Source organism: Veillonellales bacterium, assembly GCA_039680175.1.
In the GTDB taxonomy this organism is placed as follows: Bacteria; Bacillota; Negativicutes; order JAAYSF01; family JAAYSF01; genus JBDKTO01.
This window is the reverse complement of the sequence record JBDKTO010000071.1, coordinates 1-53,651: the sequence shown is the minus strand read 5'-3', so window position 1 is coordinate 53,651 and position 53,651 is coordinate 1. Positions and strand designations below refer to the sequence as shown.

Annotated in this window: 50 protein-coding genes, 1 pseudogene and 2 riboswitches; of the genes and pseudogenes, 12 read left to right on the top strand and 39 right to left on the bottom strand. The window is 42.1% G+C overall.

Features of this window, described 5'->3' with window-relative positions; genetic code table 11:
• Window positions 1-85: 85 nt before the first annotated feature.
• From ABFC84_11875 to ABFC84_11860, 4 genes and pseudogenes are all read right to left on the bottom strand, one after another.
• Complete coding sequence (locus tag ABFC84_11875; GenBank protein ID MEN6413434.1) at window positions 86-481, bottom strand: hypothetical protein; 396 nt, start codon at window positions 479-481, stop codon at window positions 86-88.
• A gap of 52 nt (window positions 482-533) precedes the next feature.
• Window positions 534-860, bottom strand: coding sequence for a hypothetical protein (locus ABFC84_11870; protein ID MEN6413433.1), 327 nt, complete (start codon window positions 858-860; stop codon window positions 534-536).
• Window positions 861-1,027: 167 nt separating this feature from the next.
• Window positions 1,028-1,255 carry a helix-turn-helix transcriptional regulator gene (locus tag ABFC84_11865; GenBank protein ID MEN6413432.1) on the bottom strand — a complete coding sequence of 76 codons (228 nt, stop codon included), beginning with the start codon at window positions 1,253-1,255 and terminating at the stop codon, window positions 1,028-1,030.
• A gap of 192 nt (window positions 1,256-1,447) precedes the next feature.
• A pseudogene (locus tag ABFC84_11860) lies at window positions 1,448-1,615 on the bottom strand (JAB domain-containing protein).
• Window positions 1,616-2,038: 423 nt separating this feature from the next.
• On the opposite strand from ABFC84_11860, the gene ABFC84_11855 reads away from it, so the two are divergent.
• The gene (locus ABFC84_11855; protein MEN6413431.1) at window positions 2,039-3,226 is read left to right on the top strand and encodes an arabinose transporter; all 1,188 of its coding nucleotides are present in this window, start codon (window positions 2,039-2,041) and stop codon (window positions 3,224-3,226) included.
• A 387-nt stretch (window positions 3,227-3,613) separates the two neighbouring features.
• On the opposite strand, the gene ABFC84_11850 is transcribed toward ABFC84_11855, so the two are convergent.
• Genes ABFC84_11850 through ABFC84_11835 form a run of 4 tightly spaced genes read right to left on the bottom strand, consistent with a single transcriptional unit; the run spans window position 3,614 to window position 6,777 of the window.
• Complete coding sequence (locus ABFC84_11850) at window positions 3,614-4,786, bottom strand: hypothetical protein (GenBank protein ID MEN6413430.1); 1,173 nt, start codon at window positions 4,784-4,786, stop codon at window positions 3,614-3,616.
• A gap of 45 nt (window positions 4,787-4,831) precedes the next feature.
• Window positions 4,832-5,131 (bottom strand): helix-turn-helix transcriptional regulator, encoded by a 300-nt coding sequence (locus tag ABFC84_11845; GenBank protein ID MEN6413429.1) that lies wholly within the window; start codon window positions 5,129-5,131, stop codon window positions 4,832-4,834.
• 2 nt (window positions 5,132-5,133) lie between these two features.
• Window positions 5,134-6,216, bottom strand: coding sequence for a site-specific integrase (locus ABFC84_11840; GenBank protein ID MEN6413428.1), 1,083 nt, complete (start codon window positions 6,214-6,216; stop codon window positions 5,134-5,136).
• Between the two features lie 36 nt (window positions 6,217-6,252).
• The gene (locus ABFC84_11835) at window positions 6,253-6,777 is read right to left on the bottom strand and encodes a JAB domain-containing protein (protein MEN6413427.1); all 525 of its coding nucleotides are present in this window, start codon (window positions 6,775-6,777) and stop codon (window positions 6,253-6,255) included.
• Window positions 6,778-7,030: 253 nt separating this feature from the next.
• Here ABFC84_11835 and ABFC84_11830 point away from each other — a divergent pair, with 253 nt between their 5' ends.
• Together ABFC84_11830 and ABFC84_11825 are read left to right on the top strand one after the other, a co-directional pair.
• Complete coding sequence (locus ABFC84_11830) at window positions 7,031-7,210, top strand: helix-turn-helix domain-containing protein (GenBank protein ID MEN6413426.1); 180 nt, start codon at window positions 7,031-7,033, stop codon at window positions 7,208-7,210.
• Window positions 7,211-7,329: 119 nt separating this feature from the next.
• Complete coding sequence (locus tag ABFC84_11825; protein MEN6413425.1) at window positions 7,330-7,515, top strand: helix-turn-helix domain-containing protein; 186 nt, start codon at window positions 7,330-7,332, stop codon at window positions 7,513-7,515.
• A 54-nt stretch (window positions 7,516-7,569) separates the two neighbouring features.
• On the opposite strand, the gene ABFC84_11820 is transcribed toward ABFC84_11825, so the two are convergent.
• The 7 genes from ABFC84_11820 to ABFC84_11790 form a co-directional block, all read right to left on the bottom strand.
• On the bottom strand, window positions 7,570-8,484 hold the full coding sequence (locus tag ABFC84_11820; protein ID MEN6413424.1) for a DUF5655 domain-containing protein: 915 nt from the start codon (window positions 8,482-8,484) through the stop codon (window positions 7,570-7,572).
• A gap of 109 nt (window positions 8,485-8,593) precedes the next feature.
• The gene (locus ABFC84_11815; GenBank protein MEN6413423.1) at window positions 8,594-9,808 is read right to left on the bottom strand and encodes a type III restriction endonuclease subunit R; all 1,215 of its coding nucleotides are present in this window, start codon (window positions 9,806-9,808) and stop codon (window positions 8,594-8,596) included.
• The gene (locus tag ABFC84_11810; GenBank protein ID MEN6413422.1) at window positions 9,777-10,592 is read right to left on the bottom strand and encodes a DEAD/DEAH box helicase family protein; all 816 of its coding nucleotides are present in this window, start codon (window positions 10,590-10,592) and stop codon (window positions 9,777-9,779) included. Before ABFC84_11810 ends, ABFC84_11815 begins: the two co-directional genes overlap by 32 nt.
• Window positions 10,589-11,599 (bottom strand): virulence RhuM family protein, encoded by a 1,011-nt coding sequence (locus tag ABFC84_11805; GenBank protein MEN6413421.1) that lies wholly within the window; start codon window positions 11,597-11,599, stop codon window positions 10,589-10,591. Before ABFC84_11805 ends, ABFC84_11810 begins: the two co-directional genes overlap by 4 nt.
• 1 nt (window position 11,600) lies before the next feature.
• Complete coding sequence (locus tag ABFC84_11800; GenBank protein MEN6413420.1) at window positions 11,601-13,517, bottom strand: site-specific DNA-methyltransferase; 1,917 nt, start codon at window positions 13,515-13,517, stop codon at window positions 11,601-11,603.
• Window positions 13,505-14,149 carry a DUF4391 domain-containing protein gene (locus ABFC84_11795; protein ID MEN6413419.1) on the bottom strand — a complete coding sequence of 215 codons (645 nt, stop codon included), beginning with the start codon at window positions 14,147-14,149 and terminating at the stop codon, window positions 13,505-13,507. The genes ABFC84_11800 and ABFC84_11795 overlap by 13 nt, the downstream gene beginning before the upstream one ends.
• Window positions 14,146-17,337 (bottom strand): helicase-related protein, encoded by a 3,192-nt coding sequence (locus ABFC84_11790; GenBank protein ID MEN6413418.1) that lies wholly within the window; start codon window positions 17,335-17,337, stop codon window positions 14,146-14,148. The genes ABFC84_11795 and ABFC84_11790 overlap by 4 nt, the downstream gene beginning before the upstream one ends.
• Before the next feature lie 699 nt (window positions 17,338-18,036).
• On the opposite strand from ABFC84_11790, the gene ABFC84_11785 reads away from it, so the two are divergent.
• The 7 genes from ABFC84_11785 (at window position 18,037) to ABFC84_11755 (ending at window position 22,825) form a co-directional block, all read left to right on the top strand.
• Window positions 18,037-18,978 (top strand): hypothetical protein, encoded by a 942-nt coding sequence (locus ABFC84_11785; GenBank protein MEN6413417.1) that lies wholly within the window; start codon window positions 18,037-18,039, stop codon window positions 18,976-18,978.
• A 39-nt stretch (window positions 18,979-19,017) separates the two neighbouring features.
• A complete protein-coding gene (locus tag ABFC84_11780; protein ID MEN6413416.1) occupies window positions 19,018-19,704 on the top strand; it encodes a hypothetical protein in 687 nt (228 codons plus the stop codon).
• Window positions 19,628-20,689, top strand: coding sequence for a nucleoid-associated protein (locus ABFC84_11775; GenBank protein MEN6413415.1), 1,062 nt, complete (start codon window positions 19,628-19,630; stop codon window positions 20,687-20,689). Before ABFC84_11780 ends, ABFC84_11775 begins: the two co-directional genes overlap by 77 nt.
• An 863-nt stretch (window positions 20,690-21,552) precedes the next feature.
• Window positions 21,553-22,071, top strand: coding sequence for a DUF3990 domain-containing protein (locus tag ABFC84_11770; GenBank protein ID MEN6413414.1), 519 nt, complete (start codon window positions 21,553-21,555; stop codon window positions 22,069-22,071).
• Between the two features lies 1 nt (window position 22,072).
• On the top strand, window positions 22,073-22,312 hold the full coding sequence (locus ABFC84_11765; GenBank protein ID MEN6413413.1) for a hypothetical protein: 240 nt from the start codon (window positions 22,073-22,075) through the stop codon (window positions 22,310-22,312).
• A 2-nt stretch (window positions 22,313-22,314) separates the two neighbouring features.
• Window positions 22,315-22,530 (top strand): DUF3791 domain-containing protein, encoded by a 216-nt coding sequence (locus ABFC84_11760; GenBank protein MEN6413412.1) that lies wholly within the window; start codon window positions 22,315-22,317, stop codon window positions 22,528-22,530.
• A gap of 79 nt (window positions 22,531-22,609) precedes the next feature.
• Window positions 22,610-22,825, top strand: a complete 216-nt coding sequence (locus tag ABFC84_11755; protein MEN6413411.1) for a hypothetical protein — start codon at window positions 22,610-22,612, stop codon at window positions 22,823-22,825.
• 438 nt (window positions 22,826-23,263) lie between these two features.
• Here the strand turns inward: ABFC84_11755 and ABFC84_11750 are convergent, their stop codons facing one another.
• From ABFC84_11750 to gcvT, 21 genes are all read right to left on the bottom strand, one after another.
• The gene (locus tag ABFC84_11750) at window positions 23,264-24,439 is read right to left on the bottom strand and encodes a mandelate racemase/muconate lactonizing enzyme family protein (protein MEN6413410.1); all 1,176 of its coding nucleotides are present in this window, start codon (window positions 24,437-24,439) and stop codon (window positions 23,264-23,266) included.
• A gap of 97 nt (window positions 24,440-24,536) precedes the next feature.
• Window positions 24,537-25,523 carry a dipeptide ABC transporter ATP-binding protein gene (locus tag ABFC84_11745; protein ID MEN6413409.1) on the bottom strand — a complete coding sequence of 329 codons (987 nt, stop codon included), beginning with the start codon at window positions 25,521-25,523 and terminating at the stop codon, window positions 24,537-24,539.
• Window positions 25,505-26,521: an ABC transporter ATP-binding protein gene (locus tag ABFC84_11740; protein MEN6413408.1), complete on the bottom strand. Its 1,017-nt coding sequence runs from the start codon at window positions 26,519-26,521 to the stop codon at window positions 25,505-25,507. Before ABFC84_11740 ends, ABFC84_11745 begins: the two co-directional genes overlap by 19 nt.
• Before the next feature lie 28 nt (window positions 26,522-26,549).
• The gene (locus tag ABFC84_11735; GenBank protein MEN6413407.1) at window positions 26,550-27,404 is read right to left on the bottom strand and encodes an ABC transporter permease; all 855 of its coding nucleotides are present in this window, start codon (window positions 27,402-27,404) and stop codon (window positions 26,550-26,552) included.
• A 21-nt stretch (window positions 27,405-27,425) separates the two neighbouring features.
• Window positions 27,426-28,379: an ABC transporter permease gene (locus tag ABFC84_11730; GenBank protein ID MEN6413406.1), complete on the bottom strand. Its 954-nt coding sequence runs from the start codon at window positions 28,377-28,379 to the stop codon at window positions 27,426-27,428.
• A 29-nt stretch (window positions 28,380-28,408) separates the two neighbouring features.
• On the bottom strand, window positions 28,409-29,968 hold the full coding sequence (locus tag ABFC84_11725) for an ABC transporter substrate-binding protein (protein MEN6413405.1): 1,560 nt from the start codon (window positions 29,966-29,968) through the stop codon (window positions 28,409-28,411).
• 43 nt (window positions 29,969-30,011) lie between these two features.
• On the bottom strand, window positions 30,012-30,728 hold the full coding sequence (locus ABFC84_11720; GenBank protein ID MEN6413404.1) for a DUF1847 domain-containing protein: 717 nt from the start codon (window positions 30,726-30,728) through the stop codon (window positions 30,012-30,014).
• 113 nt (window positions 30,729-30,841) lie between these two features.
• A complete protein-coding gene (locus ABFC84_11715) occupies window positions 30,842-32,047 on the bottom strand; it encodes a UxaA family hydrolase (GenBank protein MEN6413403.1) in 1,206 nt (401 codons plus the stop codon).
• 51 nt (window positions 32,048-32,098) lie between these two features.
• Window positions 32,099-32,416: a UxaA family hydrolase gene (locus ABFC84_11710; GenBank protein MEN6413402.1), complete on the bottom strand. Its 318-nt coding sequence runs from the start codon at window positions 32,414-32,416 to the stop codon at window positions 32,099-32,101.
• Between the two features lie 79 nt (window positions 32,417-32,495).
• Window positions 32,496-33,749 carry a Zn-dependent hydrolase gene (locus ABFC84_11705; GenBank protein MEN6413401.1) on the bottom strand — a complete coding sequence of 418 codons (1,254 nt, stop codon included), beginning with the start codon at window positions 33,747-33,749 and terminating at the stop codon, window positions 32,496-32,498.
• Between the two features lie 474 nt (window positions 33,750-34,223).
• Entirely contained in the window at window positions 34,224-35,627 is a 1,404-nt protein-coding gene (locus tag ABFC84_11700) for a sigma 54-interacting transcriptional regulator (GenBank protein ID MEN6413400.1), read from the bottom strand.
• Between the two features lie 426 nt (window positions 35,628-36,053).
• Entirely contained in the window at window positions 36,054-36,911 is an 858-nt protein-coding gene (gene sdaAA, locus ABFC84_11695) for an L-serine ammonia-lyase, iron-sulfur-dependent, subunit alpha (GenBank protein MEN6413399.1), read from the bottom strand.
• A gap of 15 nt (window positions 36,912-36,926) precedes the next feature.
• On the bottom strand, window positions 36,927-37,586 hold the full coding sequence (gene sdaAB, locus ABFC84_11690; GenBank protein ID MEN6413398.1) for an L-serine ammonia-lyase, iron-sulfur-dependent subunit beta: 660 nt from the start codon (window positions 37,584-37,586) through the stop codon (window positions 36,927-36,929).
• A 51-nt stretch (window positions 37,587-37,637) separates the two neighbouring features.
• Entirely contained in the window at window positions 37,638-39,020 is a 1,383-nt protein-coding gene (lpdA, locus tag ABFC84_11685) for a dihydrolipoyl dehydrogenase (protein ID MEN6413397.1), read from the bottom strand.
• A 15-nt stretch (window positions 39,021-39,035) separates the two neighbouring features.
• A complete protein-coding gene (locus ABFC84_11680) occupies window positions 39,036-39,860 on the bottom strand; it encodes a biotin/lipoate A/B protein ligase family protein (protein MEN6413396.1) in 825 nt (274 codons plus the stop codon).
• A 14-nt stretch (window positions 39,861-39,874) separates the two neighbouring features.
• On the bottom strand, window positions 39,875-40,840 hold the full coding sequence (locus tag ABFC84_11675) for a radical SAM protein (GenBank protein MEN6413395.1): 966 nt from the start codon (window positions 40,838-40,840) through the stop codon (window positions 39,875-39,877).
• A complete protein-coding gene (locus tag ABFC84_11670) occupies window positions 40,825-41,685 on the bottom strand; it encodes a hypothetical protein (protein ID MEN6413394.1) in 861 nt (286 codons plus the stop codon). Before ABFC84_11670 ends, ABFC84_11675 begins: the two co-directional genes overlap by 16 nt.
• Window positions 41,673-43,124 (bottom strand): aminomethyl-transferring glycine dehydrogenase subunit GcvPB, encoded by a 1,452-nt coding sequence (gene gcvPB / locus ABFC84_11665; protein MEN6413393.1) that lies wholly within the window; start codon window positions 43,122-43,124, stop codon window positions 41,673-41,675. The genes ABFC84_11670 and gcvPB overlap by 13 nt, the downstream gene beginning before the upstream one ends.
• On the bottom strand, window positions 43,121-44,467 hold the full coding sequence (gene gcvPA, locus ABFC84_11660; GenBank protein MEN6413392.1) for an aminomethyl-transferring glycine dehydrogenase subunit GcvPA: 1,347 nt from the start codon (window positions 44,465-44,467) through the stop codon (window positions 43,121-43,123). The genes gcvPB and gcvPA overlap by 4 nt, the downstream gene beginning before the upstream one ends.
• 2 nt (window positions 44,468-44,469) lie before the next feature.
• Window positions 44,470-44,859, bottom strand: a complete 390-nt coding sequence (gene gcvH, locus ABFC84_11655; protein MEN6413391.1) for a glycine cleavage system protein GcvH — start codon at window positions 44,857-44,859, stop codon at window positions 44,470-44,472.
• Window positions 44,860-44,861: 2 nt separating this feature from the next.
• On the bottom strand, window positions 44,862-45,965 hold the full coding sequence (gene gcvT, locus ABFC84_11650) for a glycine cleavage system aminomethyltransferase GcvT (protein MEN6413390.1): 1,104 nt from the start codon (window positions 45,963-45,965) through the stop codon (window positions 44,862-44,864).
• Window positions 45,966-46,124: 159 nt separating this feature from the next.
• A riboswitch (glycine riboswitch) is annotated at window positions 46,125-46,207 on the bottom strand.
• A riboswitch (glycine riboswitch) is annotated at window positions 46,208-46,292 on the bottom strand. It lies immediately after the preceding riboswitch.
• Between the two features lie 464 nt (window positions 46,293-46,756).
• Here gcvT and ABFC84_11645 point away from each other — a divergent pair.
• Entirely contained in the window at window positions 46,757-49,618 is a 2,862-nt protein-coding gene (locus ABFC84_11645; protein MEN6413389.1) for an FAD-binding and (Fe-S)-binding domain-containing protein, read from the top strand.
• 55 nt (window positions 49,619-49,673) lie between these two features.
• On the top strand, window positions 49,674-49,970 hold the full coding sequence (locus ABFC84_11640; GenBank protein ID MEN6413388.1) for an NAD(P)H-dependent oxidoreductase: 297 nt from the start codon (window positions 49,674-49,676) through the stop codon (window positions 49,968-49,970).
• A 97-nt stretch (window positions 49,971-50,067) separates the two neighbouring features.
• Here ABFC84_11640 and cybH read toward each other — a convergent pair whose 3' ends face one another.
• The 3 genes from cybH to ABFC84_11625 form a co-directional block, all read right to left on the bottom strand.
• Complete coding sequence (gene cybH, locus ABFC84_11635; GenBank protein ID MEN6413387.1) at window positions 50,068-50,766, bottom strand: Ni/Fe-hydrogenase, b-type cytochrome subunit; 699 nt, start codon at window positions 50,764-50,766, stop codon at window positions 50,068-50,070.
• A 36-nt stretch (window positions 50,767-50,802) separates the two neighbouring features.
• Window positions 50,803-52,698, bottom strand: coding sequence for a nickel-dependent hydrogenase large subunit (locus ABFC84_11630; GenBank protein ID MEN6413386.1), 1,896 nt, complete (start codon window positions 52,696-52,698; stop codon window positions 50,803-50,805).
• A gap of 17 nt (window positions 52,699-52,715) precedes the next feature.
• Window positions 52,716-53,651, bottom strand: a 936-nt coding sequence (locus ABFC84_11625) for a hydrogenase small subunit (protein ID MEN6413385.1), incomplete at its 5' end; no start/stop codon positions are given.

Sequence of the window (53,651 nt, the reverse complement as noted above, 5' to 3'; positions counted from 1 at the left end):
GCTAGGCTATCTATAGTTTCTCCAAAAACCATACTGTTTTTTATTGATTATCTTGATCCATCAGCTTTAATCCTTACTCTTTATATTACCTGTCTTTAGATAAACAATCATAAAGGGTAAGCCAACTTTTAGATGTATTCATATACGCATAAATTCTAGCGTAATATTTCCCTTGATCAGGATAATAGGTTACATTCGCATATGCCCTTGTACCTTTATAATCAAAATAAATTATGCTATTACCGTCAGGATCTGTATACCCTTTCCCATTGACAATATTACATTCGGAGCCGTCATTGCTCTTCCATACAAGATATCTTGGTTGCGGGTTTGTATGGGAAGGAGATTCATCCGTCCATGCTCCTTGCAGAATTTGATAGGCTTCATCGTAGTCAAAATGCTGAGCATTTGCTTGCTGGACATTTCCGAAAGTAAATGCCAAAAATACTGCGGCCAGCATAGTTAATATATACTTTTTCATATTGTTCTCCCAGCAGTTAAAGGCCGTTCTGCCGCTTGACCTAATATAAAATTTACCTTTTACCTTCCGCTTTCTCTGCGGTCGGGTTCGACCGTTGATTTCCAACCAGCAGCAATACAACTAAAATCACGGCGGCACCGGCAAACCATTTCCAGTGTTCCATGAAGAATTGTACGCCCCAAGCCAGGGCATATATCGCAAGAGTTACGAGTATCGCCCCAACAATACCGAAGGTGATAAAAACACCCAAACAGCCTTTTGCTTCTCCTTCCGGTCCCGTTGAAATGATTGTATGGCTGTTCATATACCAAACCGTTCCGGCAATGGCAATGATGGGGACAAAAATGATATAGGCATAGTTGATGATTAGATCTAACACAAATTTTCCTCCTATCGTAAATGTAAAGTTTTAAATCAGCACCGCATGGGTGTATAGGGTTCGGTTACCTTACTGGCAATTATGTTATAAATAGCTACTGTAGCCTACGACAAGCGGTATCCTTTACTCATTTTTATCGCCCTGCTTCCTTGGAATTTGGCACTGCTCTAAACTTGAAAAGGTCTGCCAGCTCGATATGTAAAACATCGGCGATGGTGATGAGTACCGGCAATGAAACCGCATTTTTTTACCAAACCACGCTCGATTTGGCTTACATAGCATGGCGATATATGAACTTTTTCAGCCAGCTGCATTTGGGTCAGTTTTCTATATCGCCTGTAATAATTGATATTCAATCCGACCTGACGTAATTTATCACGGTATTCCAGTTCCATGTACTCACCCCGCTCTCTACATAAATTATCGCATATCCCGGTTTTTTCGGTTTTAGAGAATAGTTATAAAACTTTAACTGTCCGTTACAATCCGCGACTTTAGGCTTTTTATTTTCGTACAATAATGGTCGGTCTGCCGATGATTTTCAAAACGCAGGAAAAAGACAGATAAGCTTTATCGCCTAACCTGCCTCAACAGGAATCCAGGCAGCCGCCTTCTTTAAAACTGAAATACCCGTTTTTACCGATAATGATATGGTCAATGACGGGAATGTTTAAAATCTTCCCCGCCCGTGCTAACCGCTTTGTTACTTCTTTGTCTTCTTGGCTGGGAGACGGATCACCGCTGGGATGGAAATGTGCATGTTCGTTTCAAGCAAGTTTATCCTTAACAGCCCAGTACCAGCATCGGTGTCATGTACTGAAAAGCAGTAGTGCTGTACCTTATCGACAGTTCGCTGCTGAGCATACAAATTATTGGCAGCTTCCACTACTTTGCCCGATTCGCTATTCTATAGATATTATCGGCAGATCAGCATAGTTGAGAGTTTTTTTCAGTAAAAAGGCCCGAAAAATCGGGCTTTGAAAGGTGTTTTTTGAATATTCGATTGCAAAACAACGGTATGTAAAAAATGATTGCTTTTTTGCAAGAAAAGAACTATACTTTGTACCATAATAAATAACGTAAGCGTTCACGTAAGCCAACGCACTGTTTGCCATGTGGCAGAGGGTGCGTTTTTTTTGTACCCTTTTACTAGGTGGTGTATAGTATAAGGGGGTTATATGTCTCAAGTATCATTAAAGCAAAGTCTCGCAAAACTTGGTTTTGCAATTTTTCTCACCTATTTATCCGTCGCGATGGCACTTCCTGTTGTTTCTGTATTCGTAATAGAAGAGCTCAAACTTCCTAACTGGCTAGGGGGGGCCGCTGTCGGTGTCGCCTTCGTTTCAACGATTCTTTCCAGAAAGTATGCGGGGAATTTTGCTGATGCAAAAAGCAGCAAAAAATGCTTTATGCTCGGCTTTTTCTTCTACATGGCTGCTGCACTTGTTTGCATGGCTGCCGATATAAGTGGAATGAGTGCCTCAGTAGCATTTGCAATTCTTATCGCAGGACGACTCCTGCTCGGCATAGGAGAAAGTATGGCAACCGTCGGGTTTCTAAGCTGGCATTTTTCAAGCCTCGGCTCTGTCCATTCGGGGAAAATACTCTCGATTTTTGGGATGGCGATGTATGGTACATTTGCAGTAGGCGGCCCTGTGGGACTTACACTCTATAAGTATTTTGGCTTTAGTTCGGTCATGCTAGCGTCATCCATTTTGCCGATTATCGGTGTTATAATGTTTCTCACCGCTCCTGAAGTTGCTCCTCATAAAGCTACCGAAGCGAAAAAATCGTTTCTCAAGCTTTTGGGAATAATCTGGAAGCAAGGACTTGCCGTTACGCTTCAAGGAGTCGGTTTTGCGGTTCTCGGAGCATTTATCTCGCTTTATTTTAAAGATCAAGGATGGCCATATGCCGGTGTCGGTCTTTCATTATTCGGAATCGGATTTGTGATAAGCCGGATTCTTTTCGGTGCCCTACCCGATAAAATTGGAGGAGTAAAAGTCGCGCTCGTTTCGCTTGTGGTTGAAACGGTTGGGCAAAGTTTACTCTGGCTTGCACCTCATTATAGTCTTGCACTGATTGGTGCGTTACTTACCGGTCTCGGCTGTTCAATGATATACCCGGCGATGGGTGTAGAAGTTATAAAGAGGGTTAACCCGGAACAGCGCGGCACCGCCATCGGAGGATTCGGAATGTTTCAGGATATTGCCTATGCCTTTTCCGCACCGATTGCGGGCGTTTTTGCCGATAAATTTGGGTATTCTTCAACCTTTCTTTTCGGGTTTATTGCTGGTGTCGTTGGTATTATCATAGCTGGTTCAATGCGCATCAAGAATCTGCCAACAAACAGTACTGCGAATTAGCATTCTCGATATTGTTGCTTTGACTCTTGCGTTGATTTTCGTCCGAGAATACGGCAATTGAACATTCATGTATATATCTGAAGGAAGGGTCACCCAATGTTAAACGGTTTTGGCATGTGGCTGAAATCTGAAGGTAAGAGTTATGAGCATTAAAGTATACCTTAATGCTTATAACTTTGCACCGGATAAAGTTACTGCCTTGGATATTTATGAATTTCAATCCTATATGGGGTCTCCCCAACATTATGCGGATTTCGTACGCTAAGAAAACAGATCATACACCATGTAGCCTACAAAGCTATTATGTATGATTTTCAAAACGCGCAATTCCCAATTCTACCCTTTTGGTGAGATGGGCACAAATAGCCATATTGTTAATCCGCCAAATTATTTTTCATTTAACACATCATTTAAAGTTTCTTCTAATAAGTAATCTTCATACTTCCCAAAACGGCTTGCATGTGTTTGTGATACACCATAAGCTTCACGCAAAAACTGCGGGCCATATAGATTTGACATTACCATTAAACAGGTAATCCTTAATGTTCGCGGATTAAATCCTGAAAAATAAGATACCCTCCTACTTACAAAATGTGCTCCAATTGACTCGTCATAATACACGGTTTGCTTTCTTTGAATAAATAGATACTTTCTGCCTTTATTATGAGAAAAATTATTCCTTAACAGCAAATACTCCTTCAGCAACAACATCTCTATTGTGGTTAAATACAAATTGGGTATATTCTTCATATAAATTACGTTTTTTTCAAGATCAAGGTCAGACAATAAAATGGAACAAATATATCGCACTGGTAACGCATGATAAAACGCCAACGACGTCATCAACGCCTCATATGGAAAACTCAATCCTTCCAACTGTATTTTTTGTGCCAACCTGCTTTGTTCCTTAAAGGTAAGCACATAATTAACTCTTGTAGTCTCACGAGTTTTATAGTCAGTCATCGGGATAACGAAAATGTTTCTTTTTCTTACTGCAAATTTAAAGAACTGATACAGATCTTTTCTCATACATTCCCGATTTGCAGGTGTTAATGAAAGTAAAAACTGATTAACCATTTCTTCCGATACATCAAGCCATGACTGGGAATTAGGGTAATTCGCAGTCATCCACTTTATCATTCGGCTTAGGAAACACACATCATTATCAATCGTTCTGACCTTTATTGGATTTCTTGCATTATTAGATATCTGCTTTTCGCGTAGACTGAACTTTTCATCGTAATACCAAACAACACACTTTCTAAAACCCATAGGACAATCTTTTAAATAATTATCAAATATCTTTCTATATCGATATTCTTCATCTGGCTCCTTAATCAGCCCTTTTCCCAGAAGAAATCCTTTCATACTTCTCTTTGCTACGGTAGTCCCGTGTTTTTGAAAGCTGGATTCCAGCCAATAAAATGTGAGTTCATGTGGCAAAACATCTTCCATATCCATAAAAATAGCAGATGAATTCATCAGATGCTTCCTGACTGACTTTTGTGCTTTATGATGAGCAATTAAAAAATCTTTGTACTCCTTAAGCAGATTTGCCACCCATGTTTTATCTATCGGTATTTCCAGTGAAAAATAACAAAACATTTATAATGGTGGCAGCTTGCCATTTGCAACCTTGGCAATCGGCACAATCTTTTCCTGCTTTTTCCTTTTGTATGATGTCATTGTAAATTCCCACAAATCATTTGGAGTACATTCCAGAGCGATGCATAGTGCATCCATAGTTTCTGCTTTAACCTGTTTAGGCTGCTCATTCATCAGTACACTGATAGATGGTGCTGATAACTTATATCCTGCAAGATCCTGTAATAACCGACCAAGTTCAGCTCCAGACCAGATATTTCTCTCCGCCATTATTTTTCTTAACTTCCATTCTAGTGCCATGACTACACGTCCTTTCCTTCCTGATACTCCAGTAGCTGTTTTTGCCACTTTTCTTGTGCCATCCGGATACGTTTTTCCAGAAAATTATCATTAGGAGAAACATACTCAAATGTTGTCTGTATCTTGCTGTGCCCAAGCAATGTTTTTATCGTTAGTAAATCAACACCCTTTTCTGTAAGATTGGTCGCAAAGGCATGTCTCAACTGATGAGGGCTGAAGATTTCATTTTCCTTAAACCCTAAGTCCTGCTGTCTTCTTCTCAGCGCATTTCTTGCCACATCGCGCCCCAATCTTATTCCAGACTCACTATAAAACAACGCCCCTTCTTTCTCAGTTGAAAAGAGAGGTCGTACTTGTTTCAGATACCATTTCAACAATTCATCCAAACCAAAAAGCATTGGTATTAGGCGTTCCTTGTAGCCGGTTCCCCTTGATCCTTTTCCATATCTCACATGGATTTTCCCATTATCTCCTAAATCAAACCGTAAATCCCTAACATCGAGCATAATACATTCAAACGATCTTAATCCTGATTTTTCCATCATTCGAAATACCATGTAATCTCTTACCATCGTAGCATATTTCCTTGCAGACATCATTTCTTTCTTTAGACCATTCCAAAACCGTTCCAATATTTCCGGCTCTGGTGGCAATACATAGGACTCCACATCATCTTTATGGTGCATATGTCGATTGAACTTATCAATAATATTGGGCACATTTACTCCATACTGTTCGTAAATATCTCTACTATGCCTGGCATTAAGGAAATTTAAAAATGCGGATATATTGGACTGGTACTTCCTTCTGGTGGAATAAGCAAGCCCTTTTCCCACTAATCTTTCATAAAATCTATCCATATCCGCATTCGTTAGTTCCCATATAAATTTATTACTTAAATCAAGTATCTCATTTACATTCCGAATATTCAAGGCAATAGTGGCCTTGGTATATCCCAATATATTTTGCTGTTGTTCCCATAAACCAATCAATTTTGCCTGAAACCTAACAGAATCCTCTAAAGTAGGTTCCTTACTCTGGGCATTTATTCCATTGATAATACTAAAGTTATTGCTGATCACCATTTAGCACCCACTTTTATTAGGCATTACCTTAATTACTTAGGCAATGCCTAATATATCATAGGAGAATAAAACTGTAAACCTATTCTTTCTCCGATGATTGTGCAGAACAATAATAGTAGTTGCCATATTCTGTACTGCCACATAAAATACTTCCCTTGCAGATACCAGCGAAGAGTTGACGGTACCGATAAAAACACATTTTTGCGCCAATATCTTATTTTTTGTATCCAACAGTAAAACCCGGAATTCTTCCTGCCGCAAGTCCTGCATATCGAAGCAGTAGTCTGCCGCATCTTGGGGCTTGGTAATCCTTTGGATCTGCTTTTTCCGTTCCTGCTCCATCCGCTGGATCACCGCTTTGATGCAAGCAAGTTTTCGAAGCTTGGCCTTGCCGATACCGGTAATACCAGCCAGCTGCTGTTCCGATGTATGCTGCAAGATATTGTAGATACTGGCATATTCCGCAATGAGCTGTTTGGCAGCTTCCGGTGCGACAAATTCACTTAACAAGGTTTCCTCCGACAGACATTCCAAGGGTGTTTTTTCTTTGCCAATGGGCATAGCAGTATTCCTCCTCTTAAAACAAGAAAAGCACTGACCGCGAAAGTCAGTGCTTTTCTATGTTCCTTTAGTATGTTCCTTTGCAAGGGTTTATGGGACCTCCATAAAACCTGCCAGTGTCAAGTTTATAATATATAACTGTATTTTTTTAACCTGTCATGCAACTAAATTTTGACGAAACTCAACGCTACTAACACATTTTGCGCTTTGTTAAGCTAACATAATGATAAAAAGGATGAGGAGGTGAAGCCCAATGCTAATTGAAAAACTGGCTCTGCATGTATCCGATGCCGCAAGTCTGCTTGGCGTCAGTTCACAAAAGGTCTACCAAATGATTCATAATAACGAACTGGATGCTTATAAGGCGGGAAAAGCGTGGAAAATACCGGTTGAAGCTCTTAAAGCTTATATGAAGTCAAGGTTAGCCAAATAAACGCGTCCTGGCTTATCTTCCATTTTTAATATTTTAGTATTCCTATTTTAATTAATACATTTTCTCTTTATTACTGCGAGAACATATTATTAAAAAATAGTTAAAGGGGAAATGTAATAATGTTTGAGCAATATAACGACGTGGTAACCGTAGAAGAGCTATGCGAAATGCTATCCATCGGCAAAAATGCTGCTTATAGTTTATTATCATCGGGTAAGGTGAAGGCGTTCCGGTACCGCCGGGTTTGGAAAATTCCAAAGCAGGGGGTTGTTGAGTATGTATTGAGAGAAAGTAAACTGGCATAAATATGGGGCTTGGCAATTGCCAAGCCCCACCTCCCTGTTAGCATCACTGCATTATTACGATTCTTCATAGCTCCTCACCAATAACGACTCAGCCTTGCGAAGGTCTTCCTGACTATGGATAGTAATTTCCAAATCCCCTGTGGCCCAATGACCAATCGCACGTACGTCGCGCGAAAAACCAACTTCCAAATTCACTGTTTCTGGATTGATCTTAAGATAAACAATTAAAGACTTCTTCTGAATAACTATAGAAGCAAAATTTTTAATTCGACGATAGGCCATGTAGAGCTTGAGTTGCCTTTCAGATACATCATCACCCAATGCTAACAAAAATGCCCTAAGCGATTCAAATAAATTTTTCATGACTGGATCTAATTCCTTTAACCACTCTGCAACAGTCTTGTCAGTACCCCTGTTGGCATTACTATTACTACTGATCGATTCTACAAGGCTCATCGCCCCTACACTATGCGAATAAATCAGTTCAAGATCAAGCAAATCTTCTCCAAACTGACAATATTTTATCAAGTCAATGTTTCGATTTATTTGTTTAACAGCATGTTCATCAAACTTGGTAAATGATGCTGCAATACAGATAAGCCTAGGATCTGCCCAGTCAATCTGATCAGCTTGATCCTTACTCATTTTTTCTAACACAAGCAACTGAAATTCACCCTTATGATCAAGCAGCCAGTCCAAATAATATAAGCCCTGATTAATAACATTCTCGTTAACAGCCCGTTTGTATTCGACAATAACCGGGCAACCATTCTCATCTAAACCGAGTGTGTCAATCCGACCACCATGGGTCTTTCCGGTAGAATATTCGGATTGGAGGAAATGAACACCAAGAAGTGTATCCAAATTTCTTTCCATAACCGTTTGTAGTGATTTCTCTAACTGCATAGTTTTACGAGTAAGCTCGTGAGCAACCGTTCCTACCAACTTGAATAGTTTCGTTTCACTCATACATCAATTCATCTCCCATACCAGACGAATGCCCTTGCCCGCCTATAAATCAAGTGTAATAGTTGGTTGTGTTGTTTGACTCATAAGCCCTTATTACACCTTGTCACTTTTACTTTAATTGCCCCATGATATTCAATAGGCTTTGATAGCTGTCGACATCATGATACCGTACTTTGCTGGTGGATATTTCGTTAAATAGCTTTTTGGCACAATCAATCTTAGCTTTTTCTATCGGCCGCAGTTGCAAGCTTTCCATGGTGCCTTTAGTTTCAGCAATAAAATAGATATGTTTTACGGTCCCTTCATAGAAAGCAATTGCCCAGTCCGGGGAATAATGGCCAACGGGAGTCGGAATCGCAAATCCCTTAGGCAGTTTAGCATATACGCAAACTTCTTCGGCACTGTCCAAGTCTTCGGCAAAACGGCGCTCGATGCTTTTTTCCGCCGTCCCGTCAGTAAATACATAGTCTTGAATATGTTTTTTCCCTTTAAATGCTTGGGATATATTCTGGCTGTGCTTTTCCGCCGTAAAAATCGTACTGTCATATCCCATATCCGTCGAATTATAGGTAATGTGTTCGACAATCATGGTGGCCTTCTCCTCATCGATCAGCAGAATTGCTTTGCTGATGAATTCTTCCGGATTGTCCCGGAACATCGCAAATTTTTCCGCTGTTATGCCATAGAGAATTTCGGCAGCAGTACGCCGCGTCAGAGTAGTCCCAGCGGCGACTTTTCCAATCAGATCATATTTTACCTGGCCGATTCCGGCTGCTTTCAAATCCTTAGTTTTCGTTTTCTTGTCTTCAAAGCTCTGTCCCTGGGCTATGGTTTCCTGATCCAGTTCCTTACGCTGGCTGGCGGAAACAACCGTATATTGCAGCGATGCCACCTGCATTTTCTCATTGATATGGGCTACGGCTTTGCGAACTAATTCCGAACTTTTAAAATCAACCGTATAAGCATATTTATGATTAATATAGTGCCAGAGCGTCTGGAATTCCTTCTTGTAGAAGTTATCATTCAGTTCGTTTTCTATAACTTTGGTTGTATTTCCGTTAGAAACCATATTCTTCAGCACATTTTCATCAAATACACTTTGTATCAAGCACTGCACACCAGCGGCAATATTCTTCAAACTCTCCGGCAGAGGCGCCAGCCTGTTATTTTCCAATGCATCGTGATATTCACCAGTGATCGCTTCGTTTTCATCAATATAATTATTTTTTACCAGATATTGATAAATAACCCGTGCCTGTTTTGCATCCAGCACTACCTTTTGCTCCTTGCCGTCAATGACAGTCTTGCCTGCAAAATATTCCATCTGCTTTTTGCGTTGCCGCACCGCCCATTTTCTGCGGTTCATCTAAAATCAAAATTGGCCGATTGGCCTTGATCACATCGATCGGCCTGCGGCTGCCGAAGGTATCCTGTTCTGAATAAATACGCAGTGCTTCCGCATTTTTTGCCCCCTCTTTCATCGTCCGGTTGAAGGCCTGGATATTGATGATCATAACGTTTATGCTGGCACTGCTGCTGAAGCTGTCCAAATCCGTAAAATTCTTGCTGTTATAGACAAAAAATCTCATTTTTTTCTTGTAATGCTCCATGAAATGTTCTTCCGTTATCGCAAAAGACTTCTTTACCCCTTCGCGAATGGCAATAGACGGAACGACTACGATAAACTTGCTCCAGCCGTATTTTTTGTTCAATTCAAAAATCGTCTTACTGTAGACGTAGGTCTTGCCGGTTCCCGTTTCCATTTCGACATCAAGGCTGCACCGTCCGATATCTTTGACCAGTTCCACAGACTGCTTGATGTTATTGCCAAGCTGCATGCTGCGGATATTCGCCAGCAATTGCTCGTCCCGCAAAACCAAAGCAGCATTGGCAAAACCTGTCGCATCGTCCAAGTCTTCGTCCGCCCCTGCCGCATGCTCCGAAAAATCCAAAGGCATGGCTTCAACTGGCATCGCTTTCGGCTTTTCCTTAATACCCAAATCCCGCGTATACTGCAAGCCGGATTGGTAAGGCTGGCCGGCAAAAACATCCACAACGCTGTTTACGGCGTCGGTCTGATATTGCTGAATTTTGAACTGGAACTTCATGATTTTTTCTCCCGTCCAACGGATTTTACCTGATCTTCAAGCTGCCTGACATCCATCTCGGCAAGTTCTTTGCGGTGAGAATCAAACTTTTCATATTCATGTTCCGCTAGCTTTTTTGCAATTTCCGCAGTAATTGTTCCATAGTTATTCAATACTTCCCGACCGTTAAACCGCAAAAATAAATCCAGTTTTTCTTCCCAATCTGCCATATGCATAGGGATGCGGTGTCTCGCCTGATCCACCGCATAATCAAGATACATGGTTACAATATGATTAAGTTCCGAAATTTCGTTCTTGTTAAGATAGTTTTTCGCAATGGCAACGTCACGCTTACGGACTACAGCTCCCTTAAATGAAGTCAGTCCCATATTCAGTTTACTCGCATCCGCCCGTCCGGCAATTAATTCAGCCGCCGTATGACCGTGAACGCTGTAGTGCATCTTGTTTTGAACGTTTGCAAAAAAATTGGCAGCCGCTTCACTTCTGGAGTCATAATCCACAGAGGTCGCATAAACTTCTTTAATCTTTTCATAGAAACGCTTTTCCGAAGTGCGGATATCTCTGATCCGTTCAAGCAGCTCATCAAAATAGTCGGCGCCGAAAGGCTGCGGATTCTTCAACCGTTCGTCGTTCATCGCAAAACCTTTTTGGCTGTATTCCGTCAGAATAGCCGACGCCCAGTTGCGGAAATGGATGCCCACATTCGAGCGGACACGATAGCCGATCGCAAGCACCATCTGGAAATTATAATGTTTTACATGCCTTTCAATCTGTCTACCGCCTTCATTTTGAACTATTAGGAATTCCCTAATAGTTGACTCATCAAGCTCACCATCAGATAAAATATTTTTTATATGTTCATTTATCGTGGGAATACGGACTTGATATAATTCTGCAAGACTTTTCTGAGTCATCCAAATGGTGTCAGCCTCAAAATAGACGTCAATTTTGGTATCGCCCTTTTCGTTCCGGTAAATAAGGATTCTTCCAAGAGCCTGTTCATCCATCTTACAGCACCTTCCTTACGGCTGACGGGCTGTAGGTGGCAAAAATCTGTTCAAAATTTGCGGCCACATTGTCATTGGCAAGGCTACTGTCACGGAAAACTGCATAATAGGGCCGACATTTGGCGATTTCCTGAACGGTTTCGTCGGTAACGTCACTATCAAAGCAGGCCAGCAGATACCCATCGTCCACATTGAATACCTTCTTGCCACCGATAATCTTTTCTTCGATTTTGGCGGAAAGCAAAATTCCCAAATCCAGTATCACCTGAAACAGCAAATCTTCCGGCGTACGGTCTTTCTTTATATTGTCCACCATTGAACGAAGATTCAGCTGCGTCACCTCACTCGGATGATAGTAGACATCTTCCATATTGCTGGAATCGACTTTCAGTACGCGAAAACCGATATCTAAATTCTGGGTAGTCAGCGGATGATCCGCTTTAATTTTCTGTCCGGCACGGCGGATGCGTTCTTTGCCGATTTCAGTAATCAATAATGGTTTGCTTTCTTTTTCCAAAAAATCAATTGCTACTTGAATAGATGCTTTAGCGTTACTATCAGAATGGCTTAAAGTTTCTAATAAGTCCTCTGGTAACTGAACCATAATAAACCTTGGTGCTACATTTATATTTTCGGCACTATATTGAATAACAGCGTCTGCAGAAGTTCCAGACCCTGAAAAAAAGTCTAAAATAATATCATTTTTATGTAGCACAATTGAACATATATTTTTTAATAATTTTGTTGGTTTAGGATGAGAAAATAGCTTAGGAATTCCGAATAATGTCGCCAATTCAGTAGTTGCATCTTCATTCATACCTTGATTGTCCCACCAAGACTCTGCTTTTCTTTTTTTTGTTACTTTATCCTTTAAAAAAACTTTTTGAACGGGTCTTGCATTTCCTGATTTTCCAAAAATTATTGTCCCATCTTTAATGCGTTTTAACGTTTCTTTTTCATTAAAAACCCAATAACGACCTTTAGGCGGAAAAAAAGCTTCACCTGTTTTAGGATTTGTAATGGAGAAATATGGTCCTTTATGATTTGCAGATAAATCCATTGTATCCCAATCACCGCGTGGATCATTATCGGGATTGCTAAAGGTCGATTGTTTTTCTTCTTGACTTACTTCATACCCAATATCACATATCGTCATTATAGATTTTGAATATACAAGTAGATAATCATGGACCGGTGGTATTACGCCTACATTGTTTCCATTCGTTTTTTTCTTCCATACAATACAACCAGCAAAATTATTCCCACCAAATATTTCATTACAAATTTTTTTCAAATTTTCCACTTCATTATCATCAATGCTGATAAAAATAACTCCATCGTCGGTTAATAAATCTTTCGCCAGTTTTAACCGTGGATACATCATATTCAGCCAGTCCGTATGAAACCGGCCATTGCTCTCTAAATTAGCAACCAGCTGGTCGCCATCGTCGGTGAACTGTCCGCTGTTGGCCAAATATTCGTCCGCATTCTGGGCAAAATCATCCTCGTAGACAAAATCTTTGCCTGTATTATAAGGCGGGTCAATGTAGATCAGCTTTACTTTGCCCAGATAGGTTTCCTGCAGCAGCTTCAGCACTTCAAGATTGTCGCCTTCGATGTAGAGGTTTTCCGTCGTGTCGAAGTCGACGCTTTCCTCCCGGCAGGGGCGCAGTGTTTTGGCAATAGGGGCATTCGCCAGCAAAATCGCTTTCTTTTTATCCGGCCAGGTAAATTGATATCGTTCCTTGGGTCCTTCAATAATGCTATCGGCAAGCTCTTGTTTCAATACATCAAAATCAATCCTGCGGACTGCTTTGCCGTCCTTAATTGTTTCAGTAAGCGCATTGGGAAACAATGCGCCGATTTTTTCGATATTGTCTGCAACCTGATCAATGGAATGCATTTTCAGTTTTTCCATGTGTATTCCCCTTTTTCTTCCGCCAGCCGGCGTTTCAATGTTTGCATCTCCGTATATAAAGCATACTTTTTCTTCGGCTGCTTTTCCGTCCTGGTCTGTTTCTCCATCTTATCAATATCTCGCTGCAATTTTAAAATATGTTCCTGCTTTTCCAGTAATTCTGCAACTTCGACTCCCTGACGATTCGGCAGTATCTCCTGCCGCAAGGCAATCTGCCGAACAAAGCAAGACCATATATCGTCCAGTGTGAAACTGCCGGAAAAGTCAAATTCCAGTTCACCGTTGGCCTGCCATTCGGTTTTGTAAAGCTTGCTGCAGTAGAGGGCGAACTGTTCCCAGCCTTCATAGCGCAGTTGAAATACAAGATGATGCTGGTTCTGTCGGGTGATCCGTTCTATAATCCGATATTCAAAGTCCTGAGCTTTCAAATCCACGACGAGCAAAAGGATTTCCTTGACGTCGCAGCCCGGCTGGATATTCAGAGTATCCGCTGTCAAAGAGTTGGCCAGACTGATATGGCTGATGTCGGCTACGAAGCGGGCTTTGAGTTCGCTGCTCAAGGACAGCCTCTGGTAAAAAGCTTCTTTTGGCAAAATCCGATTCACCGCAGTGGCTGCTGGAAGCGCCTTCATGCAATCACCGCCATAAAACAGATTAATTCAAAATCATCCAACCCGGAGATTCCATCGGAAAGGAATGTCGTTTGACAATTGGCAAAAAAGCTGTCAATATCTCTTGCTGCTTTTACATCAATAATAGCGGAAACAGCTTGTTCCAGAAGTTCTGAAACTTTTTCCATATTTCTGCCGTCCTGGGTTCTGCTATTAAAAAATCGGCAGGCCTCCATATCAGGTTCGCTCTTCCCCCGGGAAAAATGCCGCATGATGTCTAAAGATGATTTCGGTTCCAGATGGTTGCAGATTACTCTGCCGTCATCACCGATGTAGACGATATAAAAAGGATGCAGCCGATTTTGATTTTTGATGTTAATCGCCGTATTCACGTTTTTCAGAACAAAGATGACACCCGGCTGTTCGCCGTGAACCACGGCATGGATTCCCAGCGGCACACGATCAAGATTAGGCTGCTCTTTCAAATAATTCAACAAATCCATTCGAAATTCATTCAATCCTAAATCCATAATAGAAATACCGGTTGTCATTTCTTCCAAATCGACGACTTCATCCTGCAGCCGTTCCAGCTGACGTCGCCGATACTGCAAATCGCCGTTCTCTTCCTGATTGATATAGTCATCGTCGCCGGTAGAAGTCATAATGGAAATCTTCATGCGTATTTCCACGCGGCTTTTTAAATTGATATAGTCGTCCAGCGTTAAATCCGGCCAAAAGTTGACAAGCTGAATGACTTCATTCTGGCTGCCGATACGGTCAATGCGCCCGAATCGCTGAATAATGCGAACGGGATTCCAGTGAATATCATAGTTAATCAGATAATCGCAGTCCTGCAGGTTTTGGCCTTCCGAAATGCAGTCCGTTGCAATCAGTACGTCAATCTCATTGGAGTCGTTTCGATTCGACAATACTTTTTCCTTAGAAATCGGTGAAAAAGCTGTCAAAATCTCATTCATATCGGCAGGAAAGCGGGGAATCGTTGTTTTACCGGCAATTGTACCGGTAATCAGCGCTGTATTCAAGCCGTACTTTTTTTGTACGAAAGCGCTGACATGCTCATACAAATATTCCGCTGTATCCGCAAACGCAGTAAATACAATAATTTTTTTCTTACCGGAATTGATCGGATTTTCTATTTTGCTGCCGACAACCTGCAGCAGCGTATTGAGCTTGGAATCGTATTGTGGTGTTATGTCTTCAATCATTGCGATCAATAAGTCCAGAATTTCTAAATCGGCCTTAAGATCACGCTGCCAGGAAAGGACATCAATATCCCGCAAATCAATTCTAAAATTCTTGCCGACACAAAACACATCCAGGTTCTGATCATCCAAATCAAAATCTTCCATGTCGGAAAGCTCCTGGGTATTGATTCTTTTCCCCGGCCCCATGGTCATAATCTGTTCCAGCATCGACGCGTACATTTGCCGAATTCGCTGTACGGTCAGGCAAAATGAATGGACGGAGCTTTCCATTCGCTTCAGCAGATTGATGCTCATTAAACGGCGGATGCCTTCCTCGCGGCCGCTCTGGGACAAATTTTTGCCATGCTTCGATTCTGTATCAATGTATTTTTTTAGTTTGCTGGCATGAATATAGTAGGACGGCGTATAAAGCGAAAGATTCAAGTTCATTAGCTGCTCGTAAACTTCTTTATAATTGATCGCGCCTTCTCTGTGGGTCAGCCTTGGTCTAAGAGAAATTGGTTTATTCCGCTTCGGAAAACTACCGATTTCACTTGTATCGTAATACCGCTGGATATGCTTGCGCGACCGGGCAATCGTTACGCTGTCGAGCACTTCAAAAAAGTCGAAGTCAAGTTTTTTCAATAACGCTTCGGTTGTTCGCTGTTTTTCCGGCATTGAACTCCAAACATTAAACGCCGCCTGTGCCTGCCGAAATATGGTATCAATGTCCGATTTCGTATTCAATTTTTCATTGATGATTTCCGCTCGTCCTTCATAGGCTAAAGCCAATTGGTTTTTTAAATCATTAAAGCGGTTATTAACCGGCGTCGCCGAAAGCATAAGCACTTTTGTCTGCACGCCGGGACGAATGACACGATTCAATAAACGAAGATAGCGATTTTCTTTTTCGCTGTCTTTGCCATTAAAGGCACCGCCGTTACGAAAATTATGGGATTCGTCTATCACGACTAAATCATAATTACCCCAGTTAATCCGGTCAAGCGGCAACCCGATGGCCGTGTCGCCGCGTTCGCGGGAAACGTCTGTATGGTAAAGCACATCATAGCGCAGCCGATCTTGCACCAACGGATTATTGACTAAATTGCCCCGATACGTCAGCCAATTGTCTTTCAGCTTTTTCGGGCAAAGAACCAATACGCTTTTATTCCGCCCTTCATAATATTTGATAACCGCTAAGGCCGTAAATGTCTTGCCGAGTCCGACACTATCCGCCAAAATACAGCCGTTATATTGTTCCAGCTTATTGATAATCGCCAGTGCCGCATCCTTCTGAAAATTATATAATTTATTCCAGACCACACTGCTTTTAAATCCGGTCGCTTCATTCGGTAAAATATCTTCGGAAATATCATCCAGAAACTCGTTGAAAATATTGTACAAAGCCATAAAATAAATCAATTCCGCCGGATTCTCCTGATACACAGCGGAAATGCTCTCCATAACTTCATCTGTAACATCTTGCAATTTTGTATAATCCGACCAAATACCGTCAAAAAGGCGTACATATTCGCTGCTGAATGGAGCCTCAAACTTATTGACCATGTTATAAACATTATTGCCCCGCTTGCAGCCAATATCGACGGTAGTAAATCCATTCAACGGCATATACGTCAGGTTTTCTGACGAAGACTGCACATTTAAAAAACCACTCATATTCTCTTGCGTGGTATTCGTTTTAAAATGTACTTTTTTCTTGATCCATTCCGCACATTCTTGGGCAATCGCCTTCTGCTTCAGCTCATTGCGCAACTTGACTTCAAATTCCGTACCGTAAAGGCTTTTTTCTCGGGTCAAGCGGGGAATATAGAATTCTCGCTTTTCCTTCGGCGTTTTTTCCGCAACAAAAGTCGGCGAAGTAAAAACAAAGCGCAACTCGTCGATTTTCTCCAACTGAGCTTTCAGTTCCTGATAAGCAAATCGAAAAACAAGCAGCAGCAATAGAAAGTTTGCTGCCGGGAATAATGGTCTTAGCCAAATCATCTTTTACAACGTTGACGGTATTGTTAAATACCTCCATAACTAGAACCGCTCCCTCACTTCACCGAAACAACATCTCCTAAAATCTTCTATATACCATCTGTCATATCCTGCAAAATGAGTAAGGTTAATTAAACATTGATTCATTTTTTGTCGAATTATTTTATGTCTTTTCCCTAAAATCATGATATTTTTTATACAGCTCTTTATATTACAGCAAAACAATCTTTTCGGAGGTAAAAAAATTATGCTTAATAATTATGGGGAGATCCCGTGCGTAGAACAACTGTGTGAAGTTCTTTCAGCCGGTAAACCGCTTATAATTATTATCTTTCGGTCCGGTATAACCGGTTTGGAAGATTTAAAAGCAGGGTGTTATTGAATATATTATGAAAAAAGCAAGCTCGCATAAATATGAGGATTGGAGACTACCAACCCCTTTGCATACCACTTTTATGATAATTATACAAATAAATAAACGTCTTCTCCAGAATATAAGTATCATTTACAATTCCGCATGTGGTTGTGTTTATGTGCTATCAACATCAACTAAATTTAATATAAAATGCTAAATATCGGAACCGTTTGAAAAGAGCAACCAAACTATAAAGGTGTGGTATTGACGTTCAAAATATGTGTCGAATAATACCGAAATAAGTTATTTGCAGCGGAGCTGACATGATTTTTAGGGGGCCATTTAACATGGAAGAAAAGATTATGCACTTGGCTAATTTCAATATTACGTTTGGGGATAAAGAAGAACCAATGTTATCTCATTTTGAGGATGTTATTTTTCCCGCCTTTAACGCTGGTTATATACGAGGAAAAAAAGATGAAATTCCTTCATTTTTATTAAACCATGTTAAAATAAAAAAATTTGACGCAGAAGAATATGTACTTGTAGGGAACTATATTAAAGAAACAGAATATAGAATTCATACAACTGTAAAAAATGGAGAATTAACAGTTTCTCCTGCCCAACATCCAACCGCTCCATACTCACGATTTATTATATTTCTAAAAAATCACCGTATGGTTCTTGTTCGAAATGAAAATGCTAGTCCCGATATTAGAAGTTTCCAGAAAACGGTAAGATTTTTTTTGAGTAAATATGTCCGTGAATTTAATAAGGAAGAAAAGAAGAAAAATAAAGATTATGTTAAGTTGCCAAAAGCAAACGTAAATATAGTAGATATACCGCTGAGAGAAGATATTGAGTCTATTTTAAAAAATGTGAAAAAGATAGATTGGGTTACGCTTCGTTTTTTCCCTCTCAACAACGACTTTGATCAGCTACCTATGGCAAGTGCAGTGCGGGCTGAAATGAAAAAGATTGGATCGTCATCTGCTAACGCAAAGTTTAACTCGCCAGATTCCAAAGAAGGAATTAAGGAAATGTTAGTACATATAGGCGGGCAAGCTGCTCCAACAATACGTGTTACGAATGAAAATGGCGAAAAAGATACAATTAAAGAAGACTCGTTTTCATCTAATAAAAAAATTCCATTTGCAAGAGATATCTTGTCTGAAGATGATGTATATCTCATAGGCATTGCGCAAAAAGAATCAATTATAAATGTAACCAGTTCAGAAAATATAGCATGGTATAAAAGAATTTTACCTATTATTCGTTCTTTGTTGTAAAGCGCAAGAAGGATGCGCGCATAGATAGGGGTGTAGTAAATGAGTGAAGAAAAATATTTTTCTACTATTGAAGAATTTATAAAAGAAACACCTGCAAAAAAAATGATTGCGCATGCCTTCAAAGAAATTTGTCCAAATAAAAATAATCGTTTTTCTACCTGTATTATCTTTGCTTTAGCTCTCTCTTTTGCGGTTTATATAGGAGTAGATGAGAATACAATAAAGATATTAACTGCAATTGAAGGCATAATTCTATCTGCGCAATTAAATATATTTGCGTATCTGTTTACAATTTATACCATTTTATTGGCCTTTTTGAGCGATAAATATATTAAAGCACTTTCTAAAGTTTGCGAAGTAGATGGCGTAAGTTCTTTAAAAAAACGTACGTCTTACTATGAATCTATTCTCTTCTTATATTTTATAGGTTTGGCGATAACGGGTGTTTTATCTCTCTTTTTAAATTGTTTACAAAATGATTGGAGTTTAACTCCAGATCAAGGTATTAATAGTAGCATAACAATCCTATTTCTTCTTGTATACTTTTTCTATACTTTTCGAATATTTTATGAACTTAAAAGCACTATTTACAATACAATAGTTATGTTTAGAGAAAGTATCACATACAAAATCCTCATAATAGCAAAAAATGAAAAAGAAGAAGTCATGGGAAAAACAGGAAATAAAGGGAAAGAAGGCGAATTTATTGATAATAATTCTAAATAAAGCTGTTTTACATATTCTGGATTTTGATTCTGGAATAACTGTTTTATCGGAAAAAGAATTAGATATTCATGATAATAGCGTAATAACTTATATAACAAAACATGTTGAAAAGTTTTTAAACAATTCGAATGCAGAAACAGGAGTTTTTTGTAAAAATAGTATCTTTTGTAAAAACCTACTAGATTATACCGATGGCAATTTAGATTTTATGGAATTTTCTTATTATATAGCAAATATAATACATTCTGAAACGTCAAAGTCAGATATTTTAGATCCTACAGATTTAATTATTGCTGATCTTAGTGTAGACAATAAACCATATCTAGTCATTTTTAAATGCAATAATAAAATAGGATTTACTCATTATGTGAATAAAGACGATGGACGAATAAAAAATGAACTCATTAATTATTATACCATTCTTCCTAATATTTCCCAAAAGATTGATGAATATGCTATTGTAGAAACAAATTCTTTGTACATTAAGTTTAACGATAAAAAAAGGTTTATAGATGGTAAAGATACATTTATAATACCGGAAAAGCTTTTAGAATGTACTTCCTCAATTTCACCTAAACATGCAATTGACTTAGTTCAATCGATTACACGAACTGTATCAGAAAATCATGGACAAAGTAGCGTTGCTGCAATATCTAAAGTAAAAAGCTATTTGGTTGAAAATGCAGAGATTTCGGATTTCCTAGATCCAGTAGAATTAGGAAAAGAGGTATTTAGTTCTTCTTCTGCAATGCAGGAAGAATATATTAACGAAGTAAAAAATGCAGGTATCCCAAATACTGTTAAAGTAGATAGATCTTTCGCCATAAAAAATAGTAAAAATCATAGAATTAAAACTGATACAGGAATTGAATTAGCATTTCCGGTGGATTACTTTCAAAATAAGGATTATATTGAATTTACAAATAATCCAGACGGAACCATACTAATACAATTAAAAAACATTGGGAAAATAATAAATAAATAAATATGTATACATGTGGAAGACATTTTTTGAGGACCAATGTATATACCCGCTCGCAGAAACAGCACTAACCGCGACAATCAATGCTAATTTATATTTTGTTGACAGCATTTCCACATCAGCAAAAATTTCTAGTTGTCCCGGTTTATCATTGTCAGCTATTTTACACGAATTCAATTTTTTTATATCTTTACGTGGACATATAAACTTTACGAGCTTGGACAGTCAAATCACATCCTTGGGGATAGTTGGATTTTGATTTCTTATCGGAAACTTTAACATAACCTATCTGCTCCAGTATAGGCATGTAACTTATATCTAAAAGATAGGATTATGTTTCTTTAAAATTACGTTTAGTCCTTTAAGGTTATTCGTTATAATTTTTTCGAATTTTTCGATAATGTCATTTTAATTACAACAAACCAAGCGCTCCTTTACGAAAAAAGTGATGCACTTTTTTGCGATGCAAAAAATCCAGCTGTCCGCTACGTCCGCCTCGTCCCCTAAATTTTTATATACCTAACCGTTGATATAGCTGGATTTTTAAAAAAATCTTGCGGACGACGGACAAGAATATGCCTGCCCCTATTAATATTTCATAAAGGTATCTTTGCTAAATAGCATTGTTTCTGCATCAAGATTCATCTTGCTTTTATCCAGAAATGGATACGAGAATGTCAGTCATGAGGATATCATCACCCTAGCCTATTAGACCTAAACAAAATTCACCAGCAGCAGCAAAGTCCTATGGCATCTATTCTTTTTCCCTACATAGATATGCTATAATAAATTAAATTGATATGCACTAGATATGTACTAGATAGTACTGAAGCATAACATATTGACGATTAACTATTGGCATACTGATGGATAAGAAGAGCGGAGGTAGTCTTGCTATGTTGCTTTATCATGGCACTAACCAAATGGTGTCAAAACCGAAGCTGATTATCCAGAATAGATTTTTAGATTTTGGATTCGGCTTTTATACAACAACAAATAAAGCACAGGCAACCAATTTTTCAAAAAAAGTAATGATACGCCGAAAAATTGGAAAAGCAATCGTAAATGTTTATCATTTAGATGAAGAGCGTGCCCTGCAGGCATTAGACGTTTTACGCTTTGATTATGCTAATGAAAAATGGCTGGATTTTGTTTCACTTAACAGAGCAGGCGAATATACCGGGAGGCAATATGATTGTATTATTGGTCCGGTTGCAGATGATGACGTTTATCGGACTTTTACCCTTTATACAAGCGGTCTCTTAACAAAAGAGCAAACATTAGCTGCTCTAAAGGTGAAAAATTTATATGATCAAGTTGTTTTTGCAACTGAAAAGTCCTTAACGTACTTGAAGTTTTCAGGTAGCCTTGAGGAGGAATACTAAAATGGAAGAAAAACAACTGCATGGAATACTTACTTTGATTGTGCCACAATTAATTGCCTTAATTGCCGAAAAGCAAAAAGTGGATGAACTGCAGGCTACAGAGGCATTATATCAATCTGAGCTATATGCATTACTGGAAGATGAAGATACAAAACTTTGGCATTTAAGTCCGTTAACACTATATGAAATGTTCGCCGAGGAGAAGCAAACCGGCCAAATTACTTTTCCTGAGGAGGCTTAAGCATGAGCAAGAATTTGCCCTTTTTGGTGTATTGCATTGAGGAATATAAGACGCAAAAACGTATGACCGGCAGGGCAACCATGGAACTGTTTAAGAAATATGGTGTACAAAATTATCTTTATGACTGTTACGATGCCTTGCATACAACAGGATCAAACTATATCATAAATGACATTGATAATTTTATCCGTGAAAGAGATCGTAAAATCATTTCTTAAGATTATTCTCGCGAGGCAATTCAAATATGCAGCAAGTACAGTTTATTTGACTAAAAACGGCGAAGGTGATCTCGTGGTTATGGATATCGCAACCTATACGAAAAGGGAAAGTATGCTGCGTCTGCGGGAAAACTTGCTTGTCTCAGAAGAGAGTCGGCTTCAAGGAACGCCCGAACATTCCATAGACGAGGTATCCGCCATGATGAAAGTTGCCGTCCATGAGGTGTTGGATGTTGATACCTCAATCCGCGGGCCAATTGACATTAACACTAATGGAATTTTCGGGGATAAATAGAAAGTGGCTGCCGGAAATCGATTTTTCCTATGGGGTGATTTGTGGGGTGATTTCAAATTATACTGCATGGAAAACATATAAAAAATAAAAAATATGCCCTGGTTTTGTGTAAAAAACAGCCTAAAATGCACATAAAACAGGCAAAAAAAGGCTGGGGACTAATTGCTAAATCGTTAGAGGGAGCAATCCCTGCCAGGGTTCAAATCCCTGCCACTCCGCCATTTACAAGAGAAAGGACTTTGGAATTTATTCCAAAGTCCTTGTTTTTTTGCCTGTGGGGTGATTATAAATAGAATGCATAGAATTTTTGAAAAACATGCATTCTATGCACACTTGAAAATAAAAATCACTCCCCTCTTTGCTCATTTTTTTCATCGTCCATTAGCTGCTGAATTACAGCGACCGCATCATCCTATACTTATCCTATTACAATATGCTTTACTTAATCAAGATTCTATCTGAATCCTTATACACTATTTCGGTAATATCCTGCCCTATACCAGGAAGTTCTGGAACGGTATAGCGTCCTCTTACTGGCTGGTAATTATAAACGCATAGTTCAGCATACTCCGGCAACAAACTTTTTTGATGATGTTCATGAATGCAGAAATTAGGAATTGCTGTTTCAGCATGCAAGGCTGCCGCTTCTGCTACACCCGTTCCTGCCACATGTGCTTGTACTGTAACCTCATATGCATGCGCAATGTCTGCAATCTTTTTAAACTCAGAAAAACCACCACATGAGCCAATATCTGGCTGAATTATATCAATAGAACGATCCGCAAAGAAAGGTAAATATCCCCAGCGGGTGTATATTCTTTCACCCGAAGCAATAGGAATATTAATCTTTTCTTTGGCCTTTTGCAGTAATTTAGAATTCAACGGTGTATTAATCTCTTCATAAAAGAAAATATTGTATTCTTCAATTGCTTTTGCAAACTGAACTGCACTAACCATATCCGTATTCGCATGATTCTCAATAATGATATCTACGTCTGGGCCAACAGCTTCGCGGATTGCTTTTACGCGTTCTACACCTAGTTGAATTACAGAATTGGCTAAAGGTCCTTCCAGATATACATTATCCGTAGTGCCGTTGCGATTAAGCGCCAATACATCTACTTTTATGGCATCATAGCCATCCTCAACAGCCTTCAGGGCTTCCTCTGCGTATTCTTCTTTTAGCCCTTTCGGCTTCCTCTCTGAGCCCCATCCAAACTGAATTTGCGAAGCATATACTCTAAGATCATTCCTGCACTTTCCACCTAAAAGTTTATATAACGGCAATCCCATCACCTTTCCTTTAATGTCCCAAAGCGCCATATCAAGTGCACTCATTCCGGAAAAAATGACAGTTCCTCCGCCCTGCCCCCAAAAGGTTTTTTTAAAGAACTTCTCCCATATAAATTCCGTATTAAATGGATCCAATCCTAAAAGCATCTGGGAAAGGTCTTTGATCATTCCAACAGCGGCGCTTCCACCTATACCATAAGCCATACCTGCTTCCCCAACACCAAAAATTCCTTGATCTGTACCAATTCTCACTAAAATAGGGCGTTGCCCTGAGTTTTTACGTAGATGTACATGAAATACTTCCACTTGAGTAATTTTCATTAATAAAACCACCTTATATTTTTATAGAACATACATATAGCAAAAAAGCTGTTAACACCCCTTGGGGTAATCTTTACTGTGCTAAACAATGTCGATACTAAACATGCAAGTGACAGGCAACCTTGTGCTTTGTACCAATCTCCCGCAAAGCAGGCGGAATTTCCTTGCATTTTTCATTTGCAATCGGACATCTTGTGTGAAAAACACATCCGGACGGCATATTTAAAGGCGAAGGCACATCCCCGTTTAGCACAATCCGGCTTCGTTTCCGTGTCGGATTGGAATGAGGAATAGCCGACAACAATGCCTGGGTATATGGATGCTGTGGCTCACTGAACAGCGAATCCGTATCAGCCTCTTCCAATATGTGCCCTAGGTACATGACACCGATTCGATCTGAAATATGGCGGATAACACTTAGGTTATGTGAAATAAATAAATACGTCAATTGTAATCCGTCCTGGATTTTTCTCAACAAATTAATAATTTGCGACTGCGTGGAAACATCCAATGCTGATACCGGCTCATCTAAAACGACAAACTTTGGCTGAACGGAAAGCGCCCGGGCTAGAACGATTCGCTGTCGCTGCCCGCCAGAGAATTCATGCGGATATCGGTCATAATGATCTATTTGCAAACCAACTTTACTCAAAATTTCGCATACATGGCCTTTACGGTCTTGTGGACTGCCGATATTGTAAATATTCAACGGCTCCCGGATAGCGTCACCAATCCTAATCCGAGGATTCAATGCGGAAAAAGGATCCTGAAACACGATCTGTACTTGTTTACGAATTTTTTGCAATTCAGGCTCATCTAATTTCAGAATATCTCTACCTTGGTAAAATACTTCACCGGATGTTGGTTCAATCAACCGCAATATCATCCGACCAGTTGTGCTTTTGCCACAACCGGATTCCCCGACAAGTCCATACGTTTCTCCTTCCCGCAGCGAAAAAGAAATCTCGTTAACCGCCCTTACCATGGCAGAAGGTTGAAAATATGTCCCCCTAGCGGGAAAATATTTGACCAATTTATTGACTTTAACCAACGGCTCTACTATTTTTAAGTCACTAAACGGCAAAATGTTTCATCTCCATTCTGTTTTTCCCGATGCCAGCACCTGACCTTGTGTCCCGCACAAATAACTTCCATTTCAGGAGGCTGTTCCCAACATTGCTTATCGGCATGAGGACAACGCGGCGCAAAACGGCATCCATCGGGGATATGGTATAGGGAAGGAACCACTCCGTTGATCACATGCAGTGGTTTTCCTCGATTGCCATCAAGCGTCGGATTGGATTGAATCAATCCAACCGTATAGGGATGACAAGGTGTCGCAAACAACTTCTCCACCGAACATTCTTCGACAATCTGACCTAAGTACATGACCATCACCCGGGTACATACTTCAGCAACAACCCCCAAATCATGCGTGATTAAAATAATACCCATATTCAGCTGCTGCTGCAGTTCCATCATCAAATCGAGAATTTGTGCCTGTATCGTCACATCAAGAGCGGTTGTGGGCTCATCGGCAATCAGTAATTTGGGATGACATGCTAATGCCATTGCAATCATAACGCGTTGACGCATTCCGCCAGAAAGCTGATGTGAATATTCCTTAATTCGTTTTTGCGGAGAAGGGATTCCTACCAATTCCAACATATTGACCGCTATCTCCATAGCTGCTTTTTTATTGACATTTTGATGTAAGGTAATGGATTCAACAATTTGATTGCCAATTGTATACAGGGGATTCAATGATGTCATCGGATCCTGGAAAATCATCGAAATCTGGTTTCCACGAATTTTTTGAATTTGAGCAAGCGACATCGTCAGCAAATTTTTTTGTCTAAAGTAAATTTCTCCCTCCAGTTGTGTCCCGCTATGCGCCTTAAACAGACGCAAAATTGACAGCGCTGTAACACTCTTACCACAACCTGATTCCCCTACCAAACCTACTGTCTCTCCCTCATTTACGTCAAATGTAACTCCGTCAATAGCCGTCAATGGTCCTTCTTCAGTAAAAAACTTGGTTCTTAAATTGTTTACACGCAGCAATGGAATCGCATTTCCCACAGATTTTCACCTCCTTTGATAACATTTACTATCCTTTGGCTTTATTGGTATGCGGATCCAAAAGATCCCGCAATCCATCGCCGATCAGATTTAACCCGAATACTGTCATCGCAATTGCGAGTCCAGGGAATATCATGATCCACCATGCCTGCCTTATCAAGGTTCTCCCATCGTTTAAAATATTTCCCCAACTCGGCTGGGGGGGAGGCGTGCCAGCTCCCAGAAAACTCAAGGATGCTTCAATAATCACTGCATATGCAAAAATAAAAGTTGCCTGAATAATCAAAGGCGACAAACAGTTTGGTGCTATATGCCGCCAGATAATTCTTGTCGGTTTTCCTCCGATAGCCCGTATCGCTTCAATATATGTCTGTTCCCGTACTACAAGGGCGGTCGCCCTTACTGACCGAGCAACCGTAGGAATATGTACCACACTGATAGAGATAATAATGTTTTTGATCGTCGGCCCTAAAGCAGCCATAATGGCGATAGCCAATAAAATAGCCGGAAATGCCATTAACCCGTCATTAATGCGCATAATAAAATTATCTAACCGTCGGTAGTAAGCGGAATAAAGACCGATAATCAAACCGACCGTCGATGTAATTACAACTACAGAAAACCCAACTTCCATGGATATTTGACTACCATACACAACTCGGCTAAAAATATCCCGTCCGAATTCATCGGTCCCAAACCAATGAGCTACGCTAGGCGGTTTTAACCGATCCAAAACCTGCATTTCAAGAGGACTATAAGTGGCAATTAACGGCGCAAAAAGAGCCATTAAAATCACAATCGATATCAGCACACTTCCTGTTACTGCTAGCCGATTCGATAATATACGCCGTAATAGCAACTTCTTTTGTAATACAGTACCCATTTAAATCTATCCTTTCCATCCTCATGCTTTGCCGTCATATCGAACCCGTGGATCAATATAAGCGTACAAAATATCTACAAATAAATTAATCAATACATAGGCAACCGCAATCATCAAAACCGTTCCTTGTATAACTACATAATCCCGTCTCAAAACCGAATTGACGATTAGTTTTCCAATACCGGGAATGTTAAAGACGGTCTCAGTAACTACCGCACCACCGATCAGTGTGGCAAATGTCAGTCCAATTACCGTTAATATTGGGATAAATGCATTCTTTAAAGCATGTTTGTAAATAACAACTCTTTGACTTAATCCTTTGGCTTCAGCCGTCAAAATATAATTTTCATTCAGCACCTCAAGCATAGACGAACGAGTCATTCGAGCGATCAGTGCGCCCTGCATGATTCCCAGAGAAATAGCTGGTAAAATCAAATATTTTAGATGATTCACCAGTCCATTTGACAATGGTTGATACCCAGCAGCCGGGAGCCAATTTAGTTTAACGGCAAACAGCAAGATAAAATTCAGTCCCAGCCAAAAACTAGGGATTGAAATACCGAGCAGTGCAATCATCATAAATGACTGATCGCTCCATGTCCCCCGATGTGTCGCTGCCATTACACCCAACGGAATGGCAAATAATACGGCAATGATCTCTGCCAATAAAGTTAATGAAATGGTAGGCCCCAAGTGCTGCCATATTGCCTGCGTAACAGGCATATTTATAAAAATTGACCGTCCTAAATCCCCCTGCAATACTCCTAAAATCCATTTGCCGAACTGAATATAGATAGGGAGATTCAGGCCAAGCTGCTCACGCAAATTGGCCAAATCCGTCTCCGTAGCCTCTGAACCAAGCATTACGGCTGCAGGATCTCCGGGGGTAAGGTGAATAATAATAAAGTCTACCACTGCAACGACAATTAGTATGGGAATCAATGAAATAACTCGCCGAAAAATATATTGTGCCATTGATATCCTTCACTCCCTATTTCTTGCGCCTATTTAACAGAAACATTAGTCAAAGAAAGTATTTTGAAAAAATGAAATCCCTTTACGTACTTACGTTGAGCAATTAATCCATGCATATTTCCAAGCTTAGCAATAGGTGCATCATCCAAACTAAGACTCTGAACTTGCTCGAAGATTTTCTTTGCTTTATCAAAATCATTGGTTGCACGGATTTCATCAAGAAGCTTGTCCATTTCCGGATTATGATACCAGCCTCCCCAATTAAACCTTGAATCCAAATATAAGGTTTGAGTCGGTTCGACAAAAATTGTAAGAAAAGTCATACTCATATCCCATGCTTTCTCATCTTTGCGTTTGCTTAGCAATGTTGGCCAATCATATACTTCTAGATCGACTTTCATCCCAATCTTCTCCAGTTGATCTTTAACTACGACAGCACTTTTATATAAATATTCATAGTCACGCGTCACCTGAAGTTTCACTGGCTGCCCATTATAGCCAGCTTCGTCGAGAAGTTTTTTTGCCAGAGCCAAATTCTTTTGGTTGTATTTATCCTTACCAATATCCACATACCAAGCCTGTTCCTTGAACATAAGCCCAGGATCAATTTCGTAAAAATCCGGATTACCAGTCGCGGCTTTCATAATCGCATCTAGATCAAGTGCGGCATTTACTGCCTGACGTACCTTTACATTAGAAAAAACCTCACTTTTTGTATTAAATATAATAATATTTTCACAAAAAGGCTTGGCAACTGTTAAGACAAGATTCGAATCATTTTTTAAGATATCGTAGTTATCATACGGAATATCATCGGCAACGTCATATTCACCCGACTGAATGCCAGCAACTCTGGTTGCCGCATCCGCCACGGGAATAAAATACAAATCATCAACCAATGCCTCATGTTTCCCCGCCATACCGTTAGGTTCGCCCGGTAATGGTTTATAATTAGCAAATTTTTTCAAATGAATATATTGATCCTGTTTCCATTCGCCAAACTGAAACGGTCCTGTTCCCACATATTGTGTGACATTATTGTCACCAGCTTCCTCAATAACTTCCTTCGGCATAATAACACATCCCTGTGATGTATTAGCTAAAGCCGGCAAAACCGCACTTGATGGCTGAGGAAGCGTAATTACAGCAGTATGTTCGTCTTTAGCGCTTACCATTGCTTGGCTCAAAGTTGAGCGACCTGCGGACGAAAATTTTCTCCACCGATTAATCGACGCAACAACATCCTCTGCATTCAAAACTTTTCCATTATGAAAGGTAACATCCTTGCGCAAAGGAAAGGTAATCGTTTTTTCGTCCGGGCTTATCTCAATCTTTTCGGCTAGCATAGGCACTACTTTATAGTCCTTATCCAATGTTACCAGCGATTCGAACATATGAAATGCAATCTGCTGACTAACTGACGCTGTTGTCCTATGCAGATCAAGTGTAGGGGGATTAGCCGATAGAGCAACCCTTAATTCATTTTTTTCTTTACCATCTGACGTTCCCGACGATGACGTTGAGCAACCAGCCAAGAATACCAGCATAACGATGGCAATCAGTACGATGCACCAATTTCGCTTACTCATTTGACAACCTCCCTAATAATATACTGAAAGTCATAACGATACATTATTTGCTTCTACCAGGAGTGCTTTTAACATCAAGTTCCTTAATTCGATCCGTTTGAAACCGTTCATAATAAGAATCGTAATTGTAAATAGCAGCCAGTGGATTATGGCCTAACACCCGATCCTTTACGGCCAATATAGTTACCAAAGATTGGGAGTACTTAATAAACAAGGAATCATGGCCAACACACAATCCTAATAAAATGTTGAATTCCGTCTGTGCAGTATTTAGTATTTTTGCTTGTGCAATAGGATTGCACATTGGTTCAAAACAGCCCTCATGTATTTTTTGATTTTCTTTCAATCCAAGAAAAGTCTTATCTTTACCGCCAACTTTACATACAACCGACACCACATCAAAACCATGATCTTCAAGTATTTTGCAAAAAACAGCCGCTTCTTTGTGCAGCCCCATACAAAACGCTACTCCTAATTTACGATATTCCATTCTTCGCGCAAACTCGATAATTTCCTGAACACGCGGTTTCACTGGATATAAATAGCCCGGACTAGCTTTGCGGTCGATATAACATGTTGCCTCCTGTTCGGCTGCCTCACAGGCAAATTTATTAATTTCGGCAATATTGTATTCGTCCTCGGCTTCTTGAATAACATCAGCATATAGACAAGTGGAACAAAAAGCTGGACTATTACCATCCATTCGTTGGCAAATCCGATTTTTAAGCTTACATTGGGCACACTTACCATGACTAATCATTTGTTATACCTCCTTGTTAATTTAGAGCATATAATTTATATAAAAGTTTTTATACAACACCCTCGTTTTAGACGTTCATACAGGTTCAGCGGGGCATTCTAAAAACAACCTAATTAAAAACAAGGTCCTTGTAATAGGATTTCAGTTGGATCATTATAATTCCAGCTTTCCATTTTTGTCCATGAGCCGGAAGCAATTTCCAGAATACGGTCAAGCATCCTCTCAGCCATTTCATTAATAGACTGTTTTCCTTCCATAACTGCAGAAGAATCAAAATCCATACTATCGCTATTTTGCCTATACGTTTGCCTGTTTCCGGTAACATACATCAGCGGACTAATAATACCACTGTTAATTGCCGGCATAGGAGAATAAGCAGGCATTCCGCCGCCGCCCATCTGATAGATAAATAAATGAACTCCCGCCGCAGCATAACCAAGTGGCAACGATAAAGAAGACATCCAAGAATCCATATAATACAATCCTGGTTTCACAGGCCTTTCTGCATAATTAAGTACTCCCTCAATTGCCATAGAACCTGATTTGGCTATAGCCCCAATTGATTTTTCTTCCAATGTAGTAATTCCGGCAGCGATATTAGCCGGAATCGGATTAATACTTCGAATATCTTCACCCGTTGCCTTGGCTTTCTCCTCCGTTACATGAACCACCCGAAGAATCGCCTTTTCAACTTCCGAATTCACACCTCGCTTAGCAACTATTTCCTCGGCACCAATCAATTCCGTTGTTTCGGAAAAAAAGCCCATCCCCCCAGCCGCAACTATTATATCTAAAACCTTGCCAACAACCGGATTCCCCACAATGCCAGATGTAGGATCAGACATGCCACATTTAATACCAATTTTTAAGTTGCTTAATGCACATGGCACCCTTCGTATATTCGTAGCTTCATTCACAAGCTCCCGCGCAACACGTATGCCTTCACCCAAAGCACTATAAAAACCGCCTGAATCACTTACAATAAGGGTACGAACGGGTTTACCAGTTTCCGTTTTTATCTGCTCAGTTAAAATATCTTCATGTAATTCCGGGTAGCCATAGCCTTTTTGTAAGCCGATAACCAGTACTCCTGCAATATTGGAGTTTATTCCCAGGCCAATAAACGTACGGGCAATTGTTTTCCTGTCATTCTTAGGTCGCCCCCCCTCGCCAGTTGTTAAAATAACCTTAGTGCCATTTACCATTTGTGAAATTTTTTTTGCTAAAATATTTACCTCTCGTTGAGCTGGTATGATTAATACCCAGTTGCGAATACCAAACGAGCCGTTTGGGCGGGGATATCCCAGAAACGTCTTCATATTCAATTCCTCCCTATGTAACAATAAGGTATACTTTCAAAAACCTAACTGCTAAAATTTATCCGAACCGACTGTTTGATAGGACAAATCGCCGCGTCCGCGGGCCCCCTCGCAATTATGAACGTGAACAACCATACCAGGCTGAATGTCCTTAGAAGCCACGCCTATTTTCGCACCATACTTAATAATTGGTTTGCTGGCTTTAATTACACATAAGGAAATTTTAAATCCAAAAGGTACATTCTCCCGCAATTTTATAGTTTTCATCTCCCCATCAATGTGCATCCTAGCAAAATCACCCTTTTGCAAATCGACTATCGCTGTCCCCACATTGTCATTTTTGTTCAGCACCAAAGCATTCATTTCCATAATAGTTAGTTATCCTTTCTAATTATTTCATTCAGCCCTCCCGGGTAATACGCTCGCAGCATCAAGCATAATTAATGTCTTATATTAAGCTCATTGCTTCACCGGCTAGCATCAAAACGGTTTCCAGCAATAAATCGCTTCCCAGTTTTATATCTTCATAGCGGGTGTCTTCTTCCGGAACATGACTTCTACCATCAATACTGGGCACAAAGATTATCCCCACATCGGTAACGTCAGTCATCATGCAAGAATCGTGAACGGCACCGCTGTTCATCCTTATATAAGGTAGTTTTTTCCGCAAAGCCGTTTTTTCTAGAAGATTTATAATTTTCTCAGACAGCACGAATGCATTTGACTCAGCGATTACCCCAACATTAGCACTCACTTCATGTAAATCACAAATTTGTTTAATAATTCTATTAATCTCTTGAACCGCCAGCTCAATTCCTTGAGCCGTAACATCCCGCACGTCAACAGTAAAAGAAACTTTTCCCGGAATGCAATTTGGAACATTAGGATAGCAAAATATCTTGCCAACCGTCCCTACTGTAGTATTCAAAGCCTCTTCACGGACAATTTTCTCAACCGCAGAAATTATTTTTGCCGCAGCCACCATCGGATCCTTACGTAGATTCATCGGTGTAGCTCCAGCATGATTCGAGAGTCCCTGGATTTCTACCCGCAGCAGCTTACTGCCTGCAACAGCTTCCACTATTCCAATGGGAATCTTCTTATTATCTAGAATTGAGCCTTGTTCAATATGCATTTCCAACATAGCTTTCACGGAACCCGGTTTTATTTGCTGGTTTTCTATATTATCAATATAAAGCCCAAAATCATTAGCCGTTTCATACATTGAAATACCATCATTGTTTTTTAAATTTTTCAGGTCATTTAGAGTATATTTACCCGTCATTGCTTTACTGCCAGCCATTGTTGAGCCGAAATTAGACCCTTCTTCTTCGGTAAAAATAATAATTTCAATTGGATGCAACAGCTTCAGCTTATTATCGACTATAACTCTTACTACTTCTAAAGCAGCTGCAACTCCAAGTAAACCGTCAAACTTCCCACCATGCAAAACTGTATCAATATGTGAGCCGATCATTACAGACGAAAGGCTTGGATCATCTCCCTCCAAACGTGCTCTAATATTGCCTACACCATCCACACGTACCTTGAGACCCAATTTTAAAAATTCGCAGCTAAAATATTCTCTTGCCTGTCTGTCTTGTTCGCTATAAGAAAATCTGCTATATCCTTCTCCTGGTGTACTATTAAATCGGGTGACTTCCTTGATCACTTGTCGTATCCTGTTAATTTGTGTTTCCACATTCTACACCTCGAATTCAAATCATATTCATTCTAGCAATTCGTCTCTTTATCATCCTGTTATAAAATAGTCGGTATAGAATTGATTTTTAAATTTATCTTTAATGTTGATCCCCTCCCAATATAAAACGCCGTTAAATTATCTGTATATACTCAGACATTCAACGGCGTCATTGCCTAAAAATTTTTGTAGAATTTTCCTTTTAACAAAAGATCTGTCTTTAAATTACTACTTAAAATATATGCAATTATCGTGCCAATAGGTTTCTCTTAAATTTATTTATTTTACGGGATTATTAGTATTAAAATCGTATTTTATCAATCCTTTTAATCCTACATATATATCGCTTGAAGGAATTATTTCATCAAACGATGACCGTCGTCATCGCTTTTTAGCCGTTTACGCCACTGATGATGACTATCGGCATCAAACCGCGTTTGTATTTGGCCTTACTCTATCTTCACCAATCAAATATTATAAAACTACAGTTTTATGATATTTTTTAAGTTTTTTTACAACTGTTGACTGATCAATTTCTAATATTTTTGCCGCATTACGGGTTGTCTTACATTGTCCCATAGCTTTCGTCAGCAATTTTTCTTCTAACTGTTCTAATGCTTGTTTTAAAGGAATTACCGTATCTAAAGAAAAGATTGTGTCCGCTGTTTGTTCGGCTTTTATGGGCAAAAATAAATTTGTTTTATCAATAAGTTCGCCGTTGGAAGTAATTACTAATCTTTCTAAAGTATTTTCTAATTCACGAATATTTCCCGGCCAGGAGTAATTAATCAACATATGATACACCTCCGCTGTAATCTGTTTATGAACATCATATTTCTTATTAAATTTTTCAAGAAAATAATATACAAAATTTGGAATATCCTCAATTCGTTCTTTTAATGAAGGAATGTGAATAGGAATAACATTCAGCCTAAAGTACAAATCTTCTCTAAAGCGCCCTTCTCGAACTAGTTCCATTAGGTTTTTATTGGTTGCCGATATTATTCTCGCCTGAACCTCAAAAGCTTTAGTTCCGCCAATTTTATAAAATCTTTTTTCTTGAAGAACATTAAGTAATTTTGCCTGTAAATGCAATGGAATTTCCGCTATTTCATCTAAAAAAATTGTTCCATTTTGGGCTATTTCAAACAATCCTTTTTTCCCTTTTCTACTGGCTCCAGTAAAGGACCCCTCTTCATAACCAAATAATTCCGATTCCATTAATGTTTCAGGAATTGCACTACAATTTATTTGCACAAACGGTTTATCTCTATGATTGCTTAATTGATGAATAGACCTAGCAAAAAAACTTTTACCAACGCCCGTTTCTCCCGTCAATATTACCGTAGCATCTGTATCAGCAACACGATTAATCAGATTGATTGTCGTTTCCATTTTTCTACTTTCACCAATAAAGAAATTTTCTTTAAGAATCTGCCTCTTTTGAAATTCTTTTTTGTACCACTTTAAAATACCTTCTATTTCACCAATTCTTTGGCGTAGCGATTCATATTCTGTAATATCCCTTGATACATTAATGACCCCCATCAAATTACCACTCGAATTAAAGCAAGGCATACCTGTCACCAGCAACCTTTTTCCTGCCGCAGTTTCTTGCACCAAAGATATCTTCTTTTTTTCTTTTAACACCCTGAGAGTCACTGATTTAGAAAAGACCCCGTCTTTTTCCAGATCATAAGCGCTTTTACCAAGCATTTTGTTTTTATCAATTCCAAAATTGTTATTACATGTCTTAAATACACTAATAAAAACACCGTTCTGATCGGTTATAGTTACTTCATCAAATTCCGAATTAATAATCACCTCGAATATTTTTGACAAATCCATAGATTGCAAATTCAACTCTCTATCAATCATTCTACTCACAGCGTAATCCCCCTATCATTATTAGCAATAAACTAACTGAGAGATTTTCATAAATCAAACTAAGTTATCCTCAACGCAAATAAATAATAAATTAACTGCTGCAGTTACTACTGTGATTTTTATCTAAAAATCAAATTATGAAAAAGTTGGCAAATAAAAAACTCTTAAGAGATTTTCTCTCTTAAGAGCATCGTTGCCCTTATTCAATTAAGATACTAAATACTAAATAATAAACATACTACCTTTTCTACTGCTGAAAACGATTCATTCTTTTAATATTAAATTATGGTATTGCCATTATTATATTCTCCGCCTTTTTTCTTGTCAATACATCATAAATCGACAAATATACATATTCTGACAGCTAATAAAATACGAAGTATATCCATCCTATGAACTTCACCACAGATAAGTTAATCACAGCTTTTCCTTTAAGCGCAAAGCCGTCGGTGTCTTTGCCAAACCTCCTTTAGAGGTTTCCTTTAAAGAGCGAGGAATATCTAAGCCGATCTGATACATAGCAGCAATAACTTCATCTGCAGGTATAATACTTTTAATTCCCGCCAGCGCCATATGAGCTGCCACCAAAGCATGAACAGTCGCAAAAGCATTCCGTTTTATACAAGGCACTTCCACAAGTCCGGCAACAGGATCACAGACAAGCCCCAACATATTTTTCAGTGCCAAAGCGAGTGCCTGTGCCGACTGTCCGGGTGTCCCACCCAGCATTTCTACAACAGCACCGGCAGCCATGGCTGCTGCTGTGCCGCATTCAGCCTGACAACCGCCCACGGCACCGGAAACGGTAGCATTATCAGCAATAACCTGTCCGATTCCAGCTGCCGTAAACAAAGCCCGCACCAATACGTCATCGCTGCAATGCAAAAAATCCTGTACGGCACAAATGGCTCCCGGAACGATCCCGCAGGAACCTGCCGTAGGACAAGCTACAATCCGCCCCATAGTGGCATTGACTTCGCTTACCGCAATTGCGTAGGCTGTTGCTTTCGCAACGACCGGACCGATGAAGCTGTTGCCCGACGCTAACTTGCAGGCGTCACCGCCGGCCAATCCGCTAAATGATTTTTTCGGCTGATTCATCCCTTGCATGACAGCCTGTTTCATAACATGGAGTCTTTTTTTCATTTCCTCCCATACTTTGTCTGGCAGGCTCTCACTTCTCTCGGTTTCCCACTCCCAGATAATATTCGAAAGCGGCTTCTCTGTTTTCTCAGCCAGCGCTACCAAATCGGCACTACTTTTAAAATGAATCATGTTATGTTGCCTCCTTCATAACGGCTGTACCACCAACGCTGAATGGATTACCGGTAACGACTTTATGGAAAAGAGCGTTTCTTCATCAATAAGCTGATCCGTTTGTACAATCATCAATGCCTGCTCTCCCTTTTCCTGGCGTGAAACCTTCATAAAGGCAATATTCACATTATATCGGGCCAGCATGTGGCTGACTGCGGCAATAACTCCGGGTTTGTCGGGATAAATTGCAATTAAAGTAAAGTACTCGCCGGTAATTTCGACATCGTAATTATTAATTTTGCTGACAACAATCTTGCCCCCGCCAACGGAAGCACCGACAACCTTCAGTGTTTTACCGGACTGGCCCCGAAGTTCAAATTCTGCCGTATTCGGATGGTACCCTGTATCAGTTACCGTTTTAAATGCAATTTTCATATTCGATTGTACTGCAAGCGTCAATGCTTCCCTAATTCTCGGATCTTCGGCCGAAAAGCCCAAAAGTCCCGCCGCTAAGGCTTTATCTGTCCCGTGCCCTTTATAAGTTTGGGCAAAAGAGCCATATAAATAAATTATGGCCTCTATTGGCTGTTCGCCCAAAATATTACGCACCATTTTTCCAAGTCTGGCAGCTCCTGCGGTATGCGAACTGGATGGGCCAATCATCACCGGACCAACTACATCAAATACTCCCATATGAACCTCCCCTCACAGCGGCAAGAATGTTGTACTACTTTTTTATTCCGCCTAATAAACCTTTGGGCTTTCAAAACCATGTATACATCCCATTATCGTTTCCGAAATAGTCGGATGAGGATGAATCGTCCTGCCTATGTCTTTCGCTCTAAGCCCGTTGGTAACAGCCAAAGCGCCTTCCATGATTAAATCGCTCGCATGTGGTCCCAGAATATGCATCCCCAAAATTTGATCATTGCCGCTGTCGGCAATAATTTTAACTAACCCGTCGATCTGACCCATAGAAACAGCCTTACCGTTCGCTGCAAAGTTGGCTTTGCTAATTTTTATACTTCGCCCGCTCGCAGCAGCGGCCTGCTCGGTTAATCCCACCATTGCCACTTCCGGCGTTGTAAATACACAAGCGGGCACCGCACTAAAATCTACAGCCGCCTGACCGCCGAGAGCATTCTCAGCCGCTGCGATTCCAGCCGTTGACGCGGCATGCGCCAGCATGGATTTACCCGTTACGTCACCGATTGCGTAAATTCCTTTGACATTAGTCGTAAGCTTCGCATCAACTTCAATCCCTTTAGCACTGTATTTCACCCCGGCTCTTTCCAGGCCCAGCCCTTCTGTCAGAGGCTTTCTGCCAATCGCGACCAGTACTTTTTCCGCTGTTAAGACTTGGGCATTTTTACCATTGTCCACTTCGATTTCCAGCGCGTCATCGCCTTGCGCCAAACGAATTACTTTGGTATTTGTCAGGATTTTGAAGCCCTGTTTCCGCATTAAAAAGCCTAAACGTTTTACGATATCACTGTCTGCTCCGGGTAAAATTTGCGGCATCATTTCCACCACCGTAACATTACAGCCAAAGGACTTAAAGGCGGTAGCGAACTCGAGTCCCACTGCACCGGCTCCCACAATCACCATGCTGCGCGGCACCTCTGTCAGGGAAAGTACTTGATCACTATTGAGGACTCCTGCCAAATTGCTGCCGGGCACGGGCAGTCCTATAGGTTCCGATCCGGTAGCCAAAATAATATTTTGTGCCGTATATTGTTCCATGTCGGCAGAAGAAGATTGTATCTTAAACACCTGGGGTGCTTCTAAAACCGCCGTACCATATTTTATTTCAACGGCACTGCTTTTGACCATTTGCAAAATACCACGTTCCAGCTGAGAAATTACCTGATTCATCCGTTCCTTAACCTTGGTAAAATCAAAAGCGAGATTATCCGCCGTCAGTCCAAACTCAGACAAACTATGCAGTTGGCGCCATTTTTCAGCACTATCTAGCAAGGTCTTAGTTGGAATACAGCCATGATGCAAACAAACTCCGCCAATTTTTTCTTTTTCTACTAACAAAACCTTGGCTCCCAGCTTTGCCGCCTTAATAGCGGCAGCATATCCTCCCGGGCCCCCGCCGATTACTGCAACGTCATAATCCATTCTGTTTCCTCCCGTCTATCGCTTCAAATTCCAGCTTGCCTGACTGTACTTCACAGCAGCCAATTCTCTGCCGGCTGCTGTTTCTTCTGCCGAAAGTTCCTGGGGAATAAGATTGATTCCCAGTTGCTCGCTAAAGCCGCTTATAATAGCGGAACACAAGGTTTGCCGTTTAATACCCTGCCCAGCCAACTCTAGCGAAGCCACATTCTGTGCCAGCAGTTTTGCTGCTGCCGCTCGTTGAGCCGGAGACTTCCATTTTAAGATTCCGATCAGTTTTTCAGGAGAAAATCGCAGCAAAATGGAACCATGCTGGAGAATCACACCTTGTTTTCGTACTTGGGCGCTGCCAATCAGTTTTTTCCCTTCGTAGGTAACTTCATAGTGGGAGGAGGCATCGAAGCAAGCCGCTGATGTATGGTGACGATCTGGCCTGCCCTGTCCGTAAGCCTGGCGCGGCATATTCATTTGCGCCTTAATTCCCAGCTTGTTCAACCCTTTTATCAGCCCGCCGCTAAAATAACGATAGGAAGCCGTAATACTTTTAGGAATGTCTTTACTATTTTCTTTGACAACAAGGCTGTAGGTCAATTCGGCATCATGAAGTACCGCCCTGCCTCCGGTCATTCTTCTGACCACTGGGATTCCCTGCTCGGCACAGGCTTCCAAATCAATTTCGTCCTGCGACTTTTGAAAGTATCCCAAACTAACAGCCGGTTGTTTCCAACCGTATAACCGCAAGGTTGGAGGAACCTCGTCCCGCGTGTGTGACAGCAGGATCGCTTCATCAATAGCCATATTGGCTGCCGCATCCATTAAACCTGTATCAATTACCCGCCACATATGAGTCTCTCCCTTTACAATTCACTTTCTTTTATGGCTTGTGCCGTTTCCGCCACCGTAAGGTTACGGGGAAAGTTGTACATGATTCCGCCCGGGCGTTCATTATAAAACGGTCTGTTGCAATCCGGACAGCCGCTGGTTTCAAAGGCAATACCATCCGCTAAAATCCCCTTGAAATCAGGCACCTCGCACGAAACCAGCCTGCCTTCTTGAAAATGAAAAACACTTTGATTATACCCCTTGCGCAGTAAATAATGGGCAATCTGGCAGCGGCGATATTGGCCAATAGGCGGTGCCTGTTTTGTGCCTAATGCTGTTCCCCTTACCGGCGTAAAAGCAAATAAGCCGACGGTAATCCCTGCATTTTTACAATCAGCAAGGAGGTTAATCAGCTCCTGTTCACTTTCGCCCAGCCCGACAATAAGATGAGTAGCAACCCGTCCCGGCAGTGCTTTCGCACAGGAATACAGTAAATCCCATCGCTTTTGCCAATCGCCCCCCTTGACCTGCCGGTAAACCGTAGGATTTGCCGCATCCAGCGCAATGCTTATTTTATCGGCACCTGCGGCCAAAAGCTGTGCGGCCTGTTCCACCGTCCCGACATCATTTGTCACACAGATAGGAAGTTCCTTGTTTATATTATTAAGTTTGATAACACTACTCGTTGTTTTTTCCAAGCTGTCGCCATTATTTACAACTTGCAGACATACCCGTTTTAGTTTACCTGCCAAGTATGCATTACCGATATCTGCCGCGGCTTCATCAGCCGCAAAAGTTGGCCAGGTAATCCTCGACAGCTTATTGCTTCCCGCCTTGCTTTCCCTGGCCTGTGAACAAAAGCGGCAATTATTGCGACATTTTTCTCCAATCATCACATATGCGGTGGTCGGCAAAGTCTCTGCTTTTATTTGCTTTTTGCCGATAACACAGGCTGTGCCTAACGAAAGCTTCCATTTTTCGGTATTCAAAATACACAGCACTCCTCTCTTTTTACCACCGATAATCCTAAATATTCCGCGACTCGAACTGCCTCCGGCACAGGATTTACTATAGAATTTATACCGGCACGGACTGCTAATGAATCCAGTTCTGCTCGATAGCTTCCACCTGGCCGCATGCAACCAAGGCCAAGATGCACATTGGGGAATTCTTTTCTGGCTTTCAGCAATATGTCTAGGACCGCTCCAATGTCAGGCGGCTGCTTTGCGGCAAAATTCGTGCCTGGCGTAGGCATAAAAACAATAAAAGTCAGCCCTTCCACGCCCATATCCTTCAGAAGCTCCATAGCTTTATACTCGCCGCTGATTTGTCCGCCCCTTAAACCGATGCAAATATGAGGAATAACACTGCATTGCTTGCGCAAATTCCGGTAACAAGCAACATAATCCTCAACAGACCGGTTAAGACCTAACACCTCATGAACGGTTTCATTATCACCGATAAAATCAAACGACACCTTATCGGCTACCTGGGCAATCGCTGCGATATCCTCCTGATCCACTAACCCGACATGCAGATTCAGCTGTTTATCGTGTTTCAGCTGCTTTATTTTCTCAATATGCTGCGCTACCGGCACCTTGCCGAATCTGTCACAGCCGCCGCTAATTAAATAACTCGCCGCATTGTCCTCACCGGCTAAAGCATCGGCAAGCGGCGTCATGCCCTTTAAATAGTGCCCGCCGCAATGGCTGCAATGAAGCTCACATTTTGATCCCGTAACGCTGACGGCCTTTGTTTTTCTCGGATAAGCACAGTAGATTTCAGGGCTAAAATTTTCGCTGCGAATTTTCCAGCCTGCCTGAAATCTTTTCGCTAAGGGTTCCATCTTACTACCGGCTTACGGGCCGCCCTGGTCTCATCCAGCCTGCCAACAACCGTGCTTTGCGGGGCATGCAGGACCTTCTCCGGATTTTCTTTGGCTTCGGCGGCAATATCACGCATAACTTTAATAAATCCGTCCAGCGTTTCTTTACTTTCCGACTCGGTAGGCTCAATCATCATAGCTTCCTCCACAATCAGCGGGAAATAGATTGTCGGCGGATGATAGCCGTAGTCCAAAAGCCGTTTTGCAATATCGAGTGTCCGTACCCCAAATTGCTTCTGGTGCTTTGCCGTAAGTACACATTCATGCATGCAGTGCCGTTTAAAGGGTGCATCATAATCATTTTTTAATTCACTCAGACAATAATTGGCATTAAGCACGGCATCCTCGCTGGTCTGCCTTAAACCATCCGGCCCCATAGTCAGGATATAAGCGTAGGCCCGTACAATAACCCCAAAATTGCCGTAAAACGATTGCATTTTACCGATAGAAAGCGGCCGGTTATCATCAAATTCATATTTTTGTCCGTCAAATACTACAGCCGGTGCGGGTAAAAACGGGATAAGGTCTTTTTTTACTCCTACCGGCCCGGAGCCGGGTCCACCGCCGCCATGGGGCGTTGAAAATGTTTTATGCAGATTAAGATGCACCACATCATAGCCCATATCGCCCGGTCGTACGATGCCCATAATGGCATTTATATTGGCCCCGTCATAATACAATAAGCCGCCTGCCGCGTGAACGATCTGAGCTATTTCTTCAATCTGGCTTTCAAACAGCCCCAAAGTAGTTGGATTTGTTAACATCAAGGCTGCCGTATCCGAACCCACCGCACTTCTTAATGCATCTAGATTTATGGAACCATCCTCATTGGATTTAATTTCAACAATTTCCAGCCCGCAGACAGCTGCACTGGCCGGATTTGTACCGTGAGCGGAATCAGGCACAATTACCTTGGTACGGTTCTCACCGCGGCTGCGGTGGTAAGCACGAATAAGCTTAAGACCTGTCAGTTCGCCATGCGCGCCTGCCACCGGCTGCATGGTCACCGCATCCATACCCGAGATTTCCGCCAAATACCGTTCCATATCATACAAAACCTTCAATGCCCCCTGCACAGTATCGCTGTCCTGCAGCGGATGGATATCGGCAAACCCCGGATACCTGCAAATATCTTCATTGACCTTAGGGTTATATTTCATGGTGCAAGACCCAAGCGGATAAAAACCGGAATCCACCCCAAAGTTTCTTTGGGATAACGCGGTATAGTGCCGTACTAAATCAAGCTGACTTACTTCCGGCAGTTCGGCCGCCTTGCTGCGAAAAAATACGGCGGGAATGCTTGCTTCACTTTCCTCACGCGGCAATTCGCATTTCGGCAAATCTAAAGCCAACCGCCCGGGCTTGCTAATCTCAAAAATAAGCGACTCGCTGTCTCTCATAATGCCGCCTCCATTTCAGTGACTAAACTGTCAATTTCCGTCTTCGACCTTTTTTCGGTGACACACAGCAGCATACAGTGGTCAAGCTCCGGATAATAGCGTCCCAGATCCAGTCCTCCTAGAATCCCGGCTTTTAATAAGCTTTTATTCACCGCGGCTACAGGCTTATTCAGCTTGAGGACAAATTCTTTAAAAAACGGGGTGTTAAAGACAACCTCGCATCCTTTTAGCTTACTGAGTGCCGCATAGGCATAATGTGCCTTGCGCAAGCACTGTGACGCAACTTCCTGAAATCCCTGTTTGCCCAGAGCGGCTAAATAGACGGAAGATGCTAACGCACACAACGCTTCATTGGAACAAATATTGGAGGTTGCCTTTTCTCTTCTGATATGCTGTTCACGCGCCTGCAGGGTTAAAACAAAACCACGCTTGCCATTAGTATCGACCGTCTGTCCCACAATACGTCCCGGCATTTTGCGCATTAATTTCTCCTTGACGGCGAAGAACCCCAAATAGGGACCGCCGAAAGACAGAGGAATTCCCATGCTCTGCCCTTCTCCGACCACAATATCGGCTCCTAATGCTCCCGGGCTTTCCAAAATTCCTAATGAAATAGGATCAGCAATCACAATCACATAGCTTCCCTGTGCATGCGCCAACTCGCAAATCTTATGTATGTCCTCCATTGAACCAAAGAAGTTGGGAGATTGGATAATAACCGCCGCTGTTGTTTTGCCGATTCTCTGCTCAAGCACGATAGGATCCATCGTCCCGTCCTTGTACCCAATATCTTTTACTGAGTAATTGCGATCAACGGCATACGTCCGAATCACGGCACGATAATTGGGAGAAACGGTATTCGCCACTAAAACCTCACTGCGTCTTAATGCGCTGCAAGCCATCATAGCCGCCTCAGCCGCCGCCGTCCCACCGTCATACATAGAGGCATTGGCCACCTCCATACCGGTGATTTCACAAATCATGGACTGATATTCCCACAAGGCCTGCAGATACCCTTGTGATATTTCCGGCTGATACTGAGTATACGCCGTGTAAAATTCCGAACGGCGCACTATATGGTCAACTACACTGGGAATGTAGTGGTCATAGGCACCGGCGCCCAAAAAGCAGACATACTCCTGTATGTTACAATTTTTCTTAGCCAGTTTGTGCATACTCTTTACCAATTCTGCTTCCGATAAAGGCTTCGGCAAGTTAAGCTTATTTTTTAACATCAGCTTATCCGGAATCGTATCAAATAAATCACCGCTCGATTTGACACCGATTGCATCCAGCATTTCTTGCCTGTCGTCCGCGGTATGCGGTAAATAACTCCAAGGCATGACTACTCTCCTCCCTCGGCTATCAGCTTTTCATAAGCGGTACTGTCCAAAAGCTCATCAAGTTCTTTTTTATCCGTCATTTGAATGACGGCAATCCAGCCTTCACCATACGGATCCTGGTTAATCAATTCCGGTGCGTCGGCAAGAGCCTCGTTGACTTTAATTACCTTTCCGGCGACAGGCGCATAAATATCCGACACGGCCTTAACGGATTCAATCACTGCAAAACCTTGTTTCGCAGATACCTCTATGTCCTCCTCCGGCAATTCAACAAACACTGCATCCCCCAGCTGCGACTGGGCATAATCAGATATGCCGACAACGGCTGTATCGCCTTCCAGCCTCACCCATTCATGATCATTTGAATATTTAAGTTCTTTTGGAATATTCATCTTTATTTCCCCTTTCTTTTATAAAATGGCTTTGCCACGATTCTAGCTGATATCATTTTGCCCCGGATCTCGACATCTACCATCTGGCCGATAGCGGACTGCTCCGTCGAGAGTAAAGCCAACCCCATATTTTTATCAAGCGTTGGTGCATAGGAACCGGTTGTTATTATGCCCACCTGTTTTTCTTCTACAAAGACAGGATATTGAGCCCGTGCAACTCCTCGGCCTATCATTTCTATCCCAACAACTTTCTTGGATACTCCCTCAGATTTCTGCTTTGCCAATACCTCCCTGCCATTAAAATTTTCCTTATCCGTTTTAACGAAAATAGACAACCCTGCTTCAAGCGGAGTAATATCAATAGAAAGTTCATGACCGTATAAAGGAAAACAAGCTTCAAACCGCAGGGTATCCCGACAGCCAAGACCGGCCGGCAGCAGGCCGAACGGCTTGCCTTTTTCCATAAGCTGCTCCCAAATATAAGCCGCGTCTTCCGGTTCACAGTAAACTTCAAACCCGTCTTCGCCGGTATAGCCGGTTCTCGATATTATTACTTTTTTCCCTAGCAACTCAGCTTCCGGGATAAACCAATAATATTTTATTTGTTCCAGCGGTGCATTTGTCAATTTTGCTAATATCTCTTGTGCTCTAGGCCCCTGTAAAGCAATTTGCGCAATTTGATCCGATTTATTAGTCAACTGCACCTTAAAATCTTGACTATTTTCCAGCATCCAGGACCAATCCTTATCAATATTTGCTGCATTAATCACTAACAAATATTCAGTTTCTGCATACTTATAAATGAGCAAGTCATCCACCGTTCCCCCTTCCCGGTAGCACATTGGCGTATACTGCACCTGATTTTCAGCTAGCCGTGCCACATCATTCGTCACTAATCGTTGCAAGAAAGGCAAAGCCTCAGGTCCTTGCACCAACACCTCTCCCATGTGAGATACATCAAACAGACCGGCTTTTGTCCTCACCGCTTGATGTTCCTCTTTAATGCCCGAATACTGCACCGGCAGCAGCCAGCCACCAAACTCGACCATCCGACCGCCATATTTTTGATGCACTTCATATAACGGCGTCTTTTTCCCTTGCCCCATAGTTTTTCCCCCTTATTTTGACTAAATTAAAAGGCAGACTTACACAAATAGAACCATGAAAATACGTCTTTGTATCCGTCTGCTCTTAAAGCTTTTCTTTTATGAACTTATATGTCTTTCATAAGCAAAAAAATAAAAGACAGAAACCAACCATTAAAGTTGGCCTCTGTCTTCTTTACCTGAGAGAATACCGGATAACCAGTTACCCCTTGGGTGCCGTCTAAGCAGTCTTTCCAGAGTTCCATTCGATTACGGTTCTTTTGCCTGAGAGTTTTTGCCAGCTTGCTCCTTCGGCGCCTGAAATCAGATCTCTCCCGCAATCTTCACATGGATATATTATATTTAATTAGTTGTATTGTATAAAAACAAATTAGAAAAGTCAACCTAAAAATTCACTAGCAGCAGCTATGACCCAATTAGCAGGAGAAGGGCAGCGGCCTTGCGGCTTATTGAGGCCTTCGAGAGAAAGCCAATTTCTGGAACAGTTTCCAGAAAGAAATACGGGACAAATTGATCCACTGTTTACGGTAGGAAAATATCGAAAGCTTCTGCTTGAAAAAAAGTACCTCTTAGTTTATCAGATCAAAGAGGCTGCCGTTATGTGGATGCAGTTGTAGATATCCGGCAGGATTATAGCTGCAAATCAGTGAGGTTTGAATTATTTTTTCTATTTTTTTTAATTATATTTAGTTTAAAAAGAGGATAATCGGTACCAGTGGATAATTATTATTCTATAATAGGAAATAACGGAGTATGCCCGGCTAATTTATACCGGAGCAGGGAGGATTATTATGAACTCAGGAATATGCCAAAAAGATTGGGACAGATTACCGGAACAATATCAGGAATTCTGCCGGGAAGTGAAAACAAAAGTTCCTTACAACCGAATTTTTGCCGATCCTATACGCTGTCTTGCTTACGGAACAGACGCCAGTTTATACCGGATCAATCCGAAACTGGTAATAAAAGTGCGATCAACAGACGAAATAGCCGCTATTCTGCAAGCAGCGGATAGACGGAAAATCCCGGTAACCTTTCGGGCGGCAGGTACAAGTCTGTCCGGTCAGGCATTAACCGATTCGGTTTTACTGGTATTGGCCGGTGGTTGGAATGGGTACCACATTGCTCCTGACGGAATGTCCATAACACTGGAACCGGGAATCATCGGTTCCGAAGCAAACGAATACCTAAAACCGTATTCCCGCAAAATCGGTCCCGATCCGGCCTCCATCCGCCACGCTATGGTCGGGGGAATTGCGGCAAACAACGCCAGCGGCATGTGCTGCGGTACGGCAGACAACAGTTATAAAACCGTCGAATCAATGAAAATCATTTTCGCCGACGGAACGCTGCTGGATACCGGTAATACAGCATCCCGCCAGGCCTTTGCGTCATCCCGCAGGCAATTGCTGAAAACAGTAACCGACATCCGTGATGAAATTCAGACTGACCCGGGTTTGAAAAATCAAATAATCCAAAAATATAAAATCAAGAACACAACCGGTTACAGCCTCAATGCGTTTGTCGATTTTACCGATCCCTTTGCTATTCTCAGCCATTTGCTCATCGGCTCGGAGGGCACTTTGGGCTTCATCAGCGAGATTACTTATCGCACCATTTTGGATCACACCTATAAAGCTTCCTCATTAATGATCTTTCCGGATATCAAGACAGCGTGTTTAGCTGTAATGAAGCTGGATAAGCCTCTGGTAGCGGCTGCTGAACTCATTGACCGGGTTTCCCTGCGATCGGTTGAAGACCGGCCGGGCATGCCGGAATACTTAAAATCGCTGGCTGAATCAGCGGCGGCACTGCTTGTTGAAACCCGTGCCGAAACTGCTGCCGCCTTAAAAAACAATATAGCGGCTGTAGAACAGCGGCTGACTGAGATACCATCTTTGCTGCCCATCACCTTTACCGATGTCAAAGCGGAATACGAAAAGCTCTGGAATATCCGGGCCGGCGTTTTCCCAGCCGTAGGGGGAATACGGCCCGTTGGTACATCGGTTATAATTGAGGATGTGGCGTTCCCCAGAGATCAACTGGCGGATGCCGTTGAAGCCCTGCGGCTGATTATGAACCAAAACAACTATGAGGACGGTATCATTTACGGACATGCACTGGACGGAAATGTACATTTCGTCTTTAACCAGGATTTTAGTTCCGCTCAGGAAAGAAACCGTTACCAAAAGCTCATTAATGATGTCTGCGATATGGTGGTCCACCGTTTTCATGGGTCATTAAAAGCGGAACATGGCACGGGCAGGAATATGGCCCCCTTCGTTGAAATGGAGTGGGGGAAAAAAGCCTATGGCCTGATGCAGCGGCTCAAAACAGCCTTTGATCCGAATCGCATTTTGAATCCGGAGGTCATTTTAACGGAAAATTCTCTTCTGTATGTGGAGAATCTGAAAGCAATGCCGGCCACCGACGATGTAGTGGATAAATGCATCGAATGCGGCTACTGCGAAGTCCTTTGCCCCTCCAAAAATTTAACAGCGACCCCCCGGCAGCGTATTGTTGTCCAACGGGAAATCAACCGGCTAACAGCGACAGGCGAAGACGAAGAACGGCTCACCCGCTTGAAACAGGATTATGAATATTTTGGTGAAAAAACTTGCGCTGCCGACGGCCTGTGCGAAATCAACTGCCCGCTTTCTATTAATACCGGTACACATACCAAAAAGCTCCGTTCCTGTCGGACAACTAAAAAGCAGCGCAAAGCAGCCAAGTTCGCACGAAAACATTTTGCCGGAATCACTACCTTTGCCAAACTGGGCTTGGCCGGAGTTCACCTTGCCCACCGGATAATTGGAAGCTGCGCCATGGGCGGTCTATCTCAGGGTATCCGAAAGCTCAGCGGCGACCGAATACCAAAATGGAATCCATGGCTGCCGCGAGGTGGTGCGACTCCAGGGCAGACCCCGTCGAACCGGAAGTGTCGGCAAAAAATTGTCTACTTTCCCAGCTGCTTAAGCCGGACAATGGGCCCGGCGTTAAACGACCGGGATCAGCGTCAATTAAGCGAAGTCATGCTGTCGCTGCTTGCTAAAGCAAATTTTGAAGTAATTTTTCCGCCAGACATGAACAAGTTATGCTGCGGTATGCCTTTTGAAAGCAAGGGATTCTTTGAGCAAGCCGACAAACTAAGCGGTGAATTGGAAAAGGTACTGCTTACCTGCACTCAGGACGGTAAATATCCCGTTCTATGCGACACAAGTCCTTGCGTATATCGGATGAAAAAGGTTATGGCTAAGCGTCTGAAGATACTGGACACAGTAGAATTTATTCATGACTACCTGCTGGAGGTACTGGAATTTACAAAACTACCGGAGCCCATAGCCATTCATGTAACCTGCAGTGCCACCAAAATGGGATTAGCCGGAAAGTTCCGTACCATTGGTGAACTCTGCGCCGCAAAGGTGATTATCCCGGATAAAGTGCATTGCTGCGGTTTTGCCGGCGACAAAGGTTTTGAAGTTCCCGAACTGAATGATTCTGCTCTGGAGCATTTAAAAGAAGCTCTTCCTAACGACTGTACCTGGGGATTCTCCAACAGCCGAACGTGCGAAATCGGTTTGGCGGATCATAGTGGTATCAGTTACCAGTCAATTGCCTATCTAGTCGATTATTGCAGTAAGGCAAAACAATAAAGGAAATCAGTTTTTTATTGAAGTAAAAAATTATTTATGAATAAGGAGGATTCATATGGCTGTTACAAAAATTGGCGTTCTTATCGGCAGTCTGCGCAAAGATTCGTTTAGCAGAAAAATGTATCTCACATTACAATCTATGGTACCTGCACCTTTCGAAATGGAAGAAATCAAAATTGGTGATCTTCCAATGTACAATCAGGATTTTGATGATGATGGGAAATCACCCCAGTCATGGTCACTTTTCGATGATAAAAATCCGATTATTAATGAAAAAACACGCGAATTTTTACAAAAATTTGTGGATGCGTTTATAGACTGGATAAAGTTAATTGCACCTCATAAGCCGTGAATTATAGTCAGTCAGCCCCTCGATTGAGACACATATATCAAATCTAATTGGGGAAGACAGTGACGAATGTAATCTTATGTTCGCGGCAGACGACTTCTTAATCAATATCTCCTATATCATCCGGATCGACATGCAAATATTTAATGCCGGAAAACATGCTGGAGATTTCTCCGCCGTTTTCCGTTAAATCGGCCCGTACCGCCATATAAATATGGGTAATGGCGAACAGAATAATACCCCAAGCCACATAATGGTGCAGCAGATGAACAACGTATTCGTTGATCAACCAATAATTGAACTGCCCGAAAACGATGGCAAGTATACTGTTAGGTTCAATCATATAGTACATGGCCAAGCCGGTGACTGCTTCGATGAAGATCAGCACATAGACGGAAGCATACCCGGCCCTGGCCATATGGTTCCTCAGATAGGGCCGATGTTCAGGCGTAATAAACATATAATGTAAGGCCACATCCAGCGTTCCCAGCCAATAATCAAAGGTCCAGGGTTTGGGAAACAAGCGGTCGCCTTTATTTACAAATGCGCCATACCAGCGGAAAATAAACGTGGACATAAAGATAAACGCTGTCGCAAAATGAATATAGCGAATATTTTCCATGGAAAATATGTTATCCACCGCAAAGGTTGGTTCTATCCCCAATGACCCGATATAGCCCGGGTTCCCGATATACAGGCCGGTACCAAATAAAATCAGGATGGAAACAACCATAATCCAGTGAAAGACTCGAAGAAATGGACTAAATACATAAAAGGGTTTCATCACATTGTCGTCCATCAGTTTTCTCCCTCCCCTTGTCCCTTATACCGGGGGTTAATCCCGTGTATAGGAATCAGAATGAATCACCGTAATTTCTTTGCCCTCCGCATTGAATAAATGCGTGGCACAGGCCAGACAAGGATCAAAGGAATGGATCACTTTTAATATTTCCAGCGGTTTTTCCGGAATTTTGACTTTTGTATCGATCATGCTGGCTTCATAAGCCCCGTAACCCGCCTTGCTGTCTCTGGGGCAGGCATTCCAGGTCGAGGGCACTATGGCCTGATAGTTGGCGACTTTGCCGTCCTTAATGACAACCCAGTGGCTCAGTGCGCCGCGGGGAGCTTCATGCAATCCGACTCCTTTCGCTTCTTTCGGCCAAGTCGAAGGCTCCCACTTATCCATATTGGCCACGGTTGTATCGCCGGAACGGATGTTTTGGATTAGTTTCGCATAAAAGTACTTATTCACATAGGCAAATAGTTGAGCTTCGAGCCCGCGTACGGCGGTTCGCCCGACTGTGGAGGTCAGCCATTTCTCTGCCGGTACATTTAACAGTTTCGATACCGCCTCAATCTGATCCACCATCATTTTTTCCACCCAGGTAGGCTGAATCACGCCCTGCTTCACTTTCGTATAGACGATGATATATCTGGCCAGCGGACCGACTTCTGCCGTTTTTCCTCTCCACTTCGGCGTTTTCAGCCAGGAATATTTGCCGTCTTCATTTAAGAATTTCCAGCTGGTTTTCGTTCCTTCTTTCGGGCCGGTATAGCGGGGTTTGGTAATACCGCTCCACGGATGTAAATCTTGGCCTGCTTCGGGATATTCATACCAGGAATGTTCTACTCCTTCCGACAATACGTCGGGATCCGCCAGATCCTGCGGATTGAAGGGATAAAATACTGCGTTGGCAACCCCCTGTCCGAAGTTCTCCACTACGCCGTCAGAGCGAAGCAGCAGGTTTTTATGATAGCTGCCGTTACTGGTTCCCGAATAGGTTTCATCGGGTAAGTCGCCGAAACCTAATACTCTTTCTTTGGCTAAGCCGCCGCCGTCAATATAGCCGGCTTTCACATAGGCTTCACCAATGGCCAGCAAGTCGGGCAGATAGAAATAATTCACAGCGCTTATGCCCAGATTGATCGAAGTATCCACTGCGGCAAGCCGTTCGGCATTTACCGGCGCATTCATGTCGTTCAGGGAAATAGAGCAGGGCATACCGCCGACAATATAGTGGGGATGAGGATTTTTCCCGCCGAAGACGACATGGGAAACAACGAGTTCCCGCTGTTTATCCAGCATGTTCAGGTAATGGGCTATCGCCATCAAATGAACTGCCGGCGGCAGGAGAGCATAGTCGGGATGATCCCAGTAATGCGCGGCAAAAATGCCCAGCTGCCCGCTGTCCACAATTTTTTTGATTTTGGCTTGTATTTCTTTATAATAGGCAGTGGTCGCTTTGGGAAATTCTTTCGGATAGGCGTCGGTGCTGATTTCAATAGGCCCTGCGAGGGGCAGGGAATATTTATCCAAAACCGTGTTCTGGAGTGCGGCGGCAGCTGCCGGATCCGCTTTAAGCGCTTCCACCGGACTGACCCAGTCCAAGCCATGCAAATGATAAAAATGAATCAGATGATCCTGTACGGTTTGCGAAGCGAAAATAATATTCCGGATGTAGTTGGCGTTTTTCGGAATTTCAATCCCCAAAGCGTCTTCCACGGCCCGCAAGGCGCCTAAGGCGTGCACTGTCGTACACACTCCGCAAATCCGCTGGGCATATGCCCAGACATCCCGGGGATCCCTGCCTTTGCAAATCAGTTCAATCCCACGCCAGGCCGTTCCGCTGGATAATGCATCCTGAACTTTACCGCTAGCCTCATCGACTTTTATTTCCACACGCAAATGTCCCTCGATCCGGCTGACGGGATCAACAACGATACGTTTCATATTGGCGTCTCCCCTTCTTACTCTCTATGTTCTTCTTTGTCTTTATATCTTTTATGCTGAATCGCCGAAGCAACGCCATGGGCAATGACTCCTGCGGTCACAACGCCGGCGGCGACCATACCGACTTTATCGGCGGTGGCAACGGTGTTGGGAATGGGAATATTGGGCAGCCGCTGGAATAGCGGGTCGTTATCCCAAAAATCATTGGAAGCGCAAGCTATGCAGGGGGCGCCTGATTGAATGGGATAGGATAAGCCGTTCCACCAGCGCATATTGCCGCAGGAGTTATAGGCTTCCGGTCCCCGGCAGCCCATTTTGTATAAACACCAGCCGGCTTTACTGCCTGCATCATCGAATTTTTCCACAAACATTCCGGAATCAAAGAAAGCACGCCGGTAACAAGTATCATGGATGCGATTGCCAAAAAACTGCTTGGGCCGCCCTTTACTGTCCAGCGGCGGAAGCTGACCGAACAACACAAAATGCATAACGACTCCGGTTAGTACTTCCGGTATGGGCGGACAGCCCGGTACTTTAATAATCGGTTTGCCGCTGATGACGTCGCTGACGGCTACTGATTGTGTCGGATTTGGCTTTGCCGCCTGGATTCCGCCCCAGGCGGCGCAGGAACCGACTTCAATGACTGCCGCCGCTCCGTTGGCCGCTTCTTTTACCACTTCGACAAAGGGTCTGCCGCCTACCATACAGGAAATACCGTTATCCGCCAGCGGCACAGCTCCTTCCACCATTAGCAGGTACTGGCCGGCATACGTTTTCATCGTGTCAGCGGTGTGCTGCTCCAGTGTCTCACCGGCGGCGGCACCGATAACTTCCATACTTTCCAGGGAAATCATGTTCAAGACAACGTCGGATGCCAAGGGGGTCTGGGAACGAAGAAAAGCTTCGTCGCACCCGGTGCACTCATGACCGTGGAGCCAGATCACCGGCGGCAG

Excerpts from the sequence above, each read along its gene's own strand:
- ABFC84_11875 (MEN6413434.1), bottom strand. The coding sequence starts at position 481 with ATGAAAAAGTATATATTAACTATGCTGGCCGCAGTATTTTTGGCATTT.
- ABFC84_11865 (MEN6413432.1), bottom strand. The coding sequence starts at position 1,255 with ATGGAACTGGAATACCGTGATAAATTACGTCAGGTCGGATTGAATATC.
- ABFC84_11855 (MEN6413431.1), top strand. The coding sequence starts at position 2,039 with ATGTCTCAAGTATCATTAAAGCAAAGTCTCGCAAAACTTGGTTTTGCA.
- ABFC84_11845 (MEN6413429.1), bottom strand. The coding sequence starts at position 5,131 with ATGGCACTAGAATGGAAGTTAAGAAAAATAATGGCGGAGAGAAATATC.
- ABFC84_11840 (MEN6413428.1), bottom strand. The coding sequence starts at position 6,216 with ATGGTGATCAGCAATAACTTTAGTATTATCAATGGAATAAATGCCCAG.
- ABFC84_11835 (MEN6413427.1), bottom strand. The coding sequence starts at position 6,777 with ATGCCCATTGGCAAAGAAAAAACACCCTTGGAATGTCTGTCGGAGGAA.
- ABFC84_11830 (MEN6413426.1), top strand. The coding sequence starts at position 7,031 with ATGCTAATTGAAAAACTGGCTCTGCATGTATCCGATGCCGCAAGTCTG.
- ABFC84_11825 (MEN6413425.1), top strand. The coding sequence starts at position 7,330 with ATGTTTGAGCAATATAACGACGTGGTAACCGTAGAAGAGCTATGCGAA.
- ABFC84_11820 (MEN6413424.1), bottom strand. The coding sequence starts at position 8,484 with ATGAGTGAAACGAAACTATTCAAGTTGGTAGGAACGGTTGCTCACGAG.
- ABFC84_11815 (MEN6413423.1), bottom strand. The coding sequence starts at position 9,808 with ATGGAATATTTTGCAGGCAAGACTGTCATTGACGGCAAGGAGCAAAAG.
- ABFC84_11810 (MEN6413422.1), bottom strand. The coding sequence starts at position 10,592 with ATGAAGTTCCAGTTCAAAATTCAGCAATATCAGACCGACGCCGTAAAC.
- ABFC84_11805 (MEN6413421.1), bottom strand. The coding sequence starts at position 11,599 with ATGGATGAACAGGCTCTTGGAAGAATCCTTATTTACCGGAACGAAAAG.
- ABFC84_11800 (MEN6413420.1), bottom strand. The coding sequence starts at position 13,517 with ATGGAAAAACTGAAAATGCATTCCATTGATCAGGTTGCAGACAATATC.
- ABFC84_11795 (MEN6413419.1), bottom strand. The coding sequence starts at position 14,149 with ATGAAGGCGCTTCCAGCAGCCACTGCGGTGAATCGGATTTTGCCAAAA.
- ABFC84_11790 (MEN6413418.1), bottom strand. The coding sequence starts at position 17,337 with ATGATTTGGCTAAGACCATTATTCCCGGCAGCAAACTTTCTATTGCTG.
- ABFC84_11785 (MEN6413417.1), top strand. The coding sequence starts at position 18,037 with ATGGAAGAAAAGATTATGCACTTGGCTAATTTCAATATTACGTTTGGG.
- ABFC84_11780 (MEN6413416.1), top strand. The coding sequence starts at position 19,018 with ATGAGTGAAGAAAAATATTTTTCTACTATTGAAGAATTTATAAAAGAA.
- ABFC84_11775 (MEN6413415.1), top strand. The coding sequence starts at position 19,628 with ATGAAAAAGAAGAAGTCATGGGAAAAACAGGAAATAAAGGGAAAGAAG.
- ABFC84_11770 (MEN6413414.1), top strand. The coding sequence starts at position 21,553 with ATGGATAAGAAGAGCGGAGGTAGTCTTGCTATGTTGCTTTATCATGGC.
- ABFC84_11765 (MEN6413413.1), top strand. The coding sequence starts at position 22,073 with ATGGAAGAAAAACAACTGCATGGAATACTTACTTTGATTGTGCCACAA.
- ABFC84_11760 (MEN6413412.1), top strand. The coding sequence starts at position 22,315 with ATGAGCAAGAATTTGCCCTTTTTGGTGTATTGCATTGAGGAATATAAG.
- ABFC84_11755 (MEN6413411.1), top strand. The coding sequence starts at position 22,610 with ATGGATATCGCAACCTATACGAAAAGGGAAAGTATGCTGCGTCTGCGG.
- ABFC84_11750 (MEN6413410.1), bottom strand. The coding sequence starts at position 24,439 with ATGAAAATTACTCAAGTGGAAGTATTTCATGTACATCTACGTAAAAAC.
- ABFC84_11735 (MEN6413407.1), bottom strand. The coding sequence starts at position 27,404 with ATGGGTACTGTATTACAAAAGAAGTTGCTATTACGGCGTATATTATCG.
- ABFC84_11730 (MEN6413406.1), bottom strand. The coding sequence starts at position 28,379 with ATGGCACAATATATTTTTCGGCGAGTTATTTCATTGATTCCCATACTA.
- ABFC84_11725 (MEN6413405.1), bottom strand. The coding sequence starts at position 29,968 with ATGAGTAAGCGAAATTGGTGCATCGTACTGATTGCCATCGTTATGCTG.
- ABFC84_11720 (MEN6413404.1), bottom strand. The coding sequence starts at position 30,728 with ATGATTAGTCATGGTAAGTGTGCCCAATGTAAGCTTAAAAATCGGATT.
- ABFC84_11715 (MEN6413403.1), bottom strand. The coding sequence starts at position 32,047 with ATGAAGACGTTTCTGGGATATCCCCGCCCAAACGGCTCGTTTGGTATT.
- ABFC84_11710 (MEN6413402.1), bottom strand. The coding sequence starts at position 32,416 with ATGGAAATGAATGCTTTGGTGCTGAACAAAAATGACAATGTGGGGACA.
- ABFC84_11700 (MEN6413400.1), bottom strand. The coding sequence starts at position 35,627 with ATGATTGATAGAGAGTTGAATTTGCAATCTATGGATTTGTCAAAAATA.
- sdaAA (MEN6413399.1), bottom strand. The coding sequence starts at position 36,911 with ATGATTCATTTTAAAAGTAGTGCCGATTTGGTAGCGCTGGCTGAGAAA.
- sdaAB (MEN6413398.1), bottom strand. The coding sequence starts at position 37,586 with ATGGGAGTATTTGATGTAGTTGGTCCGGTGATGATTGGCCCATCCAGT.
- lpdA (MEN6413397.1), bottom strand. The coding sequence starts at position 39,020 with ATGGATTATGACGTTGCAGTAATCGGCGGGGGCCCGGGAGGATATGCT.
- ABFC84_11680 (MEN6413396.1), bottom strand. The coding sequence starts at position 39,860 with ATGTGGCGGGTAATTGATACAGGTTTAATGGATGCGGCAGCCAATATG.
- ABFC84_11670 (MEN6413394.1), bottom strand. The coding sequence starts at position 41,685 with ATGGAACCCTTAGCGAAAAGATTTCAGGCAGGCTGGAAAATTCGCAGC.
- gcvPB (MEN6413393.1), bottom strand. The coding sequence starts at position 43,124 with ATGAGAGACAGCGAGTCGCTTATTTTTGAGATTAGCAAGCCCGGGCGG.
- gcvPA (MEN6413392.1), bottom strand. The coding sequence starts at position 44,467 with ATGCCTTGGAGTTATTTACCGCATACCGCGGACGACAGGCAAGAAATG.
- gcvH (MEN6413391.1), bottom strand. The coding sequence starts at position 44,859 with ATGAATATTCCAAAAGAACTTAAATATTCAAATGATCATGAATGGGTG.
- gcvT (MEN6413390.1), bottom strand. The coding sequence starts at position 45,965 with ATGGGGCAAGGGAAAAAGACGCCGTTATATGAAGTGCATCAAAAATAT.
- ABFC84_11645 (MEN6413389.1), top strand. The coding sequence starts at position 46,757 with ATGAACTCAGGAATATGCCAAAAAGATTGGGACAGATTACCGGAACAA.
- ABFC84_11640 (MEN6413388.1), top strand. The coding sequence starts at position 49,674 with ATGGCTGTTACAAAAATTGGCGTTCTTATCGGCAGTCTGCGCAAAGAT.
- cybH (MEN6413387.1), bottom strand. The coding sequence starts at position 50,766 with ATGGACGACAATGTGATGAAACCCTTTTATGTATTTAGTCCATTTCTT.
- ABFC84_11630 (MEN6413386.1), bottom strand. The coding sequence starts at position 52,698 with ATGAAACGTATCGTTGTTGATCCCGTCAGCCGGATCGAGGGACATTTG.